This is a genomic window from Halorussus amylolyticus, from assembly GCF_004143485.2.
Lineage (GTDB): Archaea > Halobacteriota > Halobacteria > Halobacteriales > Haladaptataceae > Halorussus > Halorussus amylolyticus.
Genome location: NZ_ML974137.1, coordinates 69694 through 119774 on the forward strand (window position 1 = coordinate 69694; position 50081 = coordinate 119774).

A 50081-nucleotide genomic window follows, 5' to 3' on the forward strand; every position below is an offset into this window, starting at 1 on the left:
AGGGATCGAAGCCGAGTACCGAATCGACAATCAGGAAATTCTCGGCTACAACCACCGCGTTCGGCTCCCGAAATCCGCAACGAAGAAGCTCATTCCCGGCCATTCCTACGGGAAGCAGTTGAAACACTACCACCCGAAACACGTCCGGAAGAGCGACACCGAGGACCCGCTGTACCACCCGAAAATCGGCGCGCTGTTCACGCGGAAGTTGAACAGCGACAACAGCGTCCCGTGGAGCGAACGCCACGAACTTACGAAGGAACTCGAAGAGACGCTAATCAACGTCCTGACGTGGGACTCCGTCCCGGTTCAGCCCGGCTCACCGACGTTCGTCAGCGACGACCACTTCCACAATCGCGAGAGTGAGGTCACGATTGGTCGATACGACGACCCGACGCCACAGCTCGAGGCGAGTCAAGAGTCCGTCCTGGTCCGCACGATGACGAACCTCACCGACGCGGACTTGGACATGCTGGACGTGCTCGCCACCGACGGCGGCCGAGAGAACCACGTCACCGAACTCCTCGGGGACACCGACATCGAGAGCATGAGCACGATTTATCGGTGTCTCGACCGGATGGACGGCCTTCTCGAAAACCAGAACGGCAACGTGCGCTGGATCAGTGAGAAGATCAAACAGGAGGTTCGGGAGATCATCGAAATCGCCAGCGAACACGTCGAAACGGCCGCGACCGCCGCGGCTCGCGTGTTGGATATGGACCCCGAGCAATTGAAGGAGCAGGGGTCGGCGTTCCAGAGCTGGCTCAACCGCTACGCGGTTGACCTCCTGGAGGAAGACGGCGATCTCACCCTCAAAATCCAGGCGACCCTCTCACGGTTCCGTAGCGGGACAGACCCGTTCATTCCGAAAGTGCTCGAGTACGGTCAGATTGCCTGGCTTCAGTCCGGTCGTCGGAAGGGCCGCTTCGAGAACGCGACCGTGGAGTTCGCCGAGCCGCTGAACGGAAGTCGGTATTGGAAGGTAAAACGGGTGATGTCGGCGCTCGACTGAAGCCCGACTGATGAGTGGCAACACTATCGAACACCCCGACTACAAGCAATCTTTTCCGCTTTTTGCCCTCAGATAGTGGCATCTATTTTGGGTTTTGGGGCGCTGTGAGAAGTTCGTCGAGTATCGAGGGGACGAACTCGACTAGACGATTCCCGCCGCACGGGAGTATCCCCTTAGGGAGTGTGGCTAAGGCCACATGCGAGAAAAAGTACCCCCTACCGCCGTCAGAACAGCGGAAACAGCGGACAGGGCGGTGAAGTTCGGAGGTGGGTTTGTTGAGACCCACTACCGCGGACAGTACTAATGTGTGAGATACACAGGGTGTATACAGAAAGTCGTCACTGTTATTCTCATGCGAGCAGAGATGAAATCCTATTAGTTAGGGGTTTCCACAGACCTTTTGCTGAAATCGCTTGCTTGCTGGCAAAAGTCCGATCAAAGTCTGCGTAACTCCCTTAGGAGAGTTTCGCTCTCCCGTGCTCTCGCTCGCGATACCCGTGTAACTCCGGGGTTTCCTTGGCTTCCTCGCTCACTCGTCCCGGCGGTAATATGTGCTCTCCTCGCGATCGATGACCACCGATGGGTCAACGCCGGTTCCATCGACGGCGTCGACGAATTGCTTGGGGTAGATCCTCATTACCTCTGCCGGATCCGCGCCAGCGTCTTCGAGCATCTCCAAGGCGGCTGCATTGTCTGTCACGGTTCGCTGCTCGCGCTCCAGCCTTTGTACGCCAGCCACACGGTCTCCGACGTCCATCTCGTCATCTAATGCAGGCTCAATCACCTGCTTACGCGCTTCTTCAGCCACGTTCTCCAGACGTTTGAGCGCATTCCGCATCTTGGCAAGCGCTCGGGTATTGCTCGTGTCAATACCGTAATCAGCCACAGCTTCGGCGTGGCGGGCCGCGTCTTGGAGCGTCCCAGGTTCAGGGAGTACCATCGTATCTCGACTATTGGGGAAGATTCCGTGTATAGCTTTCTGTAATCTTGACCACTAAGTAGCCCGTCAACGAGGTGTCAGCTGAAGTTCTGATGACTACGCGCTATGTATCTAGCAAACGCGTTGAGATCCATCACTGCCTAAGGATTTCAACAAGGCCACGGAGGTAGATTTTTTCCTCGCGTACCCGAGTTATCCGATATGGCGATCGTCAATTCACTCCCCGCCCGCCCGCTGCTCCGGTCCGAAGTTGATTCGCTCGGCGAACACGACCGCGTCCGCGGAATCTATCCGATCTACGGCGAGCGTCCCGAACTTCGCGACGCTGCGATCGTCCTCGTCGTCGTGGTCGGCGGGGACGCGATCGGCCTCGGCTATCGGCCCGACGCCGAGACGTGGGAGCGCTTCGATACGCTCGACGTCGGCGACGACGGGACAAAAGGGATCCATTTCGACGACATGGATCGCGTGCAAGCGCTGCAAGACGAGATTATCGCCGAGATCGAATATTGAGGGATGCTCGAAATGCCCCTGGATGGGAAGGGAGAAAACGGCTGGCGGCAGAACGCTGCCATGCTTCGTGGTTGCCCGCATTGGCTGTTACTGAGTCACTGAATGTGTAGGGAGGTAGACGATGATCTTGTCTCAGGCCTCAGCCTCAGGCCACCTTACCGAGATCTTGAACTGGTCGATACCTTCAACTGCACCAGAATAGAGGAACCTCCGCAGGAGTCCTTTAGTAGCAAAGTCCACGAGATTTCTATCGGCCTCGACAACGATTTCCTGAACTTCGCTGAGGCGTTTGATTAACTCGTCATCATTGTCTGGGACGAATGCGTCCGGTTGTCGAGAAGCAATAGCTTCTCGTCGGAGATTTTCGAGTGAGGCCATAGCAGTAGGAAACTTATCTACTTCCTCTACAATCTGTGCATAGACTGTCGGGTTCCCGGCTTTAATCGCATCAATTGCATCGAGCCGAATCTCCCTCGTATACTGCTTTTGCCACCTCTCGTTCTCAACATCTCTGATTTCTCCTTCAATGCGGTGGTAGTTCTCCCTCAATTCGTGCTGGATTGCAGAAACTGCCTTTCGACGAGCACTCACGATTTCAACGCCTCTAATGGCCACCGCCCCTAACAAAGCAGATAGCACAGGCGGAACGAAAACCGTCCAACTAACCATGCAGACATCGAAATTCACTGGATACTCAAAGGTGACGATAAGACGCAATTTTGGATCAGAACAGAGTCGGGGGCTTCTCGGAAAAGCTGTCGTCAGAGGCGAGACTTACGCGTCGTCTCGCAGCTCTACTTCTACCTGATCTTCCTCACTCAACTCACCCCAGTTTGCACCCGTGTCCCACGGATTCCAACCGTACAACTTAGTCACCTCGTCGATTCGCTCTTCCAGTTCTTTCAGATAGGATCGAGCCGTCCCGAGGTCGTGTCGATTTGGTGTCTCACCATTCTCCAGTGCTCGCGTGATCTTCGCAGTGCGGTCAACGAACTGGGCGATGTCGCTCTGTTGGGACTCCGCCGGTGGGCGTAGCCGGTCGGCGAGTCGATTGCGGGCCAACTGCTTCGCTATCACTGGATTGATTTCACCGCCGTCCTTCTCGCTACTCGCCATCGCCGACCTCCGTGGTCGCAAGTTCCTCGCGAGCGAGGTCGCACTTCCGAGTCCAGACGCTCGCCTCGGCGACGGAGATGCCGGGGACAAGCGTCCAGTCGATAGCCTCGGCCGCAGAGATGTGGTCCTTGAGGTCGAGGAGAGTACGCGTCTGCGGGTCGAGTTCGATGATACTGTCGGGGTCTCGCAGAAGTCCTGAGGAGCCGCACTTTGCGGCCGTTGCCGGGGTGGTCGGCTTGTCGGAGGTCGTCACGCCTGACCACTCCTCTGGGAGTCTGCGGTTCTCGGGTCGATACTTTCTTGCGATTGGGTCTCGGTAGTTTCCATTGCTTCGTTCACCTCGGACGAAGCGCGGGCGGCGGTGCAACGCCGTCCGGTTTTGCTCCGGCATTCCGCGCTTCTCGCTCGATAGTACAGATAGACACCACTTATTCTTAACGGTACGTTAAACTAATCAGTACTACTATTCGTATTGGCGAGCGATAGTGGTTGTAACTAAGTGCATAGCGACAAAATGAGTCATCAACAAATGCCGGTTAAGATCGACGACGTGATGGAGCGAATCCTCGATATCTTTGAGGAAACGGATGGGTACGCAACGACCGGCTATTTGGTTGATGAAGCAGATTCAACTCGACCAACCGTGACGAAGCGACTTGACCGTCTCTATGCGGCCGACTATATTGAATACGTTCACGAGCCGACGGCCTTCTGGCAACTGAAAAAAGACCCACGATCTCCCTAATTTTGCCTACTGCCCTACAAGAGAATCGAAGAAATATGCGGGACCTGCAATTATAAGAGTAAATATCGAATGATAGATGGCAAGCCCGGCTAAGTAGCCAAGTTCCTTGCCGGGATTCTCAGGAATCAGAAGATTACCAGTTGACCAAGTAACGGCCACTGTGACAAGAACAAAAAAGACCGAAACATAGGGGGCGGTTCGAACAATGGTTTGCAATCTTGAGTTTCCGTTGTACCCTGTCAGCCGATCTGATTCGAATAGGAATCCAATGTATGCTATTGCACCTAAGTGCATCGCAATGGGTTGAATAAGTTCTCCAGATTCTTTTGGATACTCTTCAGCCATTAATGAGAGGACTGTAAGTGAAATCCCGAAAAATCCCATAAAGAGGCCTAAATATCCTAATTTTCGGAAGAACGGAACTTCTTTTTTCGACCCCATAATTTGTAGAACTATTAGGGAAATTTTCTTCATAGCGATACTAATTGTAATTAGAAATAGGATTAGACTTCCTCCAACCCCGATTTGACCGTTCGGAGTAGCGGGAAACTGAGATAAGTAGGTTGCGAGTGCACCAAAGACGCTGATTACAGTTAGAAGCCTGTAGTTTTCGGTGATGAAAAATTCAATCGTAGGAGCCACATTAGAAGCTTTGTTCTTTTCCTCGTCCACAGGCCGAGATTTGGTTATCTTGTGCGAATTTTGGTTTGGTCGATTTCTATTCAGCCTTTTCGCCATCTCTGATTTAGTGGTACTTATCCAAACAGATAACTATTCTGTATGGATTTTTTGGAGAAGAGAAATACGAAGTAGTACGTCGTTACCAAAGCACGGCTATTAATTCAGCTATCCATCTACTCCAGTCGATCTCCCCGACTCGCCGAACAAGTTCTTCGGTTCGCTGAATGTTCACGCCCTCGATGACCCCAAGGACCAGAAGCGCGGCCAACACAAGTGCCACGATCTTCACGTCGTGCGTCACCGTCGAACCCACGTGAACCACTCGCTGGCCCGTGCTGGCCGCCTTGTGCGAGTACAGCGCCACCGCGAAGAGAAGCGCCAGCACTCCCGCGCTGACGCCTTGGAGGCCGAACATCTGGACCGCCTGACGCACTATCTCGGCGAGCATAGGTCAGTCACTGCTCCCTCCGACCTCGAAGTCCACCTGCGTCTCTGGTGTACTGGCCTTCTCTTTCCGCGCTTGCCACCACGAGACTACCGTGTACCCCACGATACCGATTCCGGCGAGTCCCGCCAGCGGGATTATCTCTTCGAGACCCGCACCTATCGCGTTCGAAACCACGCCCGGTCGAAGCACTTCGAGGCTGAACAGTCCCGTTGCGCCGCCTATCGAGGCGACGATAATCCACCGTCGCCGACCCGACAGCGCCGAGCGCCCTGTCGCGCCTATAAGCACGACTACGAGTGCCGCCCAGCCCGCGACGACACCGAACTCTTGGAGCGTCGTATCCGGACCACTCGTCTGCCAACTCCCGCCGCCTCCGTCGGCGGACGACCCGTCCCCGTCTCCGCCACCGGCATCCTCCCCGCCGGGCTTCTGAATCACGAGCGTCTCTTCGCTATCGTCGTCCACGAGCGCTACGTACGAGTCGCCGGTCTCCTGCTTGTCCACGTATCTCGTCCGCGAGAGACTGTACAGGCCGTAGGTCGTTCCGCCCGATGCCGAGTACCATCGATACGTCACGTCCGCCCCAACGTCGTCTCTACCGGGTCCGATTTCGAGCTCCGGGTCGTCGGGGTCCACGACGTGAATGCCCACATCGCCGCTATCGAGTCCGACTTCCATCGGGATTGTCGTCACGCGGGCGGTTCCGCCGGGAACGGCGTCGGGGAGGTAGATATCCTGCGAGCCGTCAGAATCGAGGACCGTTTCTTCGTCGGCGTCCCACGACTCGTCGTACGTGTAGTGAACGCGGTCGCCACGGTAGGTGTCACCGACTTCAAGGTGGAAGCCCTGTTCGATGTCGTCAACGCGGAATCCGGCGTCGAGCGTCGGGTCGCTTGGCTCCGTTGGGTCCGTAATCTCGATTTCGCCGTTCTTGACCTGTACTTTGTAGCCCGCCGTCCGGACTGCCAGTTCGTCGCCCGCCTCGAAGCCCGGATCACCGTCGGTGTCCTCGGGATGAACGGTGAGAGTCGTGCCGTTCTCCAATTCGTAGTCGTCGCTTTCGAGTTCGGTCCACTCACCGCCGTTCACCGAGGTCTCGACGTGCCGGATGTCGTGGACGGTCCGCGAGAACGGAATCGTCACCGTCGCGTCCTCTCGGTCGCCCGCGAAGGTGTGGTTCACCTCGTAGGACTCTTCCCAGCCGTTCGCCACGTACTCCGTGGACTCTTGGACCTGTGCGGAGTGACTGTAGTCGAGATTCACCGCTGGCGTGGGTGCGTCGTCCGAAAGCGTTCCATCGCCGACAGAGACGTTGATTCGATTCTCGCCGTCCTGAATCCAGCTCGTGTTGGTCTCCAGTTCGGCGGTCTCGCCTTCGGCGAGCGCGCCAGTGTGATTCGTCCAGTGACCGTTTATCTCGATGGCGGGGTCACGGGTTTTGACGCGTTCTTGGAGTTGTATTTCAGCGTCCACCGTCGAACTGCCCGCGGTCGAGACCGTCGCGGAATCGTCGTCAGTCGAGAGGCCCACCGGTTCGCTGACGGTCTCGCCGTCCTCTAAGATTCCGTTATGACTGACTTCGTCTGTGCCGTCGCCGTCGAGGTCAAGTGCTGGATTCTCGGACGCCGCGCGGTCTGTCCTCGAAATCTCATAATCGAACGACCCGCCCGACGCCGACCAATCGAGCGATTCGGTGTCTGTCGAGAGGTCGAGGTCTCTTGTCACCGTCTCGCCGTCGCCCGGACTCCCGAACGATGCTGAGTCGCCGTCGTCGATCTCGACCGACACATCCGAGGACGTTCCATCTTCGAGCCAAATCGCCGGATAGCGCGAGGTATATTCATCCTCGTTTTTGGAATACGCCCACGCCTCCCCCGCGCCGTCTGTGGATTTGAGGACCGACCGTGCGAAACTCGACTGACTCGGGTCGATATGCACGACCTTGAACCCGAGGGTAACTTCGTCCGCGTCGCTCGACGGCGAATAGCTGTCGAGGTCTATCGTTTTGTTCCCTTGTCCCGAGTTGAACGTTGCATTGTCTGCGACTTTTTCGCCCTCGGCGATATCGCCATCCGGCGTTTCCTCGGCGATATAGACATCAACACCCATCTCCCAGTTATTCGAATCAACGAGTTGGAACGTTGTGCCGGTGATTGTTTTGGGCGGGTCCTTAACCATAACCTCGCCGCCCTGCTTCGTGCTGGGTTTGTCAGTCCACAGCCAATCCTGAATACCTTCGTCGTTTGACTGATAAGGCGTATCGGCCTGTGACGTTCGTCCGGTCACCGAGATTTCCGGGTCGCCGTCGCCGTCCTGCCCGGCCGGGTCGAGATTACCCTCAACGTCTAACCCTGTCGAATCGCCATCGGTCGCCGAACCCTCCTCGGTTTTCGCGTTCTCGAAGCCGTCACCTGTCAGTATGATCTCAGGGTCACCGTCTGGTCCAGTCGGGTCGAGATTCCCGTCTGGGTGAACGTCCAACTCGTCGCCGTCGCCGAGACCTGCCCCGGTGACGTTATCCCATTCTTCAACCGTTTTGCCGGTCACGTCTATCTGATAATCGCTGACCTCACTCGGCGAGCCGACATCCGCCACGAAACTCGACCCGTCCTGCGCGGTCGCGTCTATCGACACCTCGCCCTCGAACGTCACCGAGTTCGCGCTGAACTTCGGAATCTCGAACACCAAGAGACCGTTGCGCGCGTCCACCTGCGAAGTCCACGTCTCACCGTCCTCGTGTACACCATGGACGACCTCCGGCGTGTGCCCGACCGCTTCGCGAACCGCGTCAGCCGGAACCGCGACCTCCCGGCCCTCGTGGTTCGTCTCGTCTTGGAACACGAGCGCCGTGTCCCCGCTAGATCCGACCCGCGAACCGTTCACGTACTCCTCGGCGCGCTCGGGCGTCGTCACGACTACCTGAAGTGAACTCGCGTGGTCGGACGCCATCACCGACCCTTCGAGGTCGTCCTCGGTCAGCGAGCGGTTCTCACCGACTGGCAGGTCCTCGACGACGTTCGTGTCCGGTACGCCAACGAACCCATCCGGCGCGCTCTGAGCCGCGACGGTTCCGACCCCACCGACCATCGGCGACGCGACCAGTAGAAGAACGACGAAGATGGTCGCCGCGTTCGACGCGAGTGGACGATTCACGAAGCCACCTCCAGCGGATTTGAGGGGCGGGGGGTTGACTTTAGTTCCTTTACTACGCGCGCGCCTGTACTGCCAGTCCGCGTCGAGTTTTTCGATTCGCGCGAAATCGCCTCGAAAACCGTTTTCGAGGCCGTCTCGCCGCCGAATCCGTTAGCTTCCACGGTTCGAATCATCGAAGCACCTCCTGAACCTCCGGAAACCGGATATGGAGCTGACCGGGGACTTTGAACTCGCTCGGCACGTCAGCCCAGCTGAACTCCGCGAAGCTCTGACTGTTCCACGACAGGGCCTGACCCAACTGCATCGACTGAGTGTAGTTGCGGTTCATCGGGGCTTCGCCCATCCCGACCGTCTTGCCAGTCGGATTGTCGATTCCGGCGAGTGTGATTCGCCATCGCTTCTTCTTCCGCATCAGGTTGTGGAGGTCGTCGAGGTCGTGGCCGACGCCGAACTGGCTGAACTTGTTGCGCCGGGCGTCGACGTACTTGTCGCGATAGGCTGAAATGCGGTCGTGAAGCCGGTGGTAGTCGTTGCTGGCGTGTTCGGGCATCAGATTCCCGATTTCGTCGCACAGCCACGACACCCAGATGGGCGGTCCGTGGTCTATCTTGTCGATACCCCACGCGAACCACCACATCTCGCTCGGGGTCACGTCCTCCGGGCCAAGTTCTTCGTCTGCAGCCGCGTGCCACGCCGAGACGTGGCCGACCTCCTGAATCTCGTCGGCCTCTCGGTACGCCGCGGTCGCGCCCCGGAACTTCGGGTCCGGATAGACGACGTGGAGCATGCCCTCCTTGAGAACCTCGTGGTTCAACTGACGAATGCTGTCGTACCGGACGACTTCGTACACCGCCTCTTCGAGGTCGATTGGAATCGGCTCCATCTCATCGCTCGGCGGGTCCAGCACTGCCTCGACGTCGAGACCCGACGGAAGGCAGAGCCGCGTCCACGCTCGGAGTGGGAGCCACTCTGCTCGCGACGGCGACCCGCGCCAGACCACCGCATCCGGGTTGATTTCGAGGTTCCGAATCACCGGGAGAGCAGTCGCCATCGTGGACTTTCCCGACCCCTTCGGGCCGTAGGCCAGCCAGTCTGTTCCGCCGATTCGGAGGTCCTTCACTAGGTCGGGACGCTCGGCGAGCCACTGGAAAAGCGCCCGTCGCTCCCGCGATAGCCCGGCGAACTCGCCGTGTTCGAGCCGGAGTTTGTCCATGTCGTCCAGATGAACGAGGTGATCGAGGAACGCCCGTGGGTGTTCGAGTATCGGGTGTGACCCCTCTTCCATCGCGGGATGGTCGGCCCGTTCAAGGCGCTCCATTACGTCGCTCCACCGGCTGAAGCCGAAGGCGTGCCGTAGATTCTCGCCGACCGTGTGGCGGTCCCCTTCGCCCGTCACCTCCCGCGTCTTGTCGAGATTTGGCGCGGTCATGCCTTCCAGCCGCGCTTTCAGGAGGTCGCGGTCCTGCACCACCTCCAGTAGGTCGTAGTCCTGTTCGTCGGTCTCTGCGACCGCTCCGGGTCGCATCTTTTGGTCTGTCTTGCTCATGAGATAGATCCGCCTCCGGTCTCGCCGCGATACGTCTCGCCCGCCGTGACCTCCGTCGCTCGGTGGCCGAGCGCGTCGGCCGCCCGGTTGAACGCCGGGAGCAGGAACTCCGCCGCCCAACTCTCCCGAACGAATCGGTCTTTGTCGCCCACTTTGCCGCCGACGAGGTGCTGTCGAAGCGGTTTCTCGAAGTATGGCCGCGTCACTGTCTCGCGCTCGATTTGTGCGTAACTCGCCGAGACGACCTGAAGCGACCACGCCAGCAACGCCTCGGCGTTTTCGAATCCTTCGAGGAGTTGCTCCAGCGCCGCCGCCTGCTGGCCCGCGACCTCGCCGAACGCAGGTCGCATCAGCGGGTACTGCTGGGCTTGTGGGTCGATTGGCTCGATGTCGTCGCCCTCGGCGTTGTCGTCGAGGTGATCGACGCGCTCGACGGCCGCCCAGCGCGCCACCTCGTGACCTGCGTGGAACGCCGGGAGCAGGTCCTTCGCCACGATACCGCGCCGGATTTCGACCGCTAACTCCGGCGGCATCCTCTTGCACGGCCCCCACGGCTCTCCGAGGAGCGCCGCGACGGTCGGGGCGTCGGCCGCGGTTCTCGTGTACCACGAGTCTTCGAGCTGGCCGACTGTTTGAATCACCAGCTCCTGTTCCCATTCCAGAATCTCCCGTCTCGACGAAAATCCGGCGAGTAGATCCACGAGCAGGTCGGCCTGGTCGTGGGTGAGCTTCGCGGTCGCTGGACGCGTCGGCGCGTCCACGCCCGCCTTCTCCAGCGCGGCGTGAATCCGATCTCGGAGGTCCTCAGCCATGTCCTCCGGGTCAGGTGCGACCGAACGCGCGCCACTGGTCGCGCTCTCTGCCTCCTCCAGCACCGTCTGAAGGCCACCGACGATGTCGGCACCGTCGATGCGTTCGGCCACGCTTTCGTCGGGATACGCACCCTCTTCGAGCGGGTCTTGGGCTTCAGTCATCGGCTGACGCCTCCTGACTGTTGTCTCGAACCGGCCCGTCCTCCGCGCCGTCTTTCGCCACGTATCGCTTGTACAGTTGGTCGAGCTGACTCTCGCTACGGTCGTCCATCAGTTCCTTCCGGTCGGCGTGGGTTTCGGCCTCGCTCTCGGCGTAGTTGCGGAACCAGTCGTCCCACGATTTCGCGTCGGCGAGTCCGCGGGCGTGGGTCAGCATCGACCCGACCGCGTGGTGGTAGTGAATCGGCGCAAGGTTCGCGTAGAGTCGTCCGTCGCGAGGCTTCGCCACCTTGACCGCGAAGATACCGAGGCCGCCGAGGAACACGCCCAGAAGGCCCGAACCTGCCGCCAACTGTCCCGCCATCCACGACATTCCCAGCGCCGAGAAACCGGCGACGTACGGTACCGGGTGAATCTGGCGGTTCCCCTCGTCGTCGTACGTCACGAGGTCCGGAAACTCCAAGACGTGATGCTCGGGCGTGTACTCCAGCGGGTCGTCGTCCTCCGGGTCAAGGAGATACAGCTCCTCGATGGGACCGTCAACCTCGATTTTCGTCTGCATGTTGCCGTTCACTTCGAGGTCGGCGGTCGCGTCCCGAGCCCGCGCCCAGAACTTCCGGATGCCCTTCCGAATCGCACTTCGCTCGCCGGTATCTCCCCGAGCGAACTTCGTCACCGTGAACGACGCCTTCAGCACGCCCGGCGCGTCGGTCGGTTCGTCCGGATCGGTGTCGGCCGCGGCGTCTGTCTCGGCGTTCGCCACCGCATCCTCCACGGCTTCCGGGTCGGTCGGGTCGAATCCGTCGTCGAGGTGGAACTGGAGGAACCCCGCACCGTAGGTGCGGCGTCCGAACCACTCCACCGCGATAACGCCGAGCAGAACGCCGCCCGCCGCAGATACGAGGTACGGCGCGCGAATCAGCGTCGCGCTCAGCCAGTCCCACGCCATAACGACGAACATGATGCCGCCGATGGCGACCAGAATCCACCACAGCGCCGAAATCTGCGGCCCGGCTTTTGCCTTCTCGACCGCCTTCCGGCCACCGTAGAGGGTCACGACCGTACTCCCGAAAAACGGCAAGAGGAGCGAAAGGATACCCCACGCGAGTCGCGCTCCAGCGCTGTTCGTCTCGATTGGAAGCGTCGCTTTCGAACTCTGGTGGTAGAACGTCCAGCGCGTGTCGCCGGGATTCTCCAGACAGCTCTCGCCGTCCGGTTCTCGAACGCACATCACCGTGCGAACTTTCTGGTCGTAGTGGTCGCGTAGGTCGATTTCGGCGTAGTCGTAGCCGCCAGCGAGGCTCACGGTCCGTTCGTACGTCGTCACGTTCACCGCGGCTTTCTGCGTGGATGTCTCCCCGTTGTTGGTCTCGTAGCGCTCCTGACCGACGCGGTAGTGAGCAACCTCGACCACGTAGTCCTCGGCTTCCTCGCCGTAGGCGCGCTTGCTGTGAAGTTGAACGTAGTTGCGCTTCACCGTCTCGCCCGGCCGGAGATACCGCCAACTCGGAGAGGTCTCCGACTCGTCCACCATGAGGCCGGTCGGGAGGGTTTTCACGGCGAACTCCCCGTACTGGCCGTTCTGTCTGACGCTTGCGGGTGCGTTCGTCGGTTTCGTCCCGCCGGGAGTGAGTTCCTCTAGGCCGAGATTACGGGCCGCCGCGCTCTCAGCGTCGTCCTGTGCGAGCGCTATCATCGGCCCACCGACGCCACTCACGACGACCGCGACGAGCACCACGAACGCGGCGGACCGTCTCACTGGAGACCCACCTGCCCGAAGTCGGTCTTGAACGCAATCGCGACCAAAATCGCCGCGAGCGCCAGACCGAGGAAGTGGAACGGCCGAAGCACGATCACGTCGGACAGGCCGATTGTGCCGAGCGAGATGCTGAACAGCGACGCGGTGAGTACCGGGAAGTTCGGAGCCAGTCCGATGAGGAACTGGCCTGCCTCCGCCGCGGTACCGAACGTCGTCGCCGCCCACCCGGTGAGGGTCACGAGCGAGACCAGCACGACGTTCAGCGCGCCGCCTGTCCCGCTCTTCGTCCGCGCTCCGAAGCCCTGAAGGGCTTCTCCCTTGTCGTCGGCTTCTTCGTACGCTTCGTAGGCCCAGACGATAGCGATAAGCGCCAGCACGGCAGTTATCACGAGCGCTGGGTTCGACATCGCCCAGTTCACCGGGTTCACTGCCATCGTTTCACCTCCGTTCGAGGGGTCGATTCACCGATTTGAGGTCTGTACATCGTGATTTTCGTTGTCATAGTTCGTCGAGGTCCTCTGTTTTGCCCCAGAGGTCTCCGAGGCGAAGTCCGAGGTACACGAGCGTCAGGAACAGGAACGGGCCGCGAAGGTCCGGAAGCCCGTACACCTCGGCGATGTCTTTGACGTAGACCGACGCCATCGGAAACCAGATTTGTTCAGTCTGCGATACCCACGCGAACAGGTTGCCGACCGTCGCGGTGACGCCCGCAACCACGTTGTTCTTGCTCATCTCAGCACCTCCAGACCGCTCTCGATACCGTTTGTGACCGGGAACGCTTTGATGACGGCGTACACGACGGCCGCCAACAGGGTCATCACGAGCGCGAACGCGAACGCCGCCGCTGGCGGTCCGGCGAGTCCCGCCGTGTTCGCGACGCCTTCAGCGGCTTCGTAGATGAGACCGAACGCTCCGACAATCGCATCCCCGATGACCTCGAACGGCGTCGTCAGTGGGCCGAGTCCATCGACGATAATCGATGTCGTTCGCTCGATGGCGAAGAATATCCAACCAAGGACGTACTGTGCGGCGTCGATGATTCCGCCGACAATCCACTCGGCAATTAACATCCGAACCCACGCTTCCGGGTCGCTCCCTATCGTCGCGAGGCCCGCCGCGATTGGCGCGAGTTTCTGCAGGTCGTTCAGCCAGTGGTCCTCCGGGACGAACCCCATCAGAACCACCTCCGTCGGGTGTACAGGAGCAACGCCGTGACGATGATGACCTCGAGGCTGAAGATCATCGGTGCGAGTAATCGATTCGTCTCGACCGCCGCACGGAATGCCGAAGCCCAACTGGCTTCGATGGTCTCCGCCCCGCCGCCGACAGCGGCCTCGATTACTCGGACGTACATGGCGGCCGCCGCGTCCAGCACGCGAATGTGAACGGTGACGACCGCCTGCATGACCATGATCCAGCCTGCGGCGACGGTGAGCCACACTGCGCCCAGCAACGTGCTGACGAGTTTGGCGATCTTGATTTCGCCACCCTGTTCGACGAACGCGTTCGGTTCGACCGGCCCGCTCGAACTCATCGGTGGCGAACACCTCCGGACACCCACCCGGATGCGGGTGGGGTTTCGTCGGTCGCAGTTCGAGGGTGGCGGGCCGCCGACACGGTTACTCCTCCTCGTTATCGAGGTCGCCGCCGTCCTCGAGGCCGACGAACGGGAGATTGATGCCCGTGATGGTGTCGGCGTCGGTCAGGTCCAGGTAATAGATCGGGATGGCGATACCGCCAACGAACGCACCGCTGGCGACCATGATGACGAACGGACCGAGCTGTAGCCACGGATCCATCCCGAGCGCGACCGCCGCGGTGTTCCAGGCGTCTTGGATGAACCCCGCCGGAGCGCCGAACATCGCCTCGATGGAGTCGGCCGTGACGCTCGCGAACGCGTCGGTCGGGCTGATGATCAGGCCCGCGAACGCCTCACCGATGCCGATGACGATGGTGAAGAACGCGACGACGAGCCCGCCAGCGCCGTTGACGAACGCCTGGCCGAACCCGCCGAGCGACTCGGATTTGTCTATGTACGTCATGGCTTTCGCCAGACGCGGTCCATCGCTCGAACTCATCGGAATTAGCTCCCGCGCGATTTGAGTCCGACCATGGTCAGCAGGCCAGCGATACCGCCCGCCACCCAGTTGTACATACTGGCGAACGGACCACCGCCACCGCCGCCGGAACTACCCCAGAAGCCCCCACCGGATTGGACAGGCTGGAGCGCGCTGTACTGGTCTTCGAGGAGTTTGACCTCGTACTCCACCACGTACGTGGTGTCGGTCTGAACCGTGCTGTCAGCGGTGATAGTCCGGTTCTGGTCGCCGAGTTCGCCCGAGAGGTCGATCCAGTCGTCCTCGGAGATGTCCTCGGTGTCGGTGTCGCCGACGCCCTCGGCGTAGCGAATCTGCGTGTACCGCTCCGAGAGGAACGGCTGTTCGGTCTTGAGTTCGATGTCACCGTGCGTGAGGTCGTACGCCGTCGGAATCGTCTGGCGGAACGACACGTCCAGCAGGTTTGCGTAGTTCGGGTAATTGTTCGTTTCGGGGAACTCGATGGTCGCGGCGTCCGGGTCGTCCTGCATCCGGTACTCGATGTTCAGGTACCGGAGCTTGTTGACCGTCGCATCGGTGAACGCCTCACCCATTCCGGAAAGGTCGGTGGCTTCGATTTCACCGCCTTCGGGACGCTCGTACACCGTTTCGTCGGTGTAGTCGTCACCGTCGTCAGTGGACGTGTCCAGTACGCGCTCCTCGCCGAGGTCCCATCGGCTCTTCTTCTCGACGTTCAGGCCGATGACCGTGGCCGTCGCATCGCCGTCCTCCGTGACTACACGGACTTCTTCGACCGCGTCGAGCGACCCGTCGCCCGAGCCGTCCACGTCGAGTTGGCCGAGTTGCTCCTGGTAGACGACACCGGACGCGGTCTCGTTGGCGATTACGTCGCTCGCGGTCGCGTCCCGGCTGGAGTTGACCTCTGCCTCGACGTAGTCGCCGTCACCGTCGCGGACTTGGACGGAGAGCTCCGCGCCGCTCTCCAGGTCATCGACGTTCATGACGAGCTGGAGATACCGCTTTTCGGCGTCGCTCGTGATGGACGGCTCCTCATAGGCGACGTGCTCGCTGTCGCCAGCGGTGAGCGATCCGTCGGTATCGATTTCGACCGCCTGAACGCCTTCGCCGGTCTCGCCATCAGCCTCTTTGACGGAGGCCGCGGACCCCGAAGTAGTCCAGTTCTCGGCGTTCAGCCACGTCACGCTGTTGTTCTCCTCGCCGCTCGTGCGGGGGAACTGGTCGAACTCTTCGGCGTCGATTCGGTCGGCTCGATACGCCACCTCGGCACCGGAATCGGTACCGTTGACGTGGCCTTCGACTTCGGTGATTTCGCCGTTGTCGTCTTCGTATTCGAGCCAGTCCATGTTCGAGCGGTCGTGGCTCTCTACGGTCAGTTCGTCTTCGACGAATTTGGTTTCGGGGTGCTGCTCGGCCTCGGGATTCATTCCGTACGTCGCCGCGGCGGCGACGCCGGAGCCGACGACCGCGAGCACCGCGAGCAGCGCCAGTACTGTCTTGCGATTGATTTCCATGTGTTAGTTGGTGTGTCGGCGGTTCCGGTCGCCACCCGCAGTTTCCGCTCGATTCTCGAGTGCTGCGACAATCGTATCGTCACGAACGTTCTCCCCGCCGTGTTCTCGAACGGCGTCGGCGACCTCTCGTGGTGAACGGTCTCTCGCCTGGCCGCCGTCAGTTGCGGTCGCTCGCTCCGAACTGGCGGGCTCGATGTCCACGTCCACCTTGGCCTTCTCCAGTACGGTCTGCGCGCCGAGAGCGCCGACGAGCGCCAGTGTTCCCAGCACGAGAGGGAGCGCGAACACCCAGCCGAACGTACTCCAGCCCGCCGTGCCGAGAATCAGCGACAGCGTCGAGTAGCCGATGAGGTGAGCGACCGTCTCGCGGTTCATGCGCTCTGCCTCCGCTGGACTCGCGCCTTTGGCGACCGCGTCGGGGCGGTCAGCCCGTTCTCGTAGAGGACCGCTTCGAGGTGGCCGTCACACAGTTCGACTCGGACGCCAGCGACCTCGTACATCGTCCCGTAGTCGCCGCACTGACCGGCGGGCGTCTCATAGAGACAGCCCTCGTGGGCGCTGTCACTGTGTTCTGGGTGTTTTTCTACGTCGGTTCTCTGCGTCGTATCCTCCGAAAAGGAGGTGTTCGGGCCGACTGGCCCGCGTTCTCGGGTCATAGTTCGAACCCCGACCGACCGTATCGGAAACGAGACGGTCGGCCGTCGCGCCAGCCCGATTAGCCCCTCCTACAAATATGTCAGCATTCAATAGGGGTTCCCTTGGGAACCTCTTTGGATTCTCAAGCTTTATGCCAGAGAGGATAATTGGTCGGCCCGCTTGTCATGCCTCAATACCAACTGAGACAGTTAGGAAAGCAGAATGCGGGCGTCTCGCTGCCGTGGCGCGCGCTGAAACGCGACGATCTCCTCAAGGAGGACGGAACTATTCCCGACGACCAGCTCATGGACGTGGAACGCCTCGGTGAAGGCGTCTATCTGGTCCGGCCAACTCCGGACGACGGCAACCTTCCAGAGTTCCGCGAGACCGACGTAGTTCAGGACGCCGTGGCGCGTGAATTGATGGACATGAGCGCGTTCGACAGCCTTCAGCCGGGGAACGCCGACTGATGACGGTAGAATCTGAAACCAGTCTATTGCACTAATGACTGGTAGATCGAATTAGTAGGGCCTCTTCGAACTATTCACTCTGAGAGCCATTGAATACAGATGCGACCGACTTCGCAAACGAGGGTATCTGAATATTATGGCTATTATCGAATGAAATGGATATCTGGGTATCTTCTCCGATTCGCACTCTGAGTATCGAGAATTCTTCGAAATTGATTACCTCTGAACAGCATTTGCTTCCGTGTACGTTGACATTGCTCAAGGCGTGTTCAAATACGAGGGTCCGTAGCCCCTGTTCGAATTCCTCATCAGAATAATTCGAGAGGACATCTGAATCGGCATACAGTATCGTAATCTCTTCACCGTCATACAATCCAACTATGCGTAATTGGCTACCAAACTCCTCGTTCGCTAACTCCACAACCGAACGTGTGACGTCCTCCGTGGGATCTTCTATAGTCCACGTGATTTCCTGAATCTTGTCTTTGATGTTCGCCCATGCTTCTTCGCCGCTTACGGTGAGGCCATAGTATCGCCCTACCGTTCGACTCTCCGAAACTTTGAGTTCTACGATTCCTTTCTCACGGAGTTCGGATAGTGCACGCGACGCATGGGGTCGGCGGTCATCCGTACTATCTGCTATCTCTTTCGGAGTTGAGGGACCAATTACAGCAAGATGTCTCAGGACATGCTTTCTATATTTGGAGCTCAAAATATATGACTCCACGTCCCCCGGAGATTTAGCGGCCATAGCTTCCAAAAGGAAGAACCCGGCGTCGTTTGAATTTGATGGCTGGTACCAATCTCGTACCAAAGCTTTTTGCAGTTTTAGACAGGAATGATTTCCAGATATGAGCAATGAGTCTTCAGTAGGTCCAATTCACGTTCTACATGTAGACGACGATTCCCAGTTCGGTGAGCTGGTAGAGATATATCTTGAGAGGTTAGACGACCGAATCACCGTCACACCTGAATCAGACGCTCAGAAGGCCCTTGAACGAATCAGGACAGATAGCTTCGATTGTATCGTGAGCGATTATCAAATGCCGGAGATGGATGGCATCGAGTTTCTCAACTCCGTCCGCGAAGACTATCCGAATCTACCCTTTATTCTCTTCACGGGAAAGGGGAGCGAAGAGATTGCGTCCGAAGCAATCAATGCGGGTGTCACTACGTACCTCCAGAAAAATGGGACTGAGGTCTATGAATTACTCGTCAATGAGGTTCAAAATGTTGTTTCGCATCAACGCTCACAGCACAAGGCGCAGGTTGCACAGAACCGCCTCTTAGCGTTGTACGAGCAAACGGACGGTTTCTTTATCGTAGATAGAGATTGGACAGTTGTTTATTGGAACCAGCAAATGGAGCAGCGATCGGGACAACCGTCCGAAGACGTTATCGGAGAACAAATTTGGGAGACATTTCCTGAAGCGGTCGGAACGGAACTGGAGGAGATGTACCGGGAGGCAATGGAGACGCGTAAGGCGTCAGAGTTCGAGACCTACTTCGAACCATCCGGTTACTGGTTAGAGGTTCGGGCTTATCCGTACGATGACGGACTCTTTGTCCATTCTCGGGATATTACAAGCGAGAAAGAGGACGAAAAAGAGATACAGCGGAGAAACCACATCTTAGAGTCGTTTGCGAACACGGTGTCACACGATCTTCGAAACCCACTGAATGTCGCCCAAGGGCGACTACAGTTAGCACAGGAAACAGGTGATTTCGACCATCTCGAAGAGGTTGCCCAAGCGCACAACCGTATGCGAAATCTCATCGACGAACTTCTTCGAGTCGCTCGCGGTGAGGAATTAGCCTCTTCAGAAGTCTCACTCAAAGAAAATGTCGAAGAAGCATGGGAAACCGTTTCCTCGAAAGAGATGGAGCTCGTCATCGAAGACGATACCGTTTTTGAAGCACACGACAGTCAGTTGCGGCGGATGTTTGAGAATCTCTTCTGGAATGCGCTTGAGCACGGCAAGGCGTCAACTGTTAGAATTGGAGTGCTTGATGGCGATGACAAGGGATTTTTCGTTGAGGATGATGGGGTCGGCATACCAGTAAACCAACGGCAGGAAGTATTTAATTCTGGATTCTCAACCGCTGACAACAGTCCGGGATACGGACTCTCTATCGTTCACGGAATCGTGAATACTCACGGTTGGGACATCTCTATTACCACGAGTGAGGCCGATGGAGCACGGTTTGAGATTCAAGGAGTTTGCTCTCTGACGCAGGATAGCACCGCCGACGCTGACGTTGATACAGCGGAGTAACTAACGATGAAAAACCAGATTTCGAAGTCGCTCGCGTCCTACTTATACAACCGTGTCGGTGAATTACTGCGAGGCGTCATTCATTATGAACACGACGAATTCAAATTGGTCTATCTTCGCGACGATATTCGAGAACAGCGCTATCGTGAGGATGTGACTCAAATGCTGGGTCGAATCAAACAGGAGGGTACTACCGAAGAGGAACAATCATTTCCCTTCGGTGAACTTCACGCCACAATTCGGGCTTTCGACGAAACAATCTTTATGCATTTCCCAATCGGGGAGCAGATTGGTGTCGTCGTAGCGCTAGAACCCGACGTCGCCCAGAACCTCAACTCGTTCATTGATGATTGTCTCGATCATATCTATGAGGAGTACCCTTCCATGAAATCGTAAGATTTCCCCACGTGACGCGAGAAATATCGTGGATAGAATGCGAAGTGAATCGCCACTTGATGAGGTAATAAGCGTATTCAGCCTTCGGATGCTCTTCGATTTTCGCGCCCACAAGTAGATTCCCAAGGGCCGAGTCACTTCGATCGCTTGATACTGCTACCTAGTTCGCTAACTAACGACTCTTTCGTTCGAGACCCCGACTCATCTAACAGTTAGAAAACACGGTCCTGTGCATCATTCAGAGGCCGTACAGGTCCCCGCGGTCCAGCGCCCGGTTGATGGTCGCCCGTGAGGTGCCGAGTCGTCGAGCGCCCTTCCGCTTCGAGAGGTCGTCTTTCTGAATCATCTCCAGCACGCTCACCACGTCGTGGTAGTCGTCGCCCTCGATCAGGCGGCCGTCGTCCTTCGAGAAGCCGAGTGGGGCCGGGCCGTGGTGGTACTCGTCGTTCTGCTGGCGAGCCGCGATGCCCTCTTTCGTCCGCTGCTGGGCCATGTTCGCTTCGAGTTCGGCGAAGACGCCGAGGAGCTGGAATAGCGCCCGCTGGAACGGGTCGTCGTCACCGGGGCGAAGCGTCAGGCCTTCGCTGACGATGTGTAGTTCCACGTCGGCGGCGTCGAGCCGGGCCGCGGTCCGTTCGAGGTCGGAGATCGACCGGCAGATGCGCGAGACGCTGTGAACGACTACGGCCTCGAGGTCGCCCGCGTCGGCGTCGGCGACCATCTCCTGGTAGCCCGAGCGGTCGGTGTTCGTGCCGGTCGATTTGTCGCGGTAGATTTCGAGGTCGCCCAGGTCCGCGCCAAACTCTCGCTCGGCGTAGTCGGCGGTCGCGGTCAGCTGACGATCGAGACTCTGGTCGTCGGTTGACACCCGGCAGTAGCACGCGATTTCAGCCATGCTCTCGCACATCCCCCTCTACGTCTTAAAGCTCGGGGGTCACGTACATTTGTTCAAGGACGAGTGTTCTCGTACACCCTCATATCTCAACTATTCTACCGTAACAGAAGGCTTATGCCAGGTTAGTAATAGTATGTTGCTGGCGGCAGGGAAGGTCAATATCCCAATTTCCCGAACTGGCACACCCACTTACCTGCCGCCCTCCCCCATCGCACCCATTTTCTGAATTGGTTCCCGCCTTCGGCCCACACGAAGCACCCTACGAGTGGTGTCGCAAAGCGGCGGGTGATACGGGAAATAAATCAAAACTACGGGAAGATTTTAGAGTGTTCCCGCCCAACTGGTGAGTAGCCATGTCGAAATCGACCGACGAACGGGGGCGAATCTACCTCCCGAAGGACGTTCGGGAGCGCTTCGGGGACCAGTACCGCATCGTCGAACTTCCGAGCCACGTCGCGCTGTTTCCCGTCGATGAGGACCCACTGGAGGGGCTTCGCGCCGCCGTCGGTGACGCCTTCGAGGGCAAGGACGCGGCAGAACTGAAACAGGAAGCGCGTGAAGCGATCTCCCAAGAGATTCACGAAGAAAACGAGAGCCGAGAAGAGGAGAGCGAGGCGTAAGCGTGTACGTCGAGACTGACTTTCTCACCGCGCTTGTGAAGGACGACGACTGGCTCCGCGAGTCGGCAATTCGCTCGCTCGAAGAGCGCGACGACATTCACACGTCGATTCTCGCCTACGCCGAAGTCCTGGTGCTGTTCTACGACCGAGAGAACGCGGAGTACGAAATCGACCCGCCGCGAGCAATTTCGAACCTGCTCGAACTCGTTCCCATTGTCCCGGAGATACACGAGGACGCCGTCCTCGCCGCCGCTGCCTTCCTCGACGAGTACGACATGACGCCGTTCGACGCGCTTCACGCCGGAATCATCACCACAGGTGATGGACGTGTGCTTTCGAGCGAACAGGACTACGACACCATCGGCCTCGAACGCACACCGTTGGAACCCGGCGCGTCCGAGTAGGGGGTATTGCGTCTCCAGTAGTGGCAGACGATTCCTTGCGAGGGATTAGTTTTGAAGGACAGCGCGTAAGTCGGACAACCGGACTACTTTCACTTTCGCTCTACTATTGAAGATTCTTGATAAGGGGTAGGGTCGCTCCGACGAACGGAATGGTTCCAACACAGATTCCGACGTGCAGCAGTTCGCGCATCGAGGCGGAGAGACAGACGACGGTGATTTCGCGTGCCTGACGCGGTGTTCCCGTTCCCCGGCGGGAAGTCGCGGCTCGCGTCGTGGATACTCGACCAGGTCCCCGAGCACACCTGCTTCGTGGAGGTGTTCGGCGGTGCAGCGGGCGTGCTGGTGAACAAAGACCCCGAGACGAGTACAGTTGAGGTGTACAACGACCGCGACGGCGACCTCGTGCAGTTCTTCGAGGTGCTGCGCGAGCGCGGCGACGAACTGGTCGAGTGGCTAGAGACCGTGCCGTACTCGCGGGAGGTCCACGGCGAGTGGGCTGACGCGTTCTACAACGGGTATCGGCCGAGCGACGAGGTCGAGCGCGCTGGACAGTTCTTTTTCCTTCGGTACTCTCAATGGGGCGCTGGTTACGCGACGGTCAATGGGTTCGGAACGAGCAAGGTGACGAACGAGGCCCAGAGCTACGCGAACAAGGTAGCTCGGTTGGAGGAGTTTGGCTTGCGATTCGACGACGTCGTGCTGGAGAACCTGGACTGGTCGGCGGCGTTCAAGAAGTACGACAGCGAGGAGACGGTGTTCTACTGCGACCCACCGTACGTCGGCAAGGAGGACTATTACCCGGTGTGCGACATCGAGCACTCGGAGTTCGTAGAGGCTTTGGGCGAGTTAGAAGGGAAATGGGTCGTGTCGTACGCGGAGCTGCCTGCGGGACTGGAGGAGTATCGGGTCGTTGGGCGTGGTGAGCGGAACTTCATGGGTAACGGGAGGTCGGGGAGTACGAAGAAGACGAGAGAACATCTGGTGATGAATTTTGAACCGTAATCAGAAAACATTCTGAAGCGGTCCAGCTCGTTCTACGGTTTCGTGGGTATCCCGCACATCCTCAAAGGAAACGTACTGAAGCGAGCAGTGTTCGGCAGGTTCCAACACTCGCTGGAAAGTTGGCCGGTCCATCTCGCGCCGGACCTTATCTTCGTCATCGGAGGGCGCGACGATGTACATGTCCACCGAGAGATTCGGGACCTTCACCACGAAGTCGGTCATCCGGAGAATACCGCTATAGATACTTGTGGTACTCTCTACTTCGAACATCTTCACGATGTAATCGCCGTTGAGCCAGATGACGTCAACGTATTCGATGATTCGCATCGCGGCCTCGCTGAATCCAGTGAGGTTGAGGTTCTCGATGCATCCCTCTCCAAGACGCTCGTTCTCGTATTCTTGGTTCTGGTCGTTCGTGGCAACGTACACGTCGTAGTTGTGCTTCAAACCGAGCTGAATGAGATACCACTGAATCTCGGTGTGTTCTCGGACATTCGTCTCGTCGGCCTCCTCTTCGAGTTCAAGCTCTGGTTCCTGCTTGGTATGGCCTTCTGATTCTCGTTCGACGTCCGGCGACCGAGTGCGGAAGTCCTGGAAGGCGTCCTCGATGGAGGTGTACTGCTGAAGGAGCCGACTCATCGCTTTCTCGGATATCTGCTGGAATCCCTGTGGTGAATAGTCCTCGCTATAGCCGAGTATCATATTCAGTTCAATACGCGGAATGGAGATGCGATGGAAGTCTTCAACCGTGTAGATGAAGCGGCTATCGCTATTATTCCACAGCCACTTGCCAGCCTCTGGACTCTCGAAGGAGTGACCAACGCGACCAGTAGCGAAGAATTCTCCCTGATTGTAGAACAGAAGTGGGTCACCGGTTTCCATCCCCTCGAAGAACGTGCGCTTCCGCTCACCGCTCGTCGTGCCCCAGATTCGAGCCTCGTCGAGGTTACTGAGCTCGTCGATAGGATGGTCACCGGAGAGATCGTGAGGGGAATCGACCGTACGGTCGAACTCCTGGGTCCATTCCTCACCCACTGGTACGAGGTACAGTCTGGACATTGACGTGAATGATACAGAGGTGGAACTTAGAGTTTCGGAATGAGAGCGGAACTTCATTGGCAACAGGAAGCTGGGGAGTACGAAGAAGACGCGGAAGCACCTGGTGATGAGCAGCTAAAAGAGGAGGAATAAAGGAACCCCATTCTCAACAACCGGTAATGCGACTCATACTGGGCAACCATAACCGGAATATTTTTTATGTGCCTAGAGACCATTTTGATATCAAAGCGATTGCCCTCTCTCGATTATGACGTCACAGTTCTCTTCACTTGATGATCCTGCACGATCAGAGTATAACGACGAGGCATTCATTGCGGCTTTACACGCAACTGACTCGCCCCCATCTACGCAGGAGGTAGCAGATAGGGTTGGGTGCGCCTACTCAACGGCTTGGCGTCGGCTTTCACAATTGCACGATGCTGGCTCGGTTAACTCAAAAAATGGAACCTATCCAATCACATGGACACCCGGCAAGTACATCCCGTCCGTCCCGACCTCAGATCTGACCCCGAACTGGCGGTCCGCACCGAAACGCTGGGGCCACTCGCTACATACTTTGTCCCCATATGTCGGTGGATTCCCGCCAGCGCTCGCGAACTACTTCATTCGCCGATTCACCGATGCCGGTGACGTCGTGTACGATCCTTTTGCTGGCGGCGGCACCACGCCCTTAGAAGCAATCTTGGAAGATCGCGTTGCGTGGGCAAGCGATGCATTCGAATACGCAACAATATTGACTCAGGCAAAGTGCAATCCGTTTACAACATCGGCCTTCAAATCCTATCTCAATACTAAGCTTGAGGAGGCGGAGTCGGTCGATAATACTGACTTTCGTCTTATTGCCGACGATAGTTGGCTGAATGAGTCGGATCTCTTAGTATTTTTCTCAGAATATACCCTTGACCAACTCCTCTGCCTTCGAGAAGTACTGAAGGACGACACGTCTCAGGAGGCCATCTATCTGAAGGCGATTCTGTGTGGCGTCTTGCACGGGCCATCAGAGATGTTTCTCTCGTTGTCCACCAGAGACACGTTCTCGGGTTCTATCGACTATGTCAAAGAATACGCTGATGAGCACGACCTCGACCGGCCGGAGCGGGATATCAAGCAGTCGGCCGAACGGAAACAAGAATTGGTCGCGAGGGATCTGGATAGTTTCCCGACGAACCCGAAGGCGTGCGTTCGCCAAGCCGATGCTACGGATCTTGATTTCCCCAATGATAGCGTCGATTTGATACTGACCTCACCGCCATATATGCGAGTATTGGACTATTCTTGGAACAACTGGCTGCGGTTGTGGTGGCTGGGCGTTGACCGAGAGACGGAACGGGACTCACTCACGCTTACATCTCACGAAGAACGCTACCGGAAGTTCGTCCGCAGGACACTTCGAGAGTTAGAACGAATTCTGGCTGATGATGGCTATGCAGTCATCGTCGTTGGTGACGTCCGGAAGAATCTCACAAACCGGATTGAGTACATTAACACAGCGTATCTGTTCGCGGAAGAGGCGCTCAAGCATACAGACTTGATTCCCCGGCAAATTATCGACGACGAGTACGACCTTGAGCACCGGAACTTCGCACGGGCGAACCAGCTTAAGTATGACTACAGTCGTGATCAGAAAGAAGAGAAAGCTATGAGCAAGCTGGACCGGTGTCTTATCTTGTCTCCTCACAAGGAGCAACTTCCCGAGGCAACCGACCTATCCGTTCCTTGGACAGATAACTGATCGGCTTTTAGGGGAGGAGATCGAGGAACTCACGAGTTTGTAGCAGATCAAGCTTCGCCGCCGTTGAATAGACAATCGCAATGGTATCGTTGATTTCCTGTCTGCCACCAGCGTCCAGGGCGAACGATGCAAAGTCGCCAATGGTGTTGTCTGCACCAGGGATTGGTTCTTCCCTATCGCCGACGATATCTGAGGTATCCATCGAAACGAATGTACCGCTGCCCCCTCGAGTATGCCACTCAGTTGCGTCACATAGGAGCGATTGGTCGTTCGAGTTGTTCACTACCGTGTTAAGTCGGTAGTGGAGCGTATCCCAATCATCCGTAACGGGCGTCTTCGATGGGTCTATGATCTCGACTTCACCGAGCGGTTCTTCAAAGAGATTCTTGTAGCCGACGAGCAACTTATTTCGCTCTTCTTTAAGTCTAGCGAAGACTTCCTCTCGAGACTCCAGATTTGCACACTCGCCAAACAAATCGCGTGCGAAGGACTCGTCATTGTATGACAGATTTGGGAAGTCAAGCGGGTTGATGTCTCCAATTCTTTGCCCGTTGTTGAGCTTTTCTTTTACCCAATCAACAAAATCGACACGTCGGTTCTTCAGCTTCTCATACTCTTCGTGCCCGTTTTCACTCGTTAGCTTCCCAACGTCTGAATACTCTTCAAACAGTTCTGTCGCATCATCTCGTTCATCAAGCGTGTAATCCAACAGAACGGAGTTATCGAGAAACGCTTCGGAGGTGTCTACATTCTGCGAACTCATTCAGACTCACCTTGCGCAGGTTCATCAGTTACCGTATCCACAACACCGAATAGTTCGTCGATTTTCTCATCTAGCGCATCCGTCCGCGTAGGGAACGCCGACGGAGATGGATACGCATCGATACGCATCAATTCTGCCTCCATGTCTTCCAATTGCTCGGTAAATTCCGACTCATGGTCAGTTAGCGCACTTCGACTTCGGTCATCAAGGTCGTCCGCGCCTGGGCCTTTGGACGTGGCCAATGACAGACAGTGGGCGACTAATGTCCAAGCGACTTCATCGTAGAATTCCTCAAGGGACGTAACATACGTGAAGACATCGTACGAGACGGCGTCCTGTCCCCGATCTGCAATTCCTAGGAAGGAGAGTTCGACAAGATTCAGAAGAGCGGGTACGGTTTCGGAAACCCTCGCAAAGGCCTCATCTCCAAGTTCAAGCTCTAACCCAGCCGTAGCTGTAATTGCTTTCTCGTATTGAGTGTCAAGAGTATACGTATCCAGTCGTTCCGTCTCTGGGTCAACACTCTGCCGCAGCATTTTGAAACACTCTCGGAGTTGGACGTTCGCTAGATATAGCCGCTTGAATCGATCAGGTGCATGCTGTTCGTAGAACTGCCGAAGGAACTCATGAGTTGCATCGTTGGCATGGCTGAGCGAAGGATAGTACTCATCGCTACGATAGAAGTTGGCGAAGTCGTCTTCTCCAAGCTCAATGAACTCTTCAACCGGGTCTGATTCTATCGATGGTGTTTGAGTTCCATCAATGCCAGCATCCATCGCAACACCGCCACCACCGGCTGGTGTATTCAATCCGTACTTGAACCAACTCATTGTCACTGGCGGGTGCTCAACGCCTTCAAGCCAGTGGTGAAGAGCGATATCAACATACTTCTGCCGTTTGATTGCGTCCCCTGGAGTGAGTGAGATATTGCGCTCCTCACACACGGTATCCAGCCCGGCGTTGATCCGTCGAAGGAGTTCGCGTTCCGTCGGCATTGAATCGCTCATTGTTGATCACCGGACTGACCATGAGCCATCGATTTGCGGCAGGCTACTGGCCGGTTCGTATACCGGTATACATTTTGGGAACAGTTCATTCTTTCGCTTCTGTCAATAAGTTAGTCAGCTTCCCGAGGATCTGGTCACTCAGTTCCTCTGGCAGCGATGCCTTATCATGAGCCACAACCAATGGGATGAGGCCGTTCTCATATCGAATTGTCCGGAGTTTGTCTAAGACGGTCACAGTCCGCGCAAGTTCTGGATAAGCGTCTTCGGAGACACGCAAGCCGCCTTCACGATGGCCGTCAGTGAAGCGCCGTGGAACGGTGAAGGCGAAGCAGTGGCCGTCCTGAGTTCGGGTGGCAGACCGATAGATAAAGTTCTTCCCATAATAGGTCTTCTTGCCGAACGGCTCTGTCCTATCACCGGCTGAGATGTGCTTGTAGATGACATCGTTCGGCAGTTCAAGTAACCAAGGTCCAGCCATTCGATCCTTCACTGACTCGGCAAAACTCGCGAATTTGCCGGTCTTGTGAATACCCGACACAACGAACGGTGCTCCGCCGTCACCCATGTGTGCTTCCTGTACTTCGGATAGAATCTGTAAAATCGGATCATGGATCCATGCGGCAGTGTCGAACTGCGCTAGGGGTCCATCCTTGACAATGGCTGTCCGATTGAGTGCGTCTCGCCCTTGTTTGTCGAGATGCTTAACCGCATTCACTAACACGAGATGCTCAACGATACCCATCAGGAGATTGAGTGCTGTGACGTTCTCCTGAGAGCCCGCAACACGTTCGTGAGTTCGAAGCGCATCCGTCGGGTACGTGGGCTTGTCACATTCTGGGCAGGAATCTTCTCGGGTTGAGTTGACTATTAGCGACTCTTCATCACAATCTGGATTCGGGCAGTTCTCAAGCCGAAGTTTCCCTCGTCCGGATTCAATTCGATCTTCTCGGCGGTGAAGCAGTTCGTGGTACGTGGTGAATAGTGTCCGCCCGAACGCCTCACGGCGCTTGAAATTCCTAAACACCATCTTCCGCCAGCTCTCGTGAGTTGATCCAGCATCAAACAGGGTATTCGAACTCGGAAGTACCATGTTGTACTCTTGAACCGAACCTAAGTCTTCCACGACAGATGGGTTCAAAAATGCCTGGTTTTGTTGCTGACGTACAACTTGCATATCGATCTCTGCTAAGCGAATCGACAGGAAGCCGACACGCTTGTTCAACAGCGGATCTCCAACGGTGACTTCAACTCGGGACCCATCGATACCGTAAACACGCTCGATAGGCGGATTGACATCGTCTGCCATCGATAACGCAGGTGGCCGCATGACGTTCTCATCCGGATCCCACCCTTCTTCCGGTGGTGTAAATGTGAATTCTGCTAACTCCGTTTTCAATTGCTGGTCGCGCGTAAGGTCAATGTGACCTAGACTGTTTGCTGGCTCATCGCCGGAGTCGTCTTGGTATCCCATTAGTCGTCTTCGTCAGTTAGCATTGGTTCTGCGGCCGCGGTCCCGGCCACCTCATCATTGTCACTCCGTCGTTCTGCCGCTCGATCTTCGAGTTCGTCGCGGTCGTATCCCATTTCATTAACCAACCAATCAATATCGAATAGGCTAATCTTTGCCGGGACAATGTATTCCCCGGAGTCCGTCTTTATGCGAGCAAACCCGACGTCCTCCACGTTTCGAATACCGTGTTCAAAGTCCTCAAAATTATAATAATTCGCTAGTTCGTTAATTTCCTTCTTACTGTTAAGATGCGTGACGATCCAATTTGCCGTGTTTGATAGTACACGAGGGTCAATGTCTGAGACTTCTTGCGTTGCGTATGTCATCCCGATTTTGAATTTTGCACCCTCTTTTGCGAGTTGGACGTAGGGGTTCTGTTCGTCGCTATTGCGATAGCGATCCTTATCGAAGTGCTGATGAGCCTCTTCTAGGTAGAGCTGAATAATTGGAAGGTCATCGTCATCTTCCTCTGGATCCTGAAACCGTCTCATCGATGTCGATAGGATTGCGTGAGTGATTCGAGTAGTTTCTTGCTGGACAACCTCTGATTTTCCGTTCGAGATATCTACAACAACGATTTGGCCATCACTCAGATCCCTGTAAATCTCCTCTGCAGCATCGATATCCGAATCGACATTGTGGAAATCAATCAGTTCAGAGAGGAGTCGGTGACCAGACTGACCGGTCGTACTGAACATTTTCAATACTTTCCTGAGTTCTTCGTTCACCCAGTCTTTATCCCGATCAGTGAGATCTCTATATCGCTGGTTGAATCCGTCGATATTCTCTGCAACACCTTCCCAGAAAGGTACGAGCAAATTCGCTTCCATTTTCAAGTCGTGGCCTCCCGGTCTCGGCACACCGACTCCATGCTCTTCGTTAATATACTGGACTAATTCGTCTTTGACACCCAGCCATGGATAGTTACTATCCTCTTCAAATTCTGGCCCCCAATCTGGAGGCAGATCCAACTGCTTAGCTAATAAAGCGAGATATGCGAAATGGACTCGTTTGAGCCGTTCTTTTGTGGATGGGCTTTCGGCGTTAATTATTTCTTCAACCGACGGCGGCTGAACGGTGAGGAAATCCCGAATGTAATTGCTAGTCTTGTCGGTCAATACTTGCTGTACACGTAGATAAGCAATATTCAAATTTTCTGGATCCAGCAGGTTCGAGCGAAGCGGCTTGACGTTCTCCTCCCCCGGTTTAGCGCCATACTTGTATATGGTAGTTGTATCTCCAAGGTCAGCCAGCGCTTTTTCGTCTTGGTCATTTGCGTAAGCATACTCCCCACTAGGGTCAAATAGGAGCTGTCCAACGTCTTCGTCTGCTTCTTCGATAGCCGTCGCGAGGATCTTCATCGCGTTCGATTTCCCTGTCCTCGTCATGCCGAACAGGGCCGTTTTCGTGCCGATAAAGTCTTCAATCGGAATCGACACAGAGGGGCGATCATCCTCGTCCCAAATACGCGTGCTCGTGTACTTTACCTCGCCAATCTCAACCTGTACGTCACTGCGGTGGGATGGATAACTTGCGACCCACGAGAGCGCTTTGTCCTGTAGTTTGTAGACGATATAGTTGCCCGCAGAGAAAACATTCTGAATGTCACTCCCGTAGCGGAGTATCCTGTCAATATTCGGTTCGGAGTAGGCATCCTCATCATCCTTTGGATCATCAAAATAGAATGTTCCGAGAACTTTTGCCGAGATACCAGAGTATTGCATCTCACGTTGAGTCAGAAGATCTGCGACGTCTTCTTCACTTGGCTTGGAGCCATTTTGCGATGTGACAGTCTGACGAATAGCATCATGCCGATTAGTTTTCAGACGTGTTTCTGTTGGGAGGTCGGCAGGCCCTTTGACACGGAGTAACATAGCGTGGTCAGGCTCCTCAATAATCGAGTCTGTTTCAGCAATTGATTCGTCAGTATTGACTCCAGGAACTGCCCACTCATCGTCAGTCGGGTCACCTTCCTCCGGGGTGACGGCTTGAACCATCGGACGAGCTAATAGAAGCGTATGCCGCGGAAGTCCGCCTGCCTCCTGAGTCCAGTAGTCGTTGACCAAGATAGAACACTGATCGTATTCCATAGAAAATATCCCGCCGACGTGACTGCTCTCGTCGATAAGATCGGAAATAGCAGGTTCATGAACCGCCCACCGGTCTGTCATGAGCCGAGTTTCTAATTGATGAGTTATAATTCTATCTACTTAGACCCGAGGTAATCCGCCGTGTGTCTGGATGTTCTATGCTAATCCAATTCCTAATTCAATTAGTAAGTATATGCAATACCATCGCCCTCAAAGGTCCATCAATTGGGGTTAATTATACCGATACAAGACTAGTCGTTTCTGATTTTAGGACTTGAGTGTGAATCAGACCTGATCCTCAAAGCGACTAAGGTCCTCGATATCTAGCAGCAAACAATCAATCGAGTCGAACATTGCATCCCAGTCGATCCCACCAAAATCCCATTTTTCAGCGACTACGACTGCCTTCGGTACATCGACATTCCGAAAATCACCCATTTCAGCGTATGCACGCCGCATATGATTGATATAGGTACTCTGGTTAGAGCTGCGGTTCGTCTCTTTGACTTCCACGTATCCTTTTCGAACACCGTAGCTGTTCGAGAGAACGCAGTCCACCTGCCAAGTATTTCCTGATTTTCCGACCTCAGAACGCTTTTCGACGGTGTATCCCGTTCGCTCAGAAAGAGTTGTCCGAACGTGTTCTTCGAAGTTCTGGTAGGGATTCCCTGCTGTCATCTGTTGTCCTTTGAGATTTCAAGCGTGTGTTCGCTTTATTCTATCTCTCTCGAATCGAGGTCGCCAGCAAGATACTTTTGACTTTTCTCAGCCATTTCACCCAAAGAGAGTATTCATTTCTGACTCCAGCGACGATACGCCTTTTCTACCTTGTTTCGGACGGACTCTTCGACATCGGCGAGATCATACCTATCGCTGAGGTCGCTCGTCGTGCCGTACCGAGCACCAGTGTCTGAATTCTCGTATCCAGACCCGCATTTTTTCATCTCACCTTTGTTGTCACGGTAGCGAACGGTAAACGACCCATCACGGAATGCTATATCCGCAACCTTTCGGTGAGTTCCTGCCACTTGGAAGGTGAGATATTCCACTCCATACCCTTCTTCGTAGCCACGATTCAGCTTACCCGTATCTTCAATTTCAGTGACTATCTCATCGATAGCGGAGCGGAGTTCGTCATTTAGGTATGCTGCGAGCTTGTCCACATCCGTACCCGCTGCGATTCCAAGTACACGTTTGAGAACATCGTTGAACGTATCAACGCCGTGTCTCTGTTTGAGCGCTTCTAGTTCGTCGTGTACTGTTTCGTCGACTTTGATAGTTTTCTCAGCCATGATTACACACACCGGATTACAGTATACTCAGTATACTCGGTGTACTTGGTAGTTGTCGGCCCGTATTATATCCTTTTCTATTATGTATTCTAGAAATGAGTCAGACAACTATTTCCCTGTCAACGGGGCATTTGAAATGTCGACTGAGCTGGAAAAGTTCGTTGCATAAATAACGCTCTACGACAAGGTTTCTGCCATGCGAATTACGAAAGAGCAACTCATTCGTCGCCTCGAACCCGGTGATAAAGTTCGATGGTCCGCAGAAAATAGCTCCGTTTCGAGAGATGCCTGTACGGTCAAGACGATTTCACTCGATGGAAGGTGTGCCGATATTGTGCTTAGCGGTCCTCGAACAGGGAAATACAAGATTCAACTCGACCGAGATGGGTCGATAGACATCAGTTCAATTTTTGCAGATGAAGACCTCGACAGTCATGGAGAACTCAAATGGATCTCCCTCGTAGCTGGCGATGGGTTCCGGACTTGAATCTTCTAATTAGCAACTTTTCTGGCTACCAGTATCGTTGGGACTCCCACAACCGCAGGAAGTTGAGGAGTCGTCTCTCGGTTCGCCGTGGACGCCTAATTCGTAGCGTTCCGAAAGCCAATCTACTAGTTCATCTAAGTATTCCGTCGGCTTCTTCCGACCACTCCGGCTATCACTCTTGTAACCTTTGATAACCTCATAGAGTCTCGGAGGCAACTCTGGACCTCGATCCCCGAAGTACCAGAACTTGTCCGCTATGAGAACCTTATTCGATTTGAGATCTCTCTTTCGGGACTCTGGATCGTCATGCTCAGGTGGATTCTCGACTTGAACCAAAATGCCACTTTCATTGCGGTGGTAGATGTTGTCGCCTCGTGGATCGTTTTCCGGCTTTTTGAAATCGAAGCGCCCGCTGGTATAGTACTCGTCGTACGTCAAACATTCGCTGACCCTCATAAGGTAGGTCATGCGTTCTTCTCCGCTATCTCTCGGATACGTCCCGAGAACCCAATCTCCTTCCTTCGCTTCGTCTCTAATCACTTGCTTGCACGTTGCTAACGTACAGACGCTATCTGTGACATTTGGCGCGAAGCCAGTATCGGCCTCGATAACGTACGAGTGGAGTTCACCTTCAGTAGATATTGTTGACATCGTGTTCTCTTCTGATGGATTACCAGAAGAAATAGGTTTTGTTAGCAAGTCTTACTTTTAGCAGAAAAAGTGAGCTCTGCTGTCCAAATCCGGAATTTAACTATTCTCGATTGCGTCAAAGTTGGCCGCGAGACCTTCCGATCCTCCTCTGAAATCCTGTATTGATCTTGTTTCTTGACCTGCAGGCAATTTGCCAGAGCTCATCTTCGGAGATGACATCCCGGTCGCATCAGGTGGAACGGCTACTTCGTGGTCAAGACCGAGGACGAGCTGAAGGAGTGCATCGACAGCCCCGAAAGTCGGATGCAGAATATTGTGGATTCGAAGTACGGGATTCGGCAGGCGGCTATCGGGTGGGATGGGGATATCGAGTCTTCTGAGGACGCGAAGTTGCTGTAAGCCCCTCTGATTGGAGCAGAAGCTCAGAGCGTAGCGGGCAAAGGACGGAGGGATACGTTCTTCGACCGAAGGCCGATGTACGCGGTGAGCGCCAGGATGACCGGAAGCGCCACTCCGGCTTTTGTGAAGACGAGTGTCAGAATTCCACCTTTGATGATTTCCTTCATGATGTGACAAACTGCTTTTGAAACGCGATTCTTTATCCCGCTGTGACCAATCCCTCCCGAGGATTCGAACCTCGAAAGTGCCGGTGTTCGCGTCTATTTGGCAATTTGCCCGCTCGTCAACGGTTATAATGAGATAATCAGGGATGGCTTATAAACATATCCCAGCTTGGTGTCTGGTGGTGCGTTACAGTGTCTCGCTCAATTCCCCAATCAAGGATTCGAACGCTTCCAACGTCTCCTCACCTAACTCCTCTTCCCCGTACTCCTCACTCGCAATCCGGTCGCAGATCGTCTCCGCGATGTCGCCCTTGTCGAAGGCTCCGTCTTCGAGTTCGCCTTCCTCTATCTCCTGGAGTTTCGCATTCACTGCCTCGGGCATCGTGTTGTACTCGTGGTCGGTCGCCTCGACCAGCTCGTCCAGGTCCACATCGTTGAGATACTGTTCGGCGACGACCTCGCAAAAGATTCCGACGGGGAACGTAGTCGTAGCCCTCAGCGTCGAGGAACCAATCTCTGGACAACAACAGTCAAGATGCTATAGTATCTCCTCCGTAGTAATGCCCCAAAAATACGTTCCGTGTTTAGTATGCGATCCACAGATGACCCGCAAGCAAGAAATTCAATTTCTTCATCCTCACCACCACAGTTCAAAACATGAACCACCGCTTCCGCAAGACCACGAATCGTATCTCAATTGGGTTGCTGAAGAGCACGACCTTGACCCCAATCATCCAGTCTTCGAACCTGGTGGATTAACCCGGCCAAAGGATTTCGAGCAGTACGAACATCTATTCGAAAAAGGGCCGTAGTCCGTCAGTTCCCGCGCTCGACGGCGCGTTCGTCGGGATGCTCACGGTCGCGGTCGCTGACGGTTTTCGAAAGCTCACTGACCGAGAGGCGTCGGACTGGCCGGTCGTCGGCCTGCTGGTCACGTACGGTGTGGCGGTTGACCCTGGAACTGTACCACAATTTACGGTCGTCAACGATACTCAATCCCGCAACTTTGGGAGGATTTCGATAATGCCGATTGAAGTGTAGACCATCCCCAAAAACACGAATGTGAAGAGTGTTGCAAGGACTGCATAGCTGAGATTCTCCCAAGGTGAGAGGCCTGTGAGCCATGGATTAGGCAGGCTACCAGTATCCCATGGATACCATGCGAGGACGATACCGAGTAGCGACGCTGAAATCGAATACGTAAGCGATGATTGCAATGCGGTTCGCAGTTCCTGATGTGCATCTTCTTGATCAGGGACTATCCACCAGTCAATTGATTGGCGTTCATTACTATCGCTAACCAGCCAGTCCGGCAAGTTGTTGTCTTTATTTTCCCATCCAATATCCCCCTGAAATCGCCAAACAGGTCGTTCAGAGGCCGGAGGCTCATTTCCCACCCTCCAAATTTGGTATTTTCCATCCGTTGGTTCTAACTCATTTTTCTCTGCTCGATAGGCTGCTATAGACTCCGGTGATTTAGCGTGGAGCAACCACTGGACGTGATGTGGATCTAATTTGCCGATATCCGTGTATTTCGTGAGTCGACCCTCTGATATTTGCGCACTGTTTGGGAGTTCGGGAAATCCGTCAACCGTCTTAATCCGGAGACTACCGATTCGATTTGGTGCCGCTGTGCTACCGACGACGGCAACCACCACGGTCGTCGCAACAAGCAGGAACGCTGTCAACGAGAACGAGAACGTTGTCGCTGGATCAATCAACCGGAGGCCGAAGACATGAATACAGGTACTACTACTGAATCCTACCAGATCAGCCACCGAGGAAATGACACAAACCGCTTCAAAGAACACACCAATTACGAATCCGACCACCAAGAGAAGTAATCCAAAGGACTTGAGGGACGCCAATGAAACTCGTTTCTCAAACATCCAATTCAGAATACCCTCGGCAGACGTTCGATACTGCAACATAGCTATCGGTGACGGGAGGTTCGACGCGCCGAACAATCGATAGATCCGCCGACGTTCGGCGACATTGACCATCCGATATGCCTGTTTTACGAGGTCGTTCTGACGGCCAATATTCGATGATCTCATCGCCCGACCCAATGCCAGCCATGGATATCGGTCCGAAATAAGCGGGTTCTGAATATCTATTTCGACTGATTCGACAGCAGCAAGGTAGTACAGGACATCACTGGAACTGTCAGTGTCGTTCCACAGCCGACGCCGGATGGCTTCATCCTCTTGCCGACACAGTACCGTGGTAATTGTCGTTATTGTGTCTCCATTATGGAAGAGTAGTATGTCCCCAGCTTCGAGGTGACGGCCGGTGAAGGCTCCCGGTGGTGCCCAAACCGATGGGAAATTGGCCGGGGTCCCGGCATAGTCGTACACCGCCATCGGAACTCCATCTAATTGTGTCTCAGCATGATTAAGTTTTCTCAGCGCTCCGTGGCGCTCTGTAGACACGGCCCCTACCAACACACCAGACATTATCAGTTCATTCGAGTCTTCATGTGTTCGCTACTTGTAACCATACGTTCGACTATCAGAAGTGACGAACAAATCTAATTCAAACTTAACGTTCCCCGTTTCTACTTTGATTATCGCCTGACCGGAGACGGAGTCATTGACAAAATACGCTTATCTTCGATTCAAGTAGAAACGGCTACTTCGTGGTCGAGATCGAGGATGAGCTGAAGGAGTACATCGATAGCCTCGAAAGGCGTGTTTCTACCAGAAGTCTGCGAGAGCGCTCTGTTCTTCATCGAACTCATCAATGACTTGGCGCTTAGCTTTGATTTCGGCTTGATCTTCAACTGCTCGGTTAAGATACCTTTTCCGGAGGTTAGCAATAACCGTGTCTGGGGATTTGCCCCGGACTTGATATTTGAAGACGCACTCATTTTCGTCGACTTCTAAGTCCGTTTCACTCGATGAAAGCTCACTAATAAGATTGAATTCTTTGAATCGGCGAATTAGTTCGCTATAGATACGCTCACCAATTACATCTGCATCGTAGTGAGGGAGATTCTTCTGAGAGGTGAGTTCAGACTGGATCTCTTCACCTTTAAAATGACGAAACGGCTTATCGTCCATCAGCCGATTCTCGATAATTGAACTGAAGAGCTCTTCCATGATGACTTCTGGATGAGACGACGGGAAGAAAGCGGGCATCACCTGACGGCCATAGGTTAACTCAACTCCAGCATTTAGAATCGGTGCAAGCTCACTATTATGTGTCATCTCACCGTCTTCGCGAGTCTCGATATCCGTGTAGAGATCGAGCGTTTCACCATCAAAGTGGTGGATTCTCCAGACAAACACTTTCTCTCGATCTTGGTTTTGCTCTTCGTGTTCCTCAATCTGAGAGATTATTCGCCGGTCCACGACGCTTGGGATGCAGATTGCACATTCCAATTCGTCAATTTCCATGCCGACCTTCTCAGAGAGGTAATCCAGATTATCTCGAATATTCTCTGTAGCATCATAGACCTGTTTAAGGGCCTGCGTCGGACGGCTAAGGCTTGTTTTACACTCTACGAGAAGAGCCATATTCCGTTCTGGATTCCCGAATAGAGCATCTGCATTTGGCAGATTCTGCTCACAGAGTGGCTCTGCACCCAAGAACGTCCATTCGGTTTCCCTCTCTATTGGACCACCTGGGAGGAAAGCGGAGATTGTCTGTCTTAGGAGGTTATCGTGCTTCTTGTCCCGCTGAATTCCCTTCTCAAGACGGTCTCTAATCTCCTCTTCTTCTTGGGCGAGAACTTCTCTCTTATATTCCTCTTTCCTCTCTGAATACTCCGAATTCTTCTCGGAAATCTGTTTAAACCGTCTGATGACCTCTCCCTCTGAAAGGTCATCAGCAGTCATATTACGCCTGAGCCTCCAGATTCAGAGAAGCATCTTCATCAATACTGTTCTGGATGAACTCGTAAAATCGGAAGAATGACCCGAGATCTTTATTTTCTTGAGGGAATACTCGAATCTCGTCCTCGTTAGCTTTGATTCGGAAAGAGTTCTTTTTCTCTTGGTCGATGACCTTACTGGAGAAGAACAGTGACCCTTCTTCCGCAAAGGTATCTAGCAAAACGTAATCGTTCTCTTTCATACTGGCTTTGAAGTCCTCTACTTCGTGGTATTGGAGTCGATTTTGTAGTGAAATCGAGGCTGGCTCTGCAGTCGGTACCTCGAGCTGTCCGGTAGTTCGGACCATCTCGAAGCTCGCATTTTCGTATGCCCGGCGAACGCGCAATGCATTCTCAATACAGGTCTCAACGTGTTCAAAGAGATAACCGAGATCGCCACCTTGGAGATTGAATACCCCTTCACGGTTTATCTTGAAATTCGACGTATCAGGAATCCTGAATTCCATGAGACGGGGAACAACCCCATAGTTCTCCTCCATCTCCCGCATGGTTTGAAGTCCATCGTCTCCGAAGTACTGTATCGTCCTCGAAAAGTCGGGGCGAATACGAGCCTCAATATCACTCCGTTCCACTCGGTGAGAAGAGAACTGTGTTACCCTGGCATTTGGATCATCCGCGGCTATCGTTTCCCGGATGTCTTGCATCACTCGCGGAGCAATGTAGAGATAATGAACGCGGGGAGTTTCCCGTAGGAGGATCTCGATAGTGTTCTCAATTTCCTCGCTTTTCCGCATATTCGTATAGAAGAGAATGATCTGCGTATCTCGGTCGAAAGAGAGGTAAAACTCGATACGGCCATCAGTGCCGTAGTCGCAGGCCATCTTAACAATTTCACCGTACTCTTCGAGAATTTCGTATCCCCGATTTTCGAGAAGCGTCCTAAACTCCGGCCAAGAGTAGTCCGTCAGTCCAGCAATAACGTAGAGGTCTCCATCATCTGCGACGGAGTAGCTCTCAGTCAGATACTGATTGAAACTCACCCTGCTGGCGAATTCCACGTCCCCGACTGAGAACAGGCTCATTGGTTAACACTCAGATAGCTATGATAAAAGGATTGTGCCTCGGAGTGAAAGTAAATCAGGGCTATCAGGGGCAGCCCCTCGTCAATTTGAGCAGATAGGTGCTAAGAGCGTCCGTGAGATAGAGCTTGTCGGTGTATCCCTCAACGAGGACATTCTTGGTTCTGCCGAATGGCGAACCGGAGATGGCATACAACGGTAGTATTAACCAAAATGAACATCCAACGATTTAACAAAGAATATACTATCTCTGACTCCTAATAGGATTATGGAACTACTTGGTTACGTTGAGAGCGCCACTTTCTTTCTGAATAAAGGTGGAAATCCTAGAGATTACCAGCATGCTCTTGGAAGATTACATACGGCAACTACGAGTGACCTATACACCGATAGTAGCCCGGAATTCACATATTATATGGATAGAATTTCCGAAGATATGCTTATTAGTACTGGAAGTTCATTTGGTCCAGATCCCTTGGAACAACTTCCTAAAATGTTAGAAGGTGAAATAGAGAATACAACCGAATTTTCGGACGAGGATTTCTGCCTGTACACGCTCTATATTCTGTGTAGTCTATACACACGTCTTTATGATTACGAGGAGGGGAAAGCACTACTCGATGAATACTCTGAGGAATTTGAAAATAAGCCGTATCTCGGAATGGCGGAGATAATCGTTTTTGAAGGGACTGGAGACCCGCAGGATTTAGATCATGCTCTTGAAGTTGCATGGGAGTATCACTCCGACTATAGTCGGTATTCCAAGTTACGGATACTTCTTGCTAAAGTGATTGTAAGTGCCATAGAACAGGGACATACATATCAGGGAGATAAGGATGAAATTCCGTCAGATAAGGAAGAACTCCTCAATAAAGCGAATGAGGGCGCGTCATTAGCGGTTGCCGAAGAAAACTATCCTCCGGAATATGATATTGTAAAGGCTCGAGTGGAGGCTCTACTCGAGAATTTTGATGCGGCAAAAGAGCGAATAACAAAGGCAATCGGTGAACTTTCGCGAAAGCGGACACGGTATACTGAATTGCGATCAGAATTTGGTCGCGAATTGACCCGTATAACGGTAGAACAACAACAAAGAGAACTCTCTAAGAAGACTTCTAAAATTGATTCCAACGTCGAAGATATTCAAGGGGATATTACGGAGGCAGAAAGTAGTATCGCTGAATTCAAGGATGATTTGGAAGACACTACCGCAGATTTTCGAAGAAGTGTTTTAGAGTTCCTCGGATTTTTCTCGGCAATCATAGCCGCCGTTGTGATAACAGGACAAATAGCACTCAATGTCTCAAATGTGAATGATGCAGTAAGGCTGATGATGGTTAGCTATGGAGGACTTTTATTCGCATTTGGCGGTTTCTCAATCCTACTGGCATCAGAAGCAAGGTCTTACTGGAGCCGTGTAGCAGTAATGGGATCTGGATTGCTTGTAATCGGCTTATCATTCTGTATCTAACAACTGAATCTCTCTGCATCCTATCTCTCTATGTCCTACCGCCGATTCTCTCCCTCGGCTTCGACCTCGTCATTGAGACGTTCTTCGGCTTCGACCCGAACGTCCGTTCCAGTCGGGGCTTCTCCGCGCTCGACGGCGCGTTCGTCGGGATGCTCACGGTCGCGGTCGCTGACGGTTTCCGAAAGCTCGCCGACCGGGAGGCGTCGATTTGGCCGGTCGTCGGCCTGCTGGTTGCGTACGGTGTGGCGGTCGCGTTCTGGGGCGTGTTCGAGCATCTGGTGAGTCCGACGGCGGTGCTTTTGGTCCTCCTCCCGGTGGCGTATGCAATCTGGGAGGTTAGGAGAATCGAAATGGCATAATGAAGACTGCCATTAAACCACTACAGAGATCGCCTGAAGTGTGAATCCTGCTAATAGAAGTAATGCTCCAAATTTAGAAAAATGCTGCGTGACTGCCACTTCTAATCTTCTTTCAAACATTCTCCTTGGTGAGTCATAACAGGGTGTTGCATAATCAGGCCCATCCTCACGCAAAAATATCAGGTGCGGCGACTTATATCTCATACCATTAATATTATGATTAATGGAAGCGATTCTCCTATACTTCAAAACATTGTAGATAAAATTCATCTGGGGGTAAGATATGTTGCGAAAATAAAACTCCTTACCTGAATTTGTACTCCATGCTTCGTACAATTTCATAGATATTTCCTCCGTCTCTAAAATCCAAGGATGAGATTTATACACGGTTTGCTTGACCCTTACAGGCAAATCAGATAGGAACAGAAGTGAGGCACCAGCAGCGTCAAGAACCAATCCTGTAAACAACAACCATTGCATGATTGATTCACCTATTTAAATCATCACCAGAATAGCCCTATAACTTTTGATATTCTCTGTGCTTCCGACCTTTTTCTATCATTCAGTACTACGAACCCTTCTCAAACGCATCACAGCTCGACGAGTATACCATGTATCAGATGACTTTAAGTGCAAATATATGAATAAGTCTTTATGGCAGATCTCTCAAGTCGAATCACAGAACTACTCGGTGGCCTATTACTAATTATTACATTCTATTTACTGACTCAACTCCTATTTTCTGATCCAGGGTTAGCAACGATTAGCTCCGTATTTGTGGCAATATTAACAGGCCTATACGTGATCTTCACCCACGAATTATTGCAGGAGACTAGTAAGCAACGAAAGCAGGATATACAACCTGCTTTTGCAGTAGATATTCACCGAGATTATGTCGAAGTAAAAAACGTTGGAAATGGCCCTGCATTAGATACGAAACTAACCTTGGAACTCATCCCCCTTTCAAACGACGCAGAAGACGGGAAAACGGAGACAAGTAATTTAGATATACCCGCTGGTGAATCAATTAAATTCCGACAAGAGCCGTTTGGGGAATTTGGAACAAATCTCTCTCACGGAGAACTCCCAGATACTGATCTTTGTCTTCAAGGAAACTATCTCGACATGTATGAGAATCGAGAAAAGATACGCACTCGAACGTATAATCTTGACCCGTACCGCGAGAAACAATACCCCCTTGAACGGAATCGGGCGTGATGCACAAAGAACGAGCCAATATCGACAGGAGGCATCCAAGAAGCGAGATTAAAACGCACTTATTTTCGAATTCGCCAACATAAAGTTCGCCAACAAAATACTTCCGACCTTTCTCGGAGGTCTCATAGTTGCCTTTGTTTCCATTGACTCTCCGTACTGTCCGCGTTCAAGCAATTTCGGGAGCAGTCGCCTTATCGTTGGGTGCAAGACATCGATATTGAGCGAGATAACTGCCCGGAGAGAACAGGTATATCTCATCATGAGGTTTGAGTAAAGCATCACCTGACTACGTCATTCACGGGGAAACTATCAAAATTTGATATTGAAGTCTGGGATTGAGAAAGCTTTGACCAGCTTCGTAATCCAAGCCCTTCTCGCCTCCGATTTTTCTTTAGCAACGAGACCTTCCGCCTGTTCAAGTCGAAATCGTACTTTCTTCGCCTCGTTTCTAATCATCTCCCTGGCGCGTTTCCATTCTTGAGCGTTATGGGGTGGTTTGCCGCTAAGGTGGGCCAGTGAAGGACGGTTCGCTACCAACCGTCCCGGACGGTGTTTCGTCAATAACACCTCTACCTCCGCTTCGAACTTTTGTTTCCTTGTCCTGATCTGCGACCTGTTCAAATTGGTGAGGGCGTTGAGAGTGTACTCTTTGTTCCACAATTCGAACATCTCTTGCATCGCTTCTGACGGAAGTTCCGGCTGCTCCTGTTGGCGGACGATTCTGTCTACATCCATATCTACTAATATGTGTCTATCTTACAAAAATTATCCTGTCGAAAATCTCGGTTACTGACCAGTTTCACTAGCCGTGCTCTATTCGCTTTCTGCATTGCGCGACGGTTACACGGACAATTCTAAATAAAGAGATCGCGTTACCAACTACCGTTATTCGGTCTGTTCAAGTTCGCTCGCGTCAAGTTCGCCAGTGAGATACTTCCGACCTTTCTCCGTAATCTCGTAGTATCCTTTGTCTTCGTCTGCTTTTCTCACTAATTCGTGGTCAAGCAGTTTTGGGAGACGTCGTCTAACCGTGGGATGTGAAACTTCAATATTAAATGAAATAGCCGCCGGAGGAAGTGCAATACCTGTCTCTGCTAATAGCTCAAGGATTGCGTCATCAGATTTCGTCATCCAAGAGACGACAGGGCGCATTGCGTACAATGCACGACGCAATGCGTATATTTACACCGGAAATATCACCCCCAATACAATATTGCATCGATTTTGATGCAATATAGTATCAAGATTTATTACCCTGCTGTCTATATCGAGAGCTACGGAGACAATCGCGGACCCGTCGCTCCCCGATGGGTCCATCACAAAAGCGGACCCCGATGTTAGGGCATCGGGTCCGCGTGAGCCTCCGTAACTGAGGTACGGAAGCCATGTTCAATCACACGCGACCGGGATTTAAACGTCCCGACCGACGACGCGATGCTTCGCATCGATTGATAAATAGTAGTCTAAATCAGGGTTCTACCCGACTACTTTCACTTTCACCCCGTTCAAGGATTCGGGCTTTTATTCCCCCGTTCAACTCTCGGAACTGCATGACTGAGGAAATACGTCTCGAAGACGAGACGGATCGGTGGAAGTGGGTGTGTCCGAACGGACACCGCACGTGGGAGCCGACGAACAATCATTTCTGGTGTCAGAGCTGTGCGGGGCATCCTGAACTGGACGGGGTCTTCTACGAGCTTCGGAATCGAGCGACGAACGAAGAGTTCGAACGAAACGACCTGCGGCTTCTGACGTCTGCTGGCCCGTACATGGACGTTCATCGGGAGGGGTCGGCATGAACTGCCCGTACTGTGGGACGCCGGTCGAAGGACTGGACGCCCGCGGCCCGGACCAGCACACCTTCGACCCGTGTGGTTGTTCGGCGGCGACTCAGACGCCGCGCGATCTCGCCGTTAGTGAGCCGCGGGCGCTGACCGACGGCGGACTGACGGCGGACAACGTCTTGGACGCGTGCGACATCTGCGGGGAGAATCAGGGCGTCAAAGAGGAGGACGTCGTCAACGAGGAAACCGGCGAAATGGCGACCGCGTGGCTCTGTCCGGAATGTCTGGACCGGGCGAGACGGTATAACGCGGGCGAAGAGGATGCGTTCGAGGAGGTGGCCTGATGCCGGTGAAGCGCTCGGATGTCGCTGGCAAGTGGTCGATGTGGTGCGCTGATTGTGGCGTGAAGAACCACAAGAATGCGACTGAGTGCAAGAGATGTGGTTACGGCGACGAAGACACGCTATTCGGCGTCTCTCGGAAGCAGAGTGTCGGGAAGCCAAAGTATACTTCCGACGGGAAGGCTGGCGTGTACGACCGTTCAGGAGACACGGATACCGACCACGAGGACCGAACTGACGGCGACCTCTCGACGCGAACGCTTCGCGTAAAAGAGGCTCGGACAGTCTCGTACGGTCCTGCTGAAGCGAACTCTGGCGAGTGGACGCTCCGGTTCACGAGCGAAGACGGCGAACGGGTCGTGATCCGACTTGACGAGGTCGCGATGTACGAGCTGTGGACGGAGGTCCACAACGTCCCGTGGCCGAGCCGCGAGGACGACCGGCACGACTATCAGCGCGAACTCGTGGCTCAGGTGGAAGGCGCGGATATCGAGCAACTCCAGAACGCCCTCGACGCGCTGGGAGGTGGCGAACGGTGAGCCTCCGCGAGTCATCACCTGACGAGTCGCAGGGCGCGTTCTCGGAAGTGTTCGAGGAGTGCCCGAACTGCGAGCGCGAGACGCCGCACGACGTCCGGGTTCGGATTCGGACCGAGAGCCCCGCTTCGGAGTTCGCGATGTTCTCACGCGAGCCGTATCGAGTCACCGAGTGTCGCGACTGCGGGCGGACCGAGAAGGTGCGAATGAACAATGTCTGAGACAACCCACCAGGACGACAGCAACGGCGACGACCAACTCATCGAAGGCGAGACCGCGACGGTCACGGTCAACCCCTTCGGTTCCCGGAGACCTCGTACGTACGAGGTCGAGGCGGGTGTTGCGCTCGGCACTATCAAACAGGATGGCCGGGAGAAGGCCCGCGAGGACGGCCTTGACGTGTTCCACGTTTCGAAGGTGAACGGGAAGTTCGTGGACGACATGAACGGCGGCTTCTACGAAATCCAGCCCGAAGACCAGAGCCTCGGAGGTGAGTCGGCGTGAGCGACGAAGAGACGCTCCACTGGGGCAAGCCGTTCGACGCTCGACGGTACCACATCTTCGACGGCAAGCGGTCGCTGTGCGGGAGCTGGATGTTCGGCGCACCGGATGACCCAGTCACGGACGATGACGAGTACCGCGCAGGTGAGGACTGCAAGAGCTGCTGTCGGAGCGCAGGACTGGAGGTGAACGATGAGTAGCGACCTCGACTGGCCCACCCAGTTCGACCGCACCGACCCAGCCGAGCGCACGCCGAACAATCAGTTCGGTGCGACGGTTCGCGAGACCATCGACGACCTCGAAACCGAACTCGACCGGCTGGGCGTGGACAACTGGCGGCTCTCGACCGCGGCCAGCCACCAGAAGATGAATCCGAAGTACCCCTACGCCGACGCGAACCCCGACGACCCGAGCGCCGTCGTTCGGTGGCGGATGGACGGCGCGCAGTACGCGGTCGCGTGCGACGCCTACTCGCGGCTTCGCGACAACCTTCGGACGCTGTACCTCTACATCCAGGAGAAGCGCAAGATGGAGAAGCGCCCGGTCGAGACCGGTGAGAGCGAGTTCGCTAACGCGCGCCTTCCGCCGGGGGACGCGGCAACCGAGGCCGTCGTTGCGCGCGAGCCACCCCACGAAGTCCTCGATGTTGCACCCGGCGCTGACGAGGCGGTCGTGAAGGCCGCGGCCCGCCAGCTGAAGAAGAAACACCACCCGGACGCGGGTGGCGACGAGTCATTGTTCAAGCGCGTCGTGAGCGCCGAGGAGGCGATGCTCCGATGAGCGGACGACGACCGCCGAACGGCCGCGACCCGCCGGACCTCGACATCTCCGAGGCGACCGCGCTGTTCATCACGCGCAACAAGCCCGACTGGAAGGGCGAGACCGAACGCTCCTACCGGAAGTCCTTCGACACGTTCGAGGCGTTCGCCGACGAGGAGGGTCTCGAAACGGTCTCGGACCTGGAGATGTGGAAGGTCGGCCAGTACAGCGATTATCTGGTCGCGAAGGACTACGCGCGGGCGACCGTCCAGAGCAAGCAGAAGCAGGCCCGCACTTGGCTGAAGTGGCTCGAATCGCAGGGCTTCATCCAAATCGGGACCCATCTGGCAATCGAGCCGCTGAAGCTCGACGACAGCGAACAGACCAGCTCGGACATCCTCCGTCCCGAGACGCTTCGGGCGTTCCTGGCGTACTACCGTGACTCGGTGAAGTGGCGCGCGACCCGACGCCACGCTCTATTAGAGATCATCGGCCACACGGGCGCGCGTCGGTCCTGCATCCGCGCGCTTGACCTGGAGGACTACGACCCCGAAGCCCGAACGCTCTCGTTCATCAACAGACCGGAGACCGGCACTCGGCTGAAGCGCGGGGACTCTCACCAGCGGAAGGTCATCCTCTCCGAAGCGCCGAATCAGGTCCTTCACGAGTACGTCCAGCGCGAGCGCTACGAGAAACACGACGGCAATGGTCGCCAGCCCTTATTTTCTAGTACGCGTGGGCGACCCGCGAAGAGCACCATCACGAACTGGCTGTATCAGGCGACGCTCCCGTGCATCATGCAGGAGTGTCCCCACAGCCGGGAGCGCCACACCTGCGAGTGGACGACGCAGACGAAGACGAGTCAGTGTCCGTCCTCGACCAGCCCGCACCCGGTCCGCCGGGGGAGCATCACGTGGCAGCTGAACATCGGACGGTCGCGTCAGGACGTGGCCGACCGCGCCGCGACGACGCCCGATGTCATCCGGCGGTACTACGACCAACCGGACCTTGAGGAAGAACTGCGCCGCCGTATCACGGACTTCGACGGTATCGACATCTGCGACCACCTTGACCCGAGCGACTTCGAGGAGGAGATTGACTCGTGACCCTCAGAAATCGCCAGAGTGCAGCGAGTTCGCGAGGGCTGTTCGCCCTCCGACCCCATACTGAAAATAATTCTTGCGGGAGTTATTGCCTCTACTTACCAGAGGTTAGTGTTCGTTCACACACCCGCCAGTCGGGGGGTGACCGCCCGATGGTGGGCCAACTCCCGGACGAGGCTGGATTTTGTCATGTTTCCCCATGCTTATAGTAGGCTGGACAGTTTGGGTGTGACTGGATGCCAACCTTCGACTACATCATCGTCGGTGCAGGCTCGGCAGGCTGTGCGGCTGCCTCTCGACTGTCAGCAGATTCCGAGACGGACGTCCTGTTACTCGAAGCCGGAGCGCCGGACGAAGAACACGAGGACGAGATCTACACGCCAGCCCTGTTTCCACAGCTTTTCAAATCGGATGCTGACTGGGAGTACTACACCGAACCGCAGGCCGAGATGAACGACCGCGAGCTGTACCACCCACGAGGGAAGACGCTCGGCGGGACGAGTTCGCTGAACGCACAGATATACAACCGGGGGAACCCGTGGGACTACGACAACTGGGCGGCTCTCGGTAACGACGGCTGGTCGTTCGACGAGATGCGGTCGGTGTTCGAGCGGGCCGAAGACTTCCAAGGGACGGGAGATCCGGCGTATCATGGGACCGGCGGGCCACTCACGGTGAGCGACATCGTCTCCCCCCATCCCGCGTCGAAGCGATTCATCGAGGCCGCGCAAGCGTGCGGCCTTGACCATAACCTCGATTTCAACGGCAAGACACAGTGCGGTGCGGGGCTGTATCACGTCACCCAGCGTGATGGCGAGCGGTGCAGTGCCGCAGCCGCGTACATCAAACCCGCACTAAAACGCCCGAACCTCACCGTAGAAACCCGCGCACACGTCACCGAAATCCGCTTCGACGGCGATCGGGCCGTCGGAGTCAGCTACACGCAGGGCGGTAAAAAACACACGGCTGATGTCAGTGGTGAAGTCGTCGTCTCTGGCGGTGCCTACAACTCTCCACAGCTGCTGATGCTCTCGGGAATCGGGCCAGCAGCCCATCTCGAAGAACACGGCATCGACGTGCGTGTCGACTTGCCGGGTGTCGGGCGGAATCTTCAGGACCACCTGTTCACCTTCGTCGTGTACGAACGGACGGACGATGCCGCGCCTGCACCGACTTCGAACATCGGCGAAGCCGGGGGCTATCTGTACGTAGACGAACGCGAGCCAGCCCCCGATCTTCAGTTCCACTTCTGCCCGGTCTACTACATGGAACACGGCTTCGCCAACCCCGACGGTCTGGGCTTTTCGATCGGATCGACCCAAGTTCGGCCGGAAAGCGTTGGAACAGTCGAACTTTCGTCTGCCGATCCGATGGAGGATCCGATTATCGACCCGCAGTATCTCACTGCCGACCCGGACCTGCACGTGCTCCGGGAAGGAATCAAACGAGCGCGAGAGATTGCACAGGCTGGTCCCTTCGACGCTATTCGGGGGCGAGAAGTGTGGCCGGGCGAAGACGTTCAGACAGACACCGAGATCGAAGCCCACATTCGAGAGACGGCCCACACGATCTATCATCCGGTCGGGACCTGCAAGATGGGGACAGCAGACGACGATCACGCCGTCGTCGATTCACAACTCCGAGTTCGAGGCGTTCGAGGAGTGCGTGTCGCCGACACCTCGGTCATGCCGAAAATCACGAGCGGAAATACCAATGCACCGGCAATCGCCATCGGAGAGCGAGTTGCCAACTACGTCGCTCAGAACCCTTCTGCCGAGGTCTGAAGCCTCGATTTCTACATCGACTCCTCTGCTAAAAGTCGGTTCAGCGGCCCATCACACCACCGGGTCTCAGAACAGCGAATTTCATACACTGGATACGGATTACGGTCCCATCGAGCACGATTCCGCCACTACTCCAGATACGACGTAGTCATCGCTCAAACACCGGTTGCGAGACTATCTCAGAAGGGAGCTAGTGTCTGCGAAAACACGTTTGTAGAGTACAATTTGCGTGGTAACCGCTTTCAGTGCGACTTCGATTCGACGTATTTAAATTAGTCCGGCAATTACGGAGTGATGGATGCGGCGTCCCACGATTCACTTCGTCGGGGCGCCCAGGATTTCGAAGCTTTAAAGAGGGGTTGTCCCCTACTTTGAAATCCGAAGCACGAGAGAGCGCGTGTCTGGAACGGTTCGCCCGTTCCAGTCACCGTTTTCTCCCTCAGTCGCCCAGTTCGTATCTGGGCGTCGAGGAAGCAACGCAACCGATGAGGATTCCACCCCTGCGGTCCGCCGTACACGATGGGATCTGATGTTAGCCCTGGTAGTTCGGTGACACTCGGTCGGTTACGGCCTGTGTCCTCGAACTAACGGACCATAGAAGATAGACACGATATATGTGTCTCCGCCAGAAACCCACCGAGCCATTGTGCTCGGCAACCATTCCGGTTGATCCTGCCGGAGGCCATTGCTATCGGAGTTCGATTTAGCCATGCTAGTCGCACGAGTTCAGACTCGTGGCGGAAAGCTCAGTAACACGTGGCCAAACTACCCTACGGACCAGTACAACCTCGGGAAACTGAGGCTAATGCTGGATACGGCTCTCAGTCTGGAGTGACGAGAGTCAAAAATGCTCAGGCGCCATAGGATGTGGCTGCGGCCGATTAGGTAGACGGTGGGGTAACGGCCCACCGTGCCAATAATCGGTACGGGTTGTGAGAGCAAGAGCCCGGAGACGGATTCTGAGACAAGAATCCGGGCCCTACGG

General features: G+C 55.0%; 59 protein-coding genes and 1 rRNA gene (1 of these 60 running past the window's edge). 23 read left to right on the plus strand and 37 right to left on the minus strand.

Features of this window, described 5'->3' with window-relative positions; genetic code table 11:
* Positions 1–1012: the 3' portion of a DUF7845 domain-containing protein gene (locus EKH81_RS14440; protein ID WP_132060226.1), read on the plus strand. It extends 620 nt beyond the left edge of the window; only the last 1012 of its 1632 coding nucleotides appear in the window; the start codon falls outside the window, past its left edge; the stop codon is at positions 1010–1012.
* Positions 1013–1541: 529 nt separating this feature from the next.
* Here EKH81_RS14440 and EKH81_RS14445 read toward each other — a convergent pair.
* Positions 1542–1952 (minus strand): DUF7983 family protein, encoded by a 411-nt coding sequence (locus EKH81_RS14445; protein WP_132060228.1) that lies wholly within the window; start codon positions 1950–1952, stop codon positions 1542–1544.
* Between the two features lie 201 nt (positions 1953–2153).
* Here EKH81_RS14445 and EKH81_RS14450 point away from each other — a divergent pair, with 201 nt between their 5' ends.
* Positions 2154–2465, plus strand: a complete 312-nt coding sequence (locus EKH81_RS14450; RefSeq protein WP_132060230.1) for a DUF7964 domain-containing protein — start codon at positions 2154–2156, stop codon at positions 2463–2465.
* Positions 2466–2597: 132 nt separating this feature from the next.
* Here EKH81_RS14450 and EKH81_RS14455 read toward each other — a convergent pair whose 3' ends face one another.
* The 3 genes from EKH81_RS14455 to EKH81_RS14465 form a co-directional block, all read right to left on the minus strand.
* Positions 2598–3134, minus strand: a complete 537-nt coding sequence (locus tag EKH81_RS14455) for a hypothetical protein (protein WP_132060232.1) — start codon at positions 3132–3134, stop codon at positions 2598–2600.
* Positions 3135–3239: 105 nt separating this feature from the next.
* Complete coding sequence (locus EKH81_RS14460; protein ID WP_132060234.1) at positions 3240–3581, minus strand: hypothetical protein; 342 nt, start codon at positions 3579–3581, stop codon at positions 3240–3242.
* Positions 3571–3834, minus strand: a complete 264-nt coding sequence (locus tag EKH81_RS14465) for a hypothetical protein (RefSeq protein WP_132060236.1) — start codon at positions 3832–3834, stop codon at positions 3571–3573. The genes EKH81_RS14460 and EKH81_RS14465 overlap by 11 nt, the downstream gene beginning before the upstream one ends.
* Before the next feature lie 246 nt (positions 3835–4080).
* Here EKH81_RS14465 and EKH81_RS14470 point away from each other — a divergent pair, with 246 nt between their 5' ends.
* Positions 4081–4326, plus strand: a complete 246-nt coding sequence (locus tag EKH81_RS14470; RefSeq protein WP_202935156.1) for a helix-turn-helix domain-containing protein — start codon at positions 4081–4083, stop codon at positions 4324–4326.
* Between the two features lie 6 nt (positions 4327–4332).
* On the opposite strand, the gene EKH81_RS14475 is transcribed toward EKH81_RS14470, so the two are convergent.
* The 14 genes from EKH81_RS14475 to EKH81_RS14540 all read right to left on the minus strand — a co-directional run bounded on the left by EKH81_RS14475 (position 4333) and on the right by EKH81_RS14540 (position 17129).
* Complete coding sequence (locus EKH81_RS14475) at positions 4333–4998, minus strand: archaellin/type IV pilin N-terminal domain-containing protein (RefSeq protein ID WP_162224638.1); 666 nt, start codon at positions 4996–4998, stop codon at positions 4333–4335.
* A gap of 148 nt (positions 4999–5146) precedes the next feature.
* Positions 5147–5455 (minus strand): hypothetical protein, encoded by a 309-nt coding sequence (locus EKH81_RS14480; RefSeq protein WP_132060240.1) that lies wholly within the window; start codon positions 5453–5455, stop codon positions 5147–5149.
* 3 nt (positions 5456–5458) lie between these two features.
* Positions 5459–8608, minus strand: coding sequence for a hypothetical protein (locus EKH81_RS14485; protein WP_238392197.1), 3150 nt, complete (start codon positions 8606–8608; stop codon positions 5459–5461).
* A 169-nt stretch (positions 8609–8777) separates the two neighbouring features.
* Positions 8778–10154, minus strand: a complete 1377-nt coding sequence (locus EKH81_RS14490; RefSeq protein ID WP_238392198.1) for a hypothetical protein — start codon at positions 10152–10154, stop codon at positions 8778–8780.
* Entirely contained in the window at positions 10151–11128 is a 978-nt protein-coding gene (locus tag EKH81_RS14495) for a hypothetical protein (RefSeq protein ID WP_238392199.1), read from the minus strand. The genes EKH81_RS14490 and EKH81_RS14495 overlap by 4 nt, the downstream gene beginning before the upstream one ends.
* Positions 11121–12884 carry a voltage-gated chloride channel family protein gene (locus EKH81_RS14500; protein WP_238392200.1) on the minus strand — a complete coding sequence of 588 codons (1764 nt, stop codon included), beginning with the start codon at positions 12882–12884 and terminating at the stop codon, positions 11121–11123. The genes EKH81_RS14495 and EKH81_RS14500 overlap by 8 nt, the downstream gene beginning before the upstream one ends.
* A complete protein-coding gene (locus tag EKH81_RS14505; protein ID WP_238392201.1) occupies positions 12881–13318 on the minus strand; it encodes a hypothetical protein in 438 nt (145 codons plus the stop codon). Before EKH81_RS14505 ends, EKH81_RS14500 begins: the two co-directional genes overlap by 4 nt.
* 64 nt (positions 13319–13382) lie before the next feature.
* The gene (locus EKH81_RS14510) at positions 13383–13616 is read right to left on the minus strand and encodes a hypothetical protein (RefSeq protein ID WP_132060244.1); all 234 of its coding nucleotides are present in this window, start codon (positions 13614–13616) and stop codon (positions 13383–13385) included.
* Positions 13613–14059, minus strand: a complete 447-nt coding sequence (locus EKH81_RS14515; protein ID WP_132060246.1) for a hypothetical protein — start codon at positions 14057–14059, stop codon at positions 13613–13615. Before EKH81_RS14515 ends, EKH81_RS14510 begins: the two co-directional genes overlap by 4 nt.
* Entirely contained in the window at positions 14059–14418 is a 360-nt protein-coding gene (locus tag EKH81_RS14520; protein ID WP_132060248.1) for a hypothetical protein, read from the minus strand. The genes EKH81_RS14515 and EKH81_RS14520 overlap by 1 nt, the downstream gene beginning before the upstream one ends.
* Positions 14419–14503: 85 nt before the next feature.
* Positions 14504–14926 carry a hypothetical protein gene (locus EKH81_RS14525; RefSeq protein WP_238392202.1) on the minus strand — a complete coding sequence of 141 codons (423 nt, stop codon included), beginning with the start codon at positions 14924–14926 and terminating at the stop codon, positions 14504–14506.
* Positions 14927–14967: 41 nt separating this feature from the next.
* Positions 14968–16473, minus strand: coding sequence for a hypothetical protein (locus tag EKH81_RS14530; protein ID WP_132060252.1), 1506 nt, complete (start codon positions 16471–16473; stop codon positions 14968–14970).
* A gap of 3 nt (positions 16474–16476) precedes the next feature.
* Entirely contained in the window at positions 16477–16848 is a 372-nt protein-coding gene (locus EKH81_RS14535) for a hypothetical protein (RefSeq protein ID WP_132060254.1), read from the minus strand.
* Positions 16845–17129 (minus strand): hypothetical protein, encoded by a 285-nt coding sequence (locus EKH81_RS14540; protein WP_132060256.1) that lies wholly within the window; start codon positions 17127–17129, stop codon positions 16845–16847. Before EKH81_RS14540 ends, EKH81_RS14535 begins: the two co-directional genes overlap by 4 nt.
* A 165-nt stretch (positions 17130–17294) precedes the next feature.
* Between EKH81_RS14540 and EKH81_RS14545 the strand changes: the two genes are divergently transcribed.
* The gene (locus EKH81_RS14545; protein ID WP_132060258.1) at positions 17295–17579 is read left to right on the plus strand and encodes a DUF8053 family protein; all 285 of its coding nucleotides are present in this window, start codon (positions 17295–17297) and stop codon (positions 17577–17579) included.
* A gap of 70 nt (positions 17580–17649) precedes the next feature.
* On the opposite strand, the gene EKH81_RS19870 is transcribed toward EKH81_RS14545, so the two are convergent.
* The gene (locus tag EKH81_RS19870) at positions 17650–18330 is read right to left on the minus strand and encodes a winged helix-turn-helix domain-containing protein (RefSeq protein ID WP_368407716.1); all 681 of its coding nucleotides are present in this window, start codon (positions 18328–18330) and stop codon (positions 17650–17652) included.
* A 100-nt stretch (positions 18331–18430) separates the two neighbouring features.
* Here EKH81_RS19870 and EKH81_RS14555 point away from each other — a divergent pair, with 100 nt between their 5' ends.
* Entirely contained in the window at positions 18431–19855 is a 1425-nt protein-coding gene (locus tag EKH81_RS14555) for an ATP-binding response regulator (RefSeq protein ID WP_132060260.1), read from the plus strand.
* Between the two features lie 6 nt (positions 19856–19861).
* Positions 19862–20251 carry a DUF7522 family protein gene (locus tag EKH81_RS14560; RefSeq protein ID WP_132060262.1) on the plus strand — a complete coding sequence of 130 codons (390 nt, stop codon included), beginning with the start codon at positions 19862–19864 and terminating at the stop codon, positions 20249–20251.
* 238 nt (positions 20252–20489) lie between these two features.
* Here EKH81_RS14560 and EKH81_RS14565 read toward each other — a convergent pair whose 3' ends face one another.
* On the minus strand, positions 20490–21146 hold the full coding sequence (locus EKH81_RS14565; RefSeq protein ID WP_132060264.1) for a recombinase family protein: 657 nt from the start codon (positions 21144–21146) through the stop codon (positions 20490–20492).
* Positions 21147–21499: 353 nt separating this feature from the next.
* Here EKH81_RS14565 and EKH81_RS14570 point away from each other — a divergent pair, with 353 nt between their 5' ends.
* From EKH81_RS14570 to EKH81_RS14580, 3 genes are all read left to right on the plus strand, one after another.
* On the plus strand, positions 21500–21766 hold the full coding sequence (locus EKH81_RS14570) for an AbrB/MazE/SpoVT family DNA-binding domain-containing protein (RefSeq protein WP_132060266.1): 267 nt from the start codon (positions 21500–21502) through the stop codon (positions 21764–21766).
* A gap of 2 nt (positions 21767–21768) precedes the next feature.
* A complete protein-coding gene (locus EKH81_RS14575) occupies positions 21769–22170 on the plus strand; it encodes a PIN domain-containing protein (protein WP_132060268.1) in 402 nt (133 codons plus the stop codon).
* 234 nt (positions 22171–22404) lie between these two features.
* A complete protein-coding gene (locus tag EKH81_RS14580) occupies positions 22405–23172 on the plus strand; it encodes a DNA adenine methylase (protein WP_238392204.1) in 768 nt (255 codons plus the stop codon).
* Here the strand turns inward: EKH81_RS14580 and EKH81_RS14585 are convergent, their stop codons facing one another.
* Positions 23173–24231 carry a hypothetical protein gene (locus tag EKH81_RS14585; RefSeq protein ID WP_132060272.1) on the minus strand — a complete coding sequence of 353 codons (1059 nt, stop codon included), beginning with the start codon at positions 24229–24231 and terminating at the stop codon, positions 23173–23175.
* Between the two features lie 247 nt (positions 24232–24478).
* Between EKH81_RS14585 and EKH81_RS14590 the strand changes: the two genes are divergently transcribed.
* Entirely contained in the window at positions 24479–25963 is a 1485-nt protein-coding gene (locus EKH81_RS14590) for a DNA methyltransferase (protein WP_132060274.1), read from the plus strand.
* 7 nt (positions 25964–25970) lie between these two features.
* Here the strand turns inward: EKH81_RS14590 and EKH81_RS14595 are convergent, their stop codons facing one another.
* The 7 genes from EKH81_RS14595 to EKH81_RS14625 all read right to left on the minus strand — a co-directional run bounded on the left by EKH81_RS14595 (position 25971) and on the right by EKH81_RS14625 (position 33763).
* A complete protein-coding gene (locus EKH81_RS14595; protein WP_132060276.1) occupies positions 25971–26726 on the minus strand; it encodes a DUF8169 family protein in 756 nt (251 codons plus the stop codon).
* A complete protein-coding gene (locus EKH81_RS14600; RefSeq protein WP_132060278.1) occupies positions 26723–27733 on the minus strand; it encodes a DUF8098 family protein in 1011 nt (336 codons plus the stop codon). The genes EKH81_RS14595 and EKH81_RS14600 overlap by 4 nt, the downstream gene beginning before the upstream one ends.
* Positions 27734–27818: 85 nt before the next feature.
* On the minus strand, positions 27819–29204 hold the full coding sequence (locus tag EKH81_RS14605) for a hypothetical protein (RefSeq protein WP_132060280.1): 1386 nt from the start codon (positions 29202–29204) through the stop codon (positions 27819–27821).
* Positions 29204–31414, minus strand: coding sequence for a helicase HerA domain-containing protein (locus EKH81_RS14610; RefSeq protein ID WP_132060282.1), 2211 nt, complete (start codon positions 31412–31414; stop codon positions 29204–29206). The genes EKH81_RS14605 and EKH81_RS14610 overlap by 1 nt, the downstream gene beginning before the upstream one ends.
* 204 nt (positions 31415–31618) lie before the next feature.
* Positions 31619–32011, minus strand: a complete 393-nt coding sequence (locus EKH81_RS14615) for a hypothetical protein (protein WP_132060285.1) — start codon at positions 32009–32011, stop codon at positions 31619–31621.
* Between the two features lie 113 nt (positions 32012–32124).
* A complete protein-coding gene (locus tag EKH81_RS14620; protein ID WP_132060287.1) occupies positions 32125–32625 on the minus strand; it encodes a hypothetical protein in 501 nt (166 codons plus the stop codon).
* Positions 32626–33121: 496 nt separating this feature from the next.
* Positions 33122–33763 carry an Nmad2 family putative nucleotide modification protein gene (locus EKH81_RS14625; RefSeq protein WP_132060289.1) on the minus strand — a complete coding sequence of 214 codons (642 nt, stop codon included), beginning with the start codon at positions 33761–33763 and terminating at the stop codon, positions 33122–33124.
* 249 nt (positions 33764–34012) lie between these two features.
* On the opposite strand from EKH81_RS14625, the gene EKH81_RS14630 reads away from it, so the two are divergent.
* Entirely contained in the window at positions 34013–34162 is a 150-nt protein-coding gene (locus tag EKH81_RS14630) for a hypothetical protein (protein WP_162224639.1), read from the plus strand.
* A 23-nt stretch (positions 34163–34185) separates the two neighbouring features.
* On the opposite strand, the gene EKH81_RS14635 is transcribed toward EKH81_RS14630, so the two are convergent.
* The 5 genes from EKH81_RS14635 to EKH81_RS14655 form a co-directional block, all read right to left on the minus strand.
* Positions 34186–34329: a hypothetical protein gene (locus EKH81_RS14635; protein WP_162224640.1), complete on the minus strand. Its 144-nt coding sequence runs from the start codon at positions 34327–34329 to the stop codon at positions 34186–34188.
* 184 nt (positions 34330–34513) lie between these two features.
* On the minus strand, positions 34514–34756 hold the full coding sequence (locus EKH81_RS14640) for a hypothetical protein (protein ID WP_132060291.1): 243 nt from the start codon (positions 34754–34756) through the stop codon (positions 34514–34516).
* A gap of 562 nt (positions 34757–35318) precedes the next feature.
* Complete coding sequence (locus EKH81_RS14645; protein WP_132060293.1) at positions 35319–36689, minus strand: hypothetical protein; 1371 nt, start codon at positions 36687–36689, stop codon at positions 35319–35321.
* Between the two features lie 333 nt (positions 36690–37022).
* On the minus strand, positions 37023–38165 hold the full coding sequence (locus EKH81_RS14650; protein WP_132060295.1) for a hypothetical protein: 1143 nt from the start codon (positions 38163–38165) through the stop codon (positions 37023–37025).
* Position 38166: 1 nt separating this feature from the next.
* Positions 38167–39243: a hypothetical protein gene (locus EKH81_RS14655; RefSeq protein WP_132060297.1), complete on the minus strand. Its 1077-nt coding sequence runs from the start codon at positions 39241–39243 to the stop codon at positions 38167–38169.
* 265 nt (positions 39244–39508) lie between these two features.
* Here EKH81_RS14655 and EKH81_RS14660 point away from each other — a divergent pair, with 265 nt between their 5' ends.
* Positions 39509–40711, plus strand: coding sequence for a hypothetical protein (locus tag EKH81_RS14660; RefSeq protein WP_132060299.1), 1203 nt, complete (start codon positions 39509–39511; stop codon positions 40709–40711).
* Between the two features lie 35 nt (positions 40712–40746).
* On the opposite strand, the gene EKH81_RS14665 is transcribed toward EKH81_RS14660, so the two are convergent.
* Together EKH81_RS14665 and EKH81_RS14670 are read right to left on the minus strand one after the other, a co-directional pair.
* A complete protein-coding gene (locus EKH81_RS14665; RefSeq protein WP_132060301.1) occupies positions 40747–40986 on the minus strand; it encodes a hypothetical protein in 240 nt (79 codons plus the stop codon).
* Between the two features lie 96 nt (positions 40987–41082).
* The gene (locus tag EKH81_RS14670; protein WP_132060303.1) at positions 41083–41550 is read right to left on the minus strand and encodes a hypothetical protein; all 468 of its coding nucleotides are present in this window, start codon (positions 41548–41550) and stop codon (positions 41083–41085) included.
* Between the two features lie 174 nt (positions 41551–41724).
* Between EKH81_RS14670 and EKH81_RS14675 the strand changes: the two genes are divergently transcribed.
* Positions 41725–42288, plus strand: a complete 564-nt coding sequence (locus EKH81_RS14675; RefSeq protein ID WP_132060305.1) for a hypothetical protein — start codon at positions 41725–41727, stop codon at positions 42286–42288.
* Between the two features lie 309 nt (positions 42289–42597).
* Here the strand turns inward: EKH81_RS14675 and EKH81_RS14680 are convergent, their stop codons facing one another.
* Both EKH81_RS14680 and EKH81_RS14685 read right to left on the minus strand, forming a co-directional pair.
* The gene (locus tag EKH81_RS14680) at positions 42598–43023 is read right to left on the minus strand and encodes a hypothetical protein (RefSeq protein ID WP_132060307.1); all 426 of its coding nucleotides are present in this window, start codon (positions 43021–43023) and stop codon (positions 42598–42600) included.
* Between the two features lie 150 nt (positions 43024–43173).
* Positions 43174–43440 (minus strand): winged helix-turn-helix domain-containing protein, encoded by a 267-nt coding sequence (locus tag EKH81_RS14685; RefSeq protein ID WP_132060309.1) that lies wholly within the window; start codon positions 43438–43440, stop codon positions 43174–43176.
* A gap of 398 nt (positions 43441–43838) precedes the next feature.
* Between EKH81_RS14685 and EKH81_RS14690 the strand changes: the two genes are divergently transcribed.
* The 10 genes from EKH81_RS14690 to EKH81_RS14735 all read left to right on the plus strand — a co-directional run.
* Positions 43839–44087, plus strand: coding sequence for a hypothetical protein (locus tag EKH81_RS14690; protein ID WP_132060311.1), 249 nt, complete (start codon positions 43839–43841; stop codon positions 44085–44087).
* A complete protein-coding gene (locus tag EKH81_RS14695; protein ID WP_132060313.1) occupies positions 44084–44416 on the plus strand; it encodes a hypothetical protein in 333 nt (110 codons plus the stop codon). Before EKH81_RS14690 ends, EKH81_RS14695 begins: the two co-directional genes overlap by 4 nt.
* Positions 44416–44952 carry a hypothetical protein gene (locus EKH81_RS14700; protein ID WP_132060315.1) on the plus strand — a complete coding sequence of 179 codons (537 nt, stop codon included), beginning with the start codon at positions 44416–44418 and terminating at the stop codon, positions 44950–44952. The genes EKH81_RS14695 and EKH81_RS14700 overlap by 1 nt, the downstream gene beginning before the upstream one ends.
* A 47-nt stretch (positions 44953–44999) precedes the next feature.
* Positions 45000–45170 (plus strand): DUF7835 family putative zinc beta-ribbon protein, encoded by a 171-nt coding sequence (locus EKH81_RS14705; RefSeq protein ID WP_449405109.1) that lies wholly within the window; start codon positions 45000–45002, stop codon positions 45168–45170.
* Positions 45163–45453, plus strand: a complete 291-nt coding sequence (locus EKH81_RS14710; RefSeq protein WP_132060319.1) for a hypothetical protein — start codon at positions 45163–45165, stop codon at positions 45451–45453. Before EKH81_RS14705 ends, EKH81_RS14710 begins: the two co-directional genes overlap by 8 nt.
* A complete protein-coding gene (locus tag EKH81_RS14715) occupies positions 45450–45650 on the plus strand; it encodes a hypothetical protein (RefSeq protein ID WP_132060321.1) in 201 nt (66 codons plus the stop codon). The genes EKH81_RS14710 and EKH81_RS14715 overlap by 4 nt, the downstream gene beginning before the upstream one ends.
* Complete coding sequence (locus tag EKH81_RS14720) at positions 45643–46230, plus strand: J domain-containing protein (protein WP_132060323.1); 588 nt, start codon at positions 45643–45645, stop codon at positions 46228–46230. Before EKH81_RS14715 ends, EKH81_RS14720 begins: the two co-directional genes overlap by 8 nt.
* Positions 46227–47315 carry a tyrosine-type recombinase/integrase gene (locus EKH81_RS14725; RefSeq protein ID WP_202935157.1) on the plus strand — a complete coding sequence of 363 codons (1089 nt, stop codon included), beginning with the start codon at positions 46227–46229 and terminating at the stop codon, positions 47313–47315. Before EKH81_RS14720 ends, EKH81_RS14725 begins: the two co-directional genes overlap by 4 nt.
* A gap of 233 nt (positions 47316–47548) precedes the next feature.
* The gene (locus tag EKH81_RS14730) at positions 47549–49096 is read left to right on the plus strand and encodes a GMC family oxidoreductase (protein WP_202935158.1); all 1548 of its coding nucleotides are present in this window, start codon (positions 47549–47551) and stop codon (positions 49094–49096) included.
* A 659-nt stretch (positions 49097–49755) separates the two neighbouring features.
* A 16S ribosomal RNA gene (locus tag EKH81_RS14735) occupies positions 49756–50081 on the plus strand; the annotation flags it as partial.

Bases quoted from the DNA above. Each gene is read 5' to 3' on its own strand.
- EKH81_RS14445 (WP_132060228.1), bottom strand. From the start codon at position 1,952: ATGGTACTCCCTGAACCTGGGACGCTCCAAGACGCGGCCCGCCACGCC.
- EKH81_RS14450 (WP_132060230.1), top strand. From the start codon at position 2,154: ATGGCGATCGTCAATTCACTCCCCGCCCGCCCGCTGCTCCGGTCCGAA.
- EKH81_RS14455 (WP_132060232.1), bottom strand. From the start codon at position 3,134: ATGGTTAGTTGGACGGTTTTCGTTCCGCCTGTGCTATCTGCTTTGTTA.
- EKH81_RS14460 (WP_132060234.1), bottom strand. From the start codon at position 3,581: ATGGCGAGTAGCGAGAAGGACGGCGGTGAAATCAATCCAGTGATAGCG.
- EKH81_RS14480 (WP_132060240.1), bottom strand. From the start codon at position 5,455: ATGCTCGCCGAGATAGTGCGTCAGGCGGTCCAGATGTTCGGCCTCCAA.
- EKH81_RS14490 (WP_238392198.1), bottom strand. From the start codon at position 10,154: ATGAGCAAGACAGACCAAAAGATGCGACCCGGAGCGGTCGCAGAGACC.
- EKH81_RS14495 (WP_238392199.1), bottom strand. From the start codon at position 11,128: ATGACTGAAGCCCAAGACCCGCTCGAAGAGGGTGCGTATCCCGACGAA.
- EKH81_RS14505 (WP_238392201.1), bottom strand. From the start codon at position 13,318: ATGGCAGTGAACCCGGTGAACTGGGCGATGTCGAACCCAGCGCTCGTG.
- EKH81_RS14510 (WP_132060244.1), bottom strand. From the start codon at position 13,616: ATGAGCAAGAACAACGTGGTTGCGGGCGTCACCGCGACGGTCGGCAAC.
- EKH81_RS14515 (WP_132060246.1), bottom strand. From the start codon at position 14,059: ATGGGGTTCGTCCCGGAGGACCACTGGCTGAACGACCTGCAGAAACTC.
- EKH81_RS14520 (WP_132060248.1), bottom strand. From the start codon at position 14,418: ATGAGTTCGAGCGGGCCGGTCGAACCGAACGCGTTCGTCGAACAGGGT.
- EKH81_RS14525 (WP_238392202.1), bottom strand. From the start codon at position 14,926: ATGACGTACATAGACAAATCCGAGTCGCTCGGCGGGTTCGGCCAGGCG.
- EKH81_RS14530 (WP_132060252.1), bottom strand. From the start codon at position 16,473: ATGGAAATCAATCGCAAGACAGTACTGGCGCTGCTCGCGGTGCTCGCG.
- EKH81_RS14535 (WP_132060254.1), bottom strand. From the start codon at position 16,848: ATGAACCGCGAGACGGTCGCTCACCTCATCGGCTACTCGACGCTGTCG.
- EKH81_RS14540 (WP_132060256.1), bottom strand. From the start codon at position 17,129: ATGACCCGAGAACGCGGGCCAGTCGGCCCGAACACCTCCTTTTCGGAG.
- EKH81_RS14545 (WP_132060258.1), top strand. From the start codon at position 17,295: ATGCCTCAATACCAACTGAGACAGTTAGGAAAGCAGAATGCGGGCGTC.
- EKH81_RS19870 (WP_368407716.1), bottom strand. From the start codon at position 18,330: ATGGCCGCTAAATCTCCGGGGGACGTGGAGTCATATATTTTGAGCTCC.
- EKH81_RS14555 (WP_132060260.1), top strand. From the start codon at position 18,431: ATGAGCAATGAGTCTTCAGTAGGTCCAATTCACGTTCTACATGTAGAC.
- EKH81_RS14560 (WP_132060262.1), top strand. From the start codon at position 19,862: ATGAAAAACCAGATTTCGAAGTCGCTCGCGTCCTACTTATACAACCGT.
- EKH81_RS14565 (WP_132060264.1), bottom strand. From the start codon at position 21,146: ATGGCTGAAATCGCGTGCTACTGCCGGGTGTCAACCGACGACCAGAGT.
- EKH81_RS14570 (WP_132060266.1), top strand. From the start codon at position 21,500: ATGTCGAAATCGACCGACGAACGGGGGCGAATCTACCTCCCGAAGGAC.
- EKH81_RS14585 (WP_132060272.1), bottom strand. From the start codon at position 24,231: ATGTCCAGACTGTACCTCGTACCAGTGGGTGAGGAATGGACCCAGGAG.
- EKH81_RS14590 (WP_132060274.1), top strand. From the start codon at position 24,479: ATGACGTCACAGTTCTCTTCACTTGATGATCCTGCACGATCAGAGTAT.
- EKH81_RS14595 (WP_132060276.1), bottom strand. From the start codon at position 26,726: ATGAGTTCGCAGAATGTAGACACCTCCGAAGCGTTTCTCGATAACTCC.
- EKH81_RS14600 (WP_132060278.1), bottom strand. From the start codon at position 27,733: ATGAGCGATTCAATGCCGACGGAACGCGAACTCCTTCGACGGATCAAC.
- EKH81_RS14605 (WP_132060280.1), bottom strand. From the start codon at position 29,204: ATGGGATACCAAGACGACTCCGGCGATGAGCCAGCAAACAGTCTAGGT.
- EKH81_RS14610 (WP_132060282.1), bottom strand. From the start codon at position 31,414: ATGACAGACCGGTGGGCGGTTCATGAACCTGCTATTTCCGATCTTATC.
- EKH81_RS14615 (WP_132060285.1), bottom strand. From the start codon at position 32,011: ATGACAGCAGGGAATCCCTACCAGAACTTCGAAGAACACGTTCGGACA.
- EKH81_RS14620 (WP_132060287.1), bottom strand. From the start codon at position 32,625: ATGGCTGAGAAAACTATCAAAGTCGACGAAACAGTACACGACGAACTA.
- EKH81_RS14625 (WP_132060289.1), bottom strand. From the start codon at position 33,763: ATGTCAACAATATCTACTGAAGGTGAACTCCACTCGTACGTTATCGAG.
- EKH81_RS14635 (WP_162224640.1), bottom strand. From the start codon at position 34,329: ATGAAGGAAATCATCAAAGGTGGAATTCTGACACTCGTCTTCACAAAA.
- EKH81_RS14645 (WP_132060293.1), bottom strand. From the start codon at position 36,689: ATGGCGGTGTACGACTATGCCGGGACCCCGGCCAATTTCCCATCGGTT.
- EKH81_RS14650 (WP_132060295.1), bottom strand. From the start codon at position 38,165: ATGACTGCTGATGACCTTTCAGAGGGAGAGGTCATCAGACGGTTTAAA.
- EKH81_RS14655 (WP_132060297.1), bottom strand. From the start codon at position 39,243: ATGAGCCTGTTCTCAGTCGGGGACGTGGAATTCGCCAGCAGGGTGAGT.
- EKH81_RS14660 (WP_132060299.1), top strand. From the start codon at position 39,509: ATGGAACTACTTGGTTACGTTGAGAGCGCCACTTTCTTTCTGAATAAA.
- EKH81_RS14665 (WP_132060301.1), bottom strand. From the start codon at position 40,986: ATGCTCGAACACGCCCCAGAACGCGACCGCCACACCGTACGCAACCAG.
- EKH81_RS14670 (WP_132060303.1), bottom strand. From the start codon at position 41,550: ATGCAATGGTTGTTGTTTACAGGATTGGTTCTTGACGCTGCTGGTGCC.
- EKH81_RS14675 (WP_132060305.1), top strand. From the start codon at position 41,725: ATGGCAGATCTCTCAAGTCGAATCACAGAACTACTCGGTGGCCTATTA.
- EKH81_RS14680 (WP_132060307.1), bottom strand. From the start codon at position 43,023: ATGGATGTAGACAGAATCGTCCGCCAACAGGAGCAGCCGGAACTTCCG.
- EKH81_RS14685 (WP_132060309.1), bottom strand. From the start codon at position 43,440: ATGCGCCCTGTCGTCTCTTGGATGACGAAATCTGATGACGCAATCCTT.
- EKH81_RS14690 (WP_132060311.1), top strand. From the start codon at position 43,839: ATGACTGAGGAAATACGTCTCGAAGACGAGACGGATCGGTGGAAGTGG.
- EKH81_RS14695 (WP_132060313.1), top strand. From the start codon at position 44,084: ATGAACTGCCCGTACTGTGGGACGCCGGTCGAAGGACTGGACGCCCGC.
- EKH81_RS14700 (WP_132060315.1), top strand. From the start codon at position 44,416: ATGCCGGTGAAGCGCTCGGATGTCGCTGGCAAGTGGTCGATGTGGTGC.
- EKH81_RS14710 (WP_132060319.1), top strand. From the start codon at position 45,163: ATGTCTGAGACAACCCACCAGGACGACAGCAACGGCGACGACCAACTC.
- EKH81_RS14720 (WP_132060323.1), top strand. From the start codon at position 45,643: ATGAGTAGCGACCTCGACTGGCCCACCCAGTTCGACCGCACCGACCCA.
- EKH81_RS14725 (WP_202935157.1), top strand. From the start codon at position 46,227: ATGAGCGGACGACGACCGCCGAACGGCCGCGACCCGCCGGACCTCGAC.
- EKH81_RS14730 (WP_202935158.1), top strand. From the start codon at position 47,549: ATGCCAACCTTCGACTACATCATCGTCGGTGCAGGCTCGGCAGGCTGT.